The sequence below is a fragment of the Kitasatospora sp. NPDC048715 genome (assembly GCF_043198905.1).
GTDB lineage: Bacteria > Actinomycetota > Actinomycetes > Streptomycetales > Streptomycetaceae > Kitasatospora > Kitasatospora lactacystinica.
Map to the genome: position 1 here is coordinate 167,443 of NZ_JBICVH010000009.1, position 57,313 is coordinate 224,755.

General features: G+C 74.0%; 47 protein-coding genes (2 of these 47 running past the window's edge). 23 read left to right on the forward strand and 24 right to left on the reverse strand.

Translation table 11 applies throughout. From position 1 onward, the window contains the following. On the forward strand, window positions 1-164 hold the 3' end of the coding sequence (locus tag ACGFSC_RS18580; protein ID WP_359903216.1) for a M28 family peptidase. 1,468 nt of this gene lie to the left of the window's left edge; the window shows 164 of its 1,632 coding nt (coding positions 1,469-1,632); the start codon falls outside the window, past its left edge; it ends in the stop codon at window positions 162-164. 280 nt (window positions 165-444) lie between these two features. Continuing rightward, on the forward strand, window positions 445-1,851 hold the full coding sequence (gene lpdA / locus ACGFSC_RS18585; protein WP_359903214.1) for a dihydrolipoyl dehydrogenase: 1,407 nt from the start codon (window positions 445-447) through the stop codon (window positions 1,849-1,851). A gap of 111 nt (window positions 1,852-1,962) precedes the next feature. Here lpdA and ACGFSC_RS18590 read toward each other — a convergent pair whose 3' ends face one another. Together ACGFSC_RS18590 and ACGFSC_RS18595 are read right to left on the reverse strand one after the other, a co-directional pair. Continuing rightward, window positions 1,963-2,697 (reverse strand): sigma 54 modulation/S30EA ribosomal C-terminal domain-containing protein, encoded by a 735-nt coding sequence (locus tag ACGFSC_RS18590; RefSeq protein ID WP_359903212.1) that lies wholly within the window; start codon window positions 2,695-2,697, stop codon window positions 1,963-1,965. A 249-nt stretch (window positions 2,698-2,946) separates the two neighbouring features. After that, window positions 2,947-4,110 carry an AI-2E family transporter gene (locus ACGFSC_RS18595; protein WP_359903209.1) on the reverse strand — a complete coding sequence of 388 codons (1,164 nt, stop codon included), beginning with the start codon at window positions 4,108-4,110 and terminating at the stop codon, window positions 2,947-2,949. Between the two features lie 146 nt (window positions 4,111-4,256). Between ACGFSC_RS18595 and ACGFSC_RS18600 the strand changes: the two genes are divergently transcribed. Beyond that, window positions 4,257-4,493: a DUF6296 family protein gene (locus tag ACGFSC_RS18600; protein WP_359903206.1), complete on the forward strand. Its 237-nt coding sequence runs from the start codon at window positions 4,257-4,259 to the stop codon at window positions 4,491-4,493. Window positions 4,494-4,591: 98 nt separating this feature from the next. Here the strand turns inward: ACGFSC_RS18600 and ACGFSC_RS18605 are convergent, their stop codons facing one another. From ACGFSC_RS18605 to ACGFSC_RS18615, 3 genes are all read right to left on the reverse strand, one after another. Further along, on the reverse strand, window positions 4,592-4,816 hold the full coding sequence (locus tag ACGFSC_RS18605) for a hypothetical protein (protein WP_359903204.1): 225 nt from the start codon (window positions 4,814-4,816) through the stop codon (window positions 4,592-4,594). 129 nt (window positions 4,817-4,945) lie between these two features. Continuing rightward, complete coding sequence (locus ACGFSC_RS18610) at window positions 4,946-5,392, reverse strand: DUF6343 family protein (protein WP_359903201.1); 447 nt, start codon at window positions 5,390-5,392, stop codon at window positions 4,946-4,948. Between the two features lie 139 nt (window positions 5,393-5,531). Next, a complete protein-coding gene (locus tag ACGFSC_RS18615; RefSeq protein ID WP_359903290.1) occupies window positions 5,532-6,296 on the reverse strand; it encodes a GNAT family N-acetyltransferase in 765 nt (254 codons plus the stop codon). 329 nt (window positions 6,297-6,625) lie between these two features. Between ACGFSC_RS18615 and ACGFSC_RS18620 the strand changes: the two genes are divergently transcribed. Beyond that, window positions 6,626-8,626 carry a LamG-like jellyroll fold domain-containing protein gene (locus ACGFSC_RS18620; RefSeq protein WP_359903198.1) on the forward strand — a complete coding sequence of 667 codons (2,001 nt, stop codon included), beginning with the start codon at window positions 6,626-6,628 and terminating at the stop codon, window positions 8,624-8,626. Between the two features lie 200 nt (window positions 8,627-8,826). On the opposite strand, the gene ACGFSC_RS18625 is transcribed toward ACGFSC_RS18620, so the two are convergent. Further along, window positions 8,827-9,477: a TetR/AcrR family transcriptional regulator C-terminal domain-containing protein gene (locus ACGFSC_RS18625; RefSeq protein WP_359903195.1), complete on the reverse strand. Its 651-nt coding sequence runs from the start codon at window positions 9,475-9,477 to the stop codon at window positions 8,827-8,829. A gap of 84 nt (window positions 9,478-9,561) precedes the next feature. Between ACGFSC_RS18625 and ACGFSC_RS18630 the strand changes: the two genes are divergently transcribed. Further along, window positions 9,562-10,965: an FAD-dependent monooxygenase gene (locus tag ACGFSC_RS18630; RefSeq protein ID WP_359903287.1), complete on the forward strand. Its 1,404-nt coding sequence runs from the start codon at window positions 9,562-9,564 to the stop codon at window positions 10,963-10,965. A 173-nt stretch (window positions 10,966-11,138) separates the two neighbouring features. Here ACGFSC_RS18630 and ACGFSC_RS18635 read toward each other — a convergent pair whose 3' ends face one another. The 3 genes from ACGFSC_RS18635 to ACGFSC_RS18645 form a co-directional block, all read right to left on the reverse strand. Further along, window positions 11,139-11,339 (reverse strand): hypothetical protein, encoded by a 201-nt coding sequence (locus ACGFSC_RS18635; protein WP_359903192.1) that lies wholly within the window; start codon window positions 11,337-11,339, stop codon window positions 11,139-11,141. A 77-nt stretch (window positions 11,340-11,416) separates the two neighbouring features. Further along, window positions 11,417-11,590 carry a CsbD family protein gene (locus tag ACGFSC_RS18640; protein ID WP_359903189.1) on the reverse strand — a complete coding sequence of 58 codons (174 nt, stop codon included), beginning with the start codon at window positions 11,588-11,590 and terminating at the stop codon, window positions 11,417-11,419. A 162-nt stretch (window positions 11,591-11,752) separates the two neighbouring features. Then, complete coding sequence (locus ACGFSC_RS18645; protein ID WP_359903186.1) at window positions 11,753-12,421, reverse strand: SRPBCC family protein; 669 nt, start codon at window positions 12,419-12,421, stop codon at window positions 11,753-11,755. Between the two features lie 175 nt (window positions 12,422-12,596). On the opposite strand from ACGFSC_RS18645, the gene ACGFSC_RS18650 reads away from it, so the two are divergent. Next, entirely contained in the window at window positions 12,597-13,259 is a 663-nt protein-coding gene (locus ACGFSC_RS18650) for a TetR/AcrR family transcriptional regulator (protein ID WP_359903184.1), read from the forward strand. A gap of 286 nt (window positions 13,260-13,545) precedes the next feature. Here the strand turns inward: ACGFSC_RS18650 and ACGFSC_RS18655 are convergent, their stop codons facing one another. After that, entirely contained in the window at window positions 13,546-13,869 is a 324-nt protein-coding gene (locus ACGFSC_RS18655) for a plasmid stabilization protein (RefSeq protein WP_359903181.1), read from the reverse strand. Between the two features lie 284 nt (window positions 13,870-14,153). Between ACGFSC_RS18655 and ACGFSC_RS18660 the strand changes: the two genes are divergently transcribed. Continuing rightward, a complete protein-coding gene (locus tag ACGFSC_RS18660) occupies window positions 14,154-15,674 on the forward strand; it encodes a threonine/serine exporter family protein (protein WP_359903179.1) in 1,521 nt (506 codons plus the stop codon). 164 nt (window positions 15,675-15,838) lie between these two features. Beyond that, window positions 15,839-15,994: a DUF6131 family protein gene (locus ACGFSC_RS18665; RefSeq protein ID WP_359903176.1), complete on the forward strand. Its 156-nt coding sequence runs from the start codon at window positions 15,839-15,841 to the stop codon at window positions 15,992-15,994. Between the two features lie 60 nt (window positions 15,995-16,054). Here the strand turns inward: ACGFSC_RS18665 and ACGFSC_RS18670 are convergent, their stop codons facing one another. Beyond that, window positions 16,055-16,408, reverse strand: a complete 354-nt coding sequence (locus tag ACGFSC_RS18670; protein ID WP_359903174.1) for a hypothetical protein — start codon at window positions 16,406-16,408, stop codon at window positions 16,055-16,057. Between the two features lie 230 nt (window positions 16,409-16,638). Between ACGFSC_RS18670 and ACGFSC_RS18675 the strand changes: the two genes are divergently transcribed. The 3 genes from ACGFSC_RS18675 (at window position 16,639) to ACGFSC_RS18685 (ending at window position 19,565) form a co-directional block, all read left to right on the forward strand. Beyond that, the gene (locus ACGFSC_RS18675; protein WP_359903171.1) at window positions 16,639-17,280 is read left to right on the forward strand and encodes an L-threonylcarbamoyladenylate synthase; all 642 of its coding nucleotides are present in this window, start codon (window positions 16,639-16,641) and stop codon (window positions 17,278-17,280) included. A 177-nt stretch (window positions 17,281-17,457) separates the two neighbouring features. Beyond that, the gene (ctaD, locus tag ACGFSC_RS18680) at window positions 17,458-19,173 is read left to right on the forward strand and encodes a cytochrome c oxidase subunit I (RefSeq protein WP_359903168.1); all 1,716 of its coding nucleotides are present in this window, start codon (window positions 17,458-17,460) and stop codon (window positions 19,171-19,173) included. Then, on the forward strand, window positions 19,170-19,565 hold the full coding sequence (locus ACGFSC_RS18685; RefSeq protein ID WP_359903165.1) for a cytochrome c oxidase subunit 4: 396 nt from the start codon (window positions 19,170-19,172) through the stop codon (window positions 19,563-19,565). Before ctaD ends, ACGFSC_RS18685 begins: the two co-directional genes overlap by 4 nt. Here ACGFSC_RS18685 and ACGFSC_RS18690 read toward each other — a convergent pair. Continuing rightward, window positions 19,531-21,240: a cytochrome bc complex cytochrome b subunit gene (locus ACGFSC_RS18690; RefSeq protein ID WP_392863613.1), complete on the reverse strand. Its 1,710-nt coding sequence runs from the start codon at window positions 21,238-21,240 to the stop codon at window positions 19,531-19,533. The two genes, ACGFSC_RS18685 and ACGFSC_RS18690, sit on opposite strands and share 35 nt — an antisense overlap. Window positions 21,241-21,562: 322 nt before the next feature. Here ACGFSC_RS18690 and ACGFSC_RS18695 point away from each other — a divergent pair, with 322 nt between their 5' ends. After that, window positions 21,563-22,165 carry a hypothetical protein gene (locus ACGFSC_RS18695; RefSeq protein ID WP_359903162.1) on the forward strand — a complete coding sequence of 201 codons (603 nt, stop codon included), beginning with the start codon at window positions 21,563-21,565 and terminating at the stop codon, window positions 22,163-22,165. 78 nt (window positions 22,166-22,243) lie between these two features. After that, entirely contained in the window at window positions 22,244-22,801 is a 558-nt protein-coding gene (locus ACGFSC_RS18700; protein WP_359903159.1) for a GNAT family N-acetyltransferase, read from the forward strand. A 48-nt stretch (window positions 22,802-22,849) separates the two neighbouring features. Here the strand turns inward: ACGFSC_RS18700 and ACGFSC_RS18705 are convergent, their stop codons facing one another. After that, complete coding sequence (locus tag ACGFSC_RS18705; RefSeq protein WP_359903157.1) at window positions 22,850-23,869, reverse strand: S66 peptidase family protein; 1,020 nt, start codon at window positions 23,867-23,869, stop codon at window positions 22,850-22,852. 241 nt (window positions 23,870-24,110) lie between these two features. On the opposite strand from ACGFSC_RS18705, the gene ACGFSC_RS18710 reads away from it, so the two are divergent. Further along, window positions 24,111-25,301: an enoyl-[acyl-carrier-protein] reductase FabV gene (locus ACGFSC_RS18710; RefSeq protein WP_359903154.1), complete on the forward strand. Its 1,191-nt coding sequence runs from the start codon at window positions 24,111-24,113 to the stop codon at window positions 25,299-25,301. A gap of 148 nt (window positions 25,302-25,449) precedes the next feature. Here ACGFSC_RS18710 and ACGFSC_RS18715 read toward each other — a convergent pair whose 3' ends face one another. The 6 genes from ACGFSC_RS18715 to ACGFSC_RS18740 form a co-directional block, all read right to left on the reverse strand. Then, window positions 25,450-25,893: a MarR family transcriptional regulator gene (locus ACGFSC_RS18715; protein ID WP_359903151.1), complete on the reverse strand. Its 444-nt coding sequence runs from the start codon at window positions 25,891-25,893 to the stop codon at window positions 25,450-25,452. After that, on the reverse strand, window positions 25,890-27,788 hold the full coding sequence (locus ACGFSC_RS18720; protein ID WP_392863616.1) for an MFS transporter: 1,899 nt from the start codon (window positions 27,786-27,788) through the stop codon (window positions 25,890-25,892). Before ACGFSC_RS18720 ends, ACGFSC_RS18715 begins: the two co-directional genes overlap by 4 nt. Before the next feature lie 177 nt (window positions 27,789-27,965). Further along, window positions 27,966-28,556, reverse strand: coding sequence for a hypothetical protein (locus ACGFSC_RS18725; protein WP_359903148.1), 591 nt, complete (start codon window positions 28,554-28,556; stop codon window positions 27,966-27,968). Window positions 28,557-28,758: 202 nt separating this feature from the next. Then, window positions 28,759-29,958, reverse strand: a complete 1,200-nt coding sequence (locus tag ACGFSC_RS18730) for an FAD-dependent oxidoreductase (RefSeq protein ID WP_359903145.1) — start codon at window positions 29,956-29,958, stop codon at window positions 28,759-28,761. After that, entirely contained in the window at window positions 29,955-30,152 is a 198-nt protein-coding gene (locus tag ACGFSC_RS18735) for a ferredoxin (RefSeq protein ID WP_359903142.1), read from the reverse strand. Before ACGFSC_RS18735 ends, ACGFSC_RS18730 begins: the two co-directional genes overlap by 4 nt. A 93-nt stretch (window positions 30,153-30,245) precedes the next feature. Then, the gene (locus ACGFSC_RS18740; protein ID WP_359903139.1) at window positions 30,246-31,445 is read right to left on the reverse strand and encodes a cytochrome P450; all 1,200 of its coding nucleotides are present in this window, start codon (window positions 31,443-31,445) and stop codon (window positions 30,246-30,248) included. A 190-nt stretch (window positions 31,446-31,635) separates the two neighbouring features. On the opposite strand from ACGFSC_RS18740, the gene ACGFSC_RS18745 reads away from it, so the two are divergent. From ACGFSC_RS18745 to ACGFSC_RS18755, 3 genes are all read left to right on the forward strand, one after another. Then, window positions 31,636-32,241 (forward strand): MarR family transcriptional regulator, encoded by a 606-nt coding sequence (locus ACGFSC_RS18745; protein WP_359903136.1) that lies wholly within the window; start codon window positions 31,636-31,638, stop codon window positions 32,239-32,241. 31 nt (window positions 32,242-32,272) lie between these two features. After that, window positions 32,273-33,733: a PTS transporter subunit EIIC gene (locus ACGFSC_RS18750; RefSeq protein ID WP_359903133.1), complete on the forward strand. Its 1,461-nt coding sequence runs from the start codon at window positions 32,273-32,275 to the stop codon at window positions 33,731-33,733. A gap of 526 nt (window positions 33,734-34,259) precedes the next feature. After that, window positions 34,260-34,577, forward strand: coding sequence for a beta/gamma crystallin domain-containing protein (locus ACGFSC_RS18755; protein WP_380351537.1), 318 nt, complete (start codon window positions 34,260-34,262; stop codon window positions 34,575-34,577). A 382-nt stretch (window positions 34,578-34,959) separates the two neighbouring features. Here ACGFSC_RS18755 and ACGFSC_RS18760 read toward each other — a convergent pair whose 3' ends face one another. From ACGFSC_RS18760 to hcp, 3 genes are all read right to left on the reverse strand, one after another. Beyond that, on the reverse strand, window positions 34,960-36,522 hold the full coding sequence (locus ACGFSC_RS18760; RefSeq protein ID WP_359903127.1) for an SPFH domain-containing protein: 1,563 nt from the start codon (window positions 36,520-36,522) through the stop codon (window positions 34,960-34,962). Between the two features lie 104 nt (window positions 36,523-36,626). Next, a complete protein-coding gene (locus tag ACGFSC_RS18765) occupies window positions 36,627-37,676 on the reverse strand; it encodes a 2Fe-2S iron-sulfur cluster binding domain-containing protein (protein WP_359903124.1) in 1,050 nt (349 codons plus the stop codon). Beyond that, entirely contained in the window at window positions 37,673-39,343 is a 1,671-nt protein-coding gene (hcp, locus tag ACGFSC_RS18770; RefSeq protein ID WP_359903121.1) for a hydroxylamine reductase, read from the reverse strand. Before hcp ends, ACGFSC_RS18765 begins: the two co-directional genes overlap by 4 nt. 376 nt (window positions 39,344-39,719) lie before the next feature. Between hcp and ACGFSC_RS18775 the strand changes: the two genes are divergently transcribed. The 3 genes from ACGFSC_RS18775 to ACGFSC_RS18785 all read left to right on the forward strand — a co-directional run bounded on the left by ACGFSC_RS18775 (window position 39,720) and on the right by ACGFSC_RS18785 (window position 44,476). Beyond that, window positions 39,720-42,491 (forward strand): SpaA isopeptide-forming pilin-related protein, encoded by a 2,772-nt coding sequence (locus ACGFSC_RS18775; protein WP_359903279.1) that lies wholly within the window; start codon window positions 39,720-39,722, stop codon window positions 42,489-42,491. 155 nt (window positions 42,492-42,646) lie between these two features. Continuing rightward, complete coding sequence (locus ACGFSC_RS18780) at window positions 42,647-43,003, forward strand: metalloregulator ArsR/SmtB family transcription factor (RefSeq protein ID WP_359903118.1); 357 nt, start codon at window positions 42,647-42,649, stop codon at window positions 43,001-43,003. Between the two features lie 135 nt (window positions 43,004-43,138). Then, a complete protein-coding gene (locus ACGFSC_RS18785; RefSeq protein WP_359903115.1) occupies window positions 43,139-44,476 on the forward strand; it encodes an MFS transporter in 1,338 nt (445 codons plus the stop codon). Window positions 44,477-44,702: 226 nt separating this feature from the next. Here ACGFSC_RS18785 and ACGFSC_RS18790 read toward each other — a convergent pair whose 3' ends face one another. Continuing rightward, window positions 44,703-45,197 carry a universal stress protein gene (locus ACGFSC_RS18790; protein ID WP_359903112.1) on the reverse strand — a complete coding sequence of 165 codons (495 nt, stop codon included), beginning with the start codon at window positions 45,195-45,197 and terminating at the stop codon, window positions 44,703-44,705. Window positions 45,198-45,679: 482 nt separating this feature from the next. Between ACGFSC_RS18790 and ACGFSC_RS18795 the strand changes: the two genes are divergently transcribed. The 3 genes from ACGFSC_RS18795 (at window position 45,680) to ACGFSC_RS18805 (ending at window position 56,721) form a co-directional block, all read left to right on the forward strand. Beyond that, window positions 45,680-47,332 carry a phospholipase D-like domain-containing protein gene (locus ACGFSC_RS18795; RefSeq protein ID WP_359903109.1) on the forward strand — a complete coding sequence of 551 codons (1,653 nt, stop codon included), beginning with the start codon at window positions 45,680-45,682 and terminating at the stop codon, window positions 47,330-47,332. A 285-nt stretch (window positions 47,333-47,617) separates the two neighbouring features. Further along, window positions 47,618-55,183 carry a LamG-like jellyroll fold domain-containing protein gene (locus tag ACGFSC_RS18800; protein ID WP_359903106.1) on the forward strand — a complete coding sequence of 2,522 codons (7,566 nt, stop codon included), beginning with the start codon at window positions 47,618-47,620 and terminating at the stop codon, window positions 55,181-55,183. Window positions 55,184-55,362: 179 nt separating this feature from the next. Next, on the forward strand, window positions 55,363-56,721 hold the full coding sequence (locus ACGFSC_RS18805; RefSeq protein ID WP_359904584.1) for a GAF domain-containing SpoIIE family protein phosphatase: 1,359 nt from the start codon (window positions 55,363-55,365) through the stop codon (window positions 56,719-56,721). A gap of 29 nt (window positions 56,722-56,750) precedes the next feature. Here the strand turns inward: ACGFSC_RS18805 and ACGFSC_RS18810 are convergent, their stop codons facing one another. After that, window positions 56,751-57,313, reverse strand: the 3' portion of a protein-coding gene (locus tag ACGFSC_RS18810) for an alpha/beta fold hydrolase (RefSeq protein WP_359904587.1). The gene runs 877 nt beyond the window's last position; 563 of the gene's 1,440 nt are visible here — the last part of the coding sequence; the start codon falls outside the window, past its right edge; the stop codon is at window positions 56,751-56,753.

Sequence of the window (57,313 nt, forward strand, 5' to 3'; positions counted from 1 at the left end):
ACATCGACGTGATCGCGAACGCCGTCGGCACCTACGCCTGGGACCTCTCCTCGCTCCACCGGCCCGTCCCGGCCCAGCGCCCGGCCGCCAAGGCGGCGCCCGGCGCCGCGGCGACCGGTATCAGCGGCACGAGCGACGCCCACTCCGGCGGGGTGGCGGCCTGACGCCCGGGTGGGCCCGCGGCCGCTCCCGGCCGGCGGGCCCACCCGACCGCCGTACCCGACCGCTCCGTCCGAGACTGCTCCATCCGGGACCTCCCCGCCTCATCGCCCCTGGTGGCCGTGGGTGCGGTCACCGTAGCGCAGGACACTGACAATCCGGCCACGGACCGGTACGGTGCCGCGCGGAGCGCATCCGCCGAGACCCGGTGGGTGCGCCGGGTCCGGTCCTGACACCATGGGACCGAGATCACGACACGGTGACATCCTCGGAGGAGTCAGCAACATGAGCACGCACTACGACGTCGTCGTCCTCGGCGCGGGCCCCGGCGGCTACACCGCCGCCGTCCGCTCGGCCCAGCTGGGCCTGAAGGTCGCGGTCATCGAGGCCAAGTACTGGGGCGGCGTCTGCCTCAACGTCGGCTGCATCCCCTCCAAGGCCCTGCTGCGCAACGCCGAGCTCGCCCACATCTTCACCAAGGAGGCCAAGACCTTCGGCATCAAGGTCGAGGGCCAGGTGACCTTCGACTTCGGCGAGGCCTTCCGGCGCAGCCGCACGGTCGCCGACGGCCGGGTCAAGGGCGTCCACTACCTGATGAAGAAGAACGGCATCACCGAGTACGACGGCTGGGGCACCTTCGTCGACGAGCACACCCTCCAGGTCGCGCTGAGCGGCGGCGGCTTCGAGGTCGTCACCTTCGACAACTGCGTCATCGCCGCCGGTGCCACCACCCGCCTGCTGCCCGGCACCAGCCTGAGCGACCGCGTGGTCACCTACGAGGAGCAGATCCTCACCGAGCAGCTGCCGGAGAGCATCATCATCGCGGGCGCCGGCGCGATCGGCGTCGAGTTCGCCTACGTGCTCCACAACTACGGCGTGAAGGTCACCATCGTCGAGTTCCTGGACCGCGTGGTGCCGCTGGAGGACGTCGAGGTCTCCACCGAACTCGCCAAGCAGTACCGCAAGCTGGGCATCGAGGTGCTGACCTCCACCCGGGTCGAGTCGATCGACGACAGCGACCCGAACGCCAAGGTCCGGGTCACCGTCACCAAGGACGGGCAGCAGCAGGTGCTGGAGGCCGACAAGGTGCTCCAGGCGATCGGCTTCGCGCCGCGGGTCAACGGCTACGGCCTGGAGAACACCGGGGTCAAGCTCACCGACCGCAACGCCATCGCGGTGGACGGCCGCGGCCGCACCAGCGTCGAGCACATCTTCGCGATCGGCGACGTGACCGCCAAGCTGATGCTCGCGCACGCCGCCGAGACGATGGCCGTGATCGCCGCCGAGACCATCGGCGGGGCGGAGACCATGGAGGTGGACTTCGTCATGATCCCGCGCGCCACCTACTGCCAGCCGCAGATCGCCTCCTTCGGGTACACCGAGGCCCAGGCGCGCGAGCTGGGTTACGACGTCAAGGTCGCCAAGTTCCCGTTCACCGCCAACGGCAAGGCGCACGGCCTCGGCCACCCGATCGGCTTCGTCAAGGTCATCAGCGACAACACGCACGGCGAGCTGCTCGGTGCCCACCTGATCGGCCCCGAGGTCACCGAGCTGCTGCCGGAGCTGACGCTGGCCCAGCAGTGGGACCTGACCGTCCACGAGGTCGCCCGCAACGTGCACGCCCACCCGACCCTGGGCGAGGCCGTCAAGGAGGCCATCCACGGCCTGGCCGGGCACATGATCAACATGTGACGACCGACCCTCGGCACGCGCCGCGCCCCCGTCGAGCGACTGCCCGGCGGGGGCGCGGCGCGGTTCGGGGCCGATCGGCAGGAGCGGCCCCCGGGCTCCGGTCAGGGCCCCTCAGACGTGCCCGGCGATCAGGCCGAGCCGACCGTCGAAGCGACGGTAGAGCACCCGGCCCCGACCGGTGACCGGGTGCGCGAAGAACAGGAACGGCAGCTCCGCGCCCGCCAGCCGGTCGACGGCCTGCGCCTGCGTCAGCCGGGGCGCGCCGTACGGACTGAGGGTGATCGGCGAGGTCCGGCGGCCCGCCGGTCCGGCCGGGACGGTACGGGCGAGGCGGTAGCCGGTCGGTCCGACCCGGTAGACCACGGCGTCGGTCTCGGTCGCCGGATCGGTGAACAGGTGGATGTCGTAGTCCATCGCGTCCATGGTCCGGGCAGCGGCCTCCGGCGAGCACCAGACCAGCGAGGGCTCCTTGTGCCGGACCACCCGGAGCTCGCGGAGCTCGCCGCCGGCCGGCCCGGTGGGGGCCGCGGCGCGGTGGCCCGGCCACGGGCGCGGCGCCCAGGCCCCGGTGACGGCCCTGATCCTGCCGCGCAGCGCGTCGCTCACCCGGTCGAGCGAGTCGCCGAGCCCGGCCGCGGCCTCCTGGACGCGGATCCGCCGGCCGTCCACCTCGGCGTTCACCTGCGCCAGCACGCCTCCGGCCACGGCCGCGAGCCGTACCCGCAGGGCCTCCACCAGCGTCCCCACTCCCGGAGCCGCCGCCGCGGCGCCCACCCGGGCCCGCGCCTCGGCCAGGACCTCGCAGGTCAGCCCCTCGAACGCCCTCACCGTGACCAACTCGCCCATCCCAGGCCCTTCCACTCCCAGCCGGCGCAATACCGGCGACCAGGATTCCCGCCCCCGTTCCGCGCGGCCAGGGCCCAACGGCCCCACCGGGAGGGCCGGGCGGACCAGCCGCGGTCCCGGGGCGGGCCGTCGGGGGCGGGGAGTGGCGGGGCCAGGCGGGGAGTGGGGGCGGCCCCGTTGCGGAGCACCGGGCACTCACCCGCCGCGCCGACGCCGCGCCCTGATCCGACGCGAATGGTCGGACACGTCCTAGCCGCCGGGTGCGCCGCGGGAGCGCAGCTCGCCGAGCACCGCCCAGGCGACCGACACCACCGGCACGGCCACCACCGCGCCCAGGATTCCCGCCAGCACGGTGCCGCCGGCCACCGACACGGCGATGGCCACCGGGTGGATGCGGACGGACCAGCCGAGCACCAGCGGATGCAGCAGGTGGCCCTCGATCTGGCCGATGACCACGATCAGGGCGAGCACCAGCAGGGCGATCACCGGCCCGCGGGCGGCGAGCGCGACCACGGAGGCGATCGCCAGGGCGATCGGGGAGCCGATCAGCGGGACGAGCGTCGCCACGAACTCCAGCAGCATCAGCGGCATGACCAGCGGCACCCGCAGGACCGCCAGCGCGATGCCCACCAGCACGGCGTTGGAGGCCGCCACGATCAGCACGCCCCGGGTGTAGCCCGCGAAGGTGCGCCAGGCGGTACGACCGGCACGGTCCCAGGCCGACCGGCTCCGGGCCGGCATCTGCCGCTGAGCCCAGGACCACATCCGGTCGCCGGAGTGCAGGAAGAACACCGAGCAGAAGACCGCGAGCGCCAGCCCCGTGACCAGCTCGACGATCCGGCCGGCGCCGCTGAGCGCGGTGCTGACCAGGGCGGAGCGGTGGGCCGAGACGAACGCGCCGATCTTGGCCCGCAGGTCGGTGACGGTGCCGGGGCGCAGGTGGAAGGGGGCGCCGGTGAGCCAGCGGTCGATCCGGGAGAGCCCGCCGCGCAGCTCGTTGCCCAGCCGGGTCCACTCGTCGGCGACGGTCGTGCCGACCAGCGCCAGCACCCCGCCGACGAGCACGAGGGTGCAGAGGAAGGCGATCACGACGGCGAGCGAGCGCGGCGTGCCCCGGGCCAGCAGGTCGACCAGCGGGCGCAGCACGGAGGTGATGACCAGGGCCACGAACAGGGCGACGACCACCAGCTGGAGCCTGGCGAGGACGTCGACGACCAGGTAGGCGAAGAGTCCGAGCAGCGCCAGCCGCCAGGTGTACCCGGCCGCCGTCCGCAGGCCGGAGGGGACGTGTTCCCCGGACGGGGACGGGCCCCGGGCCGGCGCCCCCGCGCGGGTCCGGCGGGCCGGCACCCGGGGACGGCGGCTGCCCAGCGGCCCGGGCCGCCGGTCCGGTTCGGCGCCGTTCACTCCCACGGGCGGTCTGCCGGGTGTAAACGCGCGGGGCCGGGGCAGGCGCGAAGCGGCACTGGTCTCCCTCGGGAGGACAGTGGTCCTCCGTGTACAAGCGGTCGGATGTGGGGAGAATCGATGACGCAGGGTGGGGGGAGAAGGAGGCAGACATGAGAAGCCTCACGCGCCGTTACGCGGTGACGCTCCCCGGCCCGATCGGCGGGCACGCCCCACTGTGCTCGGTCGTCGTGCACGAGACGCAGATCGTGGGGCCCGACGGCGGCCTGGTCTGGGAGAGTGCGGACGGCGACCTGCGGGTGGAGATCGCCAGCGGGGTGGCCACCGTCCTGGATTCTCCCGGAGCCGGCAGCCGGCACCCGTGCCTGATGGCGGTGCCGCTGCCCTGAGCACGCGGCCGGGACGCGTGCCGCAACGAAGGCGATGCGTGCCGCAACGAAGGCGATGGAGGAGCGGAGGCGACGCGGGCGGGCGTCGCGACGGACGGTCACCGCGTGGTGGCGGCCAAGGCCTCGCGCACGGTGACCAGGCAGGGGTCGCAGTACCGGTCCGGCCCGGCCGCACCGGCACCGTCCGCTGCCGGGACGACGCGCTGGGAGGGCTCCAGGAACCGCCCGCAGAGCGAGGACGACGCGTCGTCCTTCGCCACCACGTGCCACACCACGGCGGGCGGGGAGACCGCCGGGTCGTGCTCGGCCCACATCTCGTACACGGCGCTACCTCCGGATCGCTGGGGGCTCGGTGAGTCCATGCAAACCCGGGCTCTGCCGAACGGCCACCGGGCCAGACCCGGTGGGATGGTTGTGGGCCGGTGGTGGTCAGGCCCGGCGCGGGCACCGGCTCACTCCCGGCGGTCGGAGCCCCGACGCTCGGCGCCCGGGCGCCCCGGGGCACCGGTCCGGTCGCGGCCCTGGCCGGCGGCCAGGCGGCGCCGGATCACCAGCAGGTCGAGTCCGGCGAGGGCGGCGAACCCGGCGCACAGGGCGGCGAAGAAGGCGTAGGTCCCCCGGTTGGGCGCGGGGCCCGGGCCGGCCAGCGCGGCCAGCACGGCGAAGGCCACCGTCCCGCCGACGAACAGGACCAGGAAGACCCGGGACAGCAGCCGCCGCAGCTCCAGGTCCGAACGGGCGGTCACCGGCTCGGTGCCCCGGCGCACCGATTCCTCGGGCCGCAGCTGCGGCGTCGTCCGGCCGGGGCCCTGCGAGGTGTGCGGGAAGTCGTGGCGCTCGCCGCTCCGGCGACGGGCCCCGCCGCCGTGCTGCACGCTCGGTCTGCGTTGTACGGACATGACGACCCCCGAACGGAGTCGATCGGTGGTGTTCCGTCGGTGCGCCTACCCGCGCCCGGCGCCGGTACACGTCGGCGGGTGCCCACCCGCGCTGGTCGAGCCGCAGCCGGACCGCCGGCCGTCGGCCCGGCCGGAGGTCTCAGGGGGTGACTGCGTACTCGGTGAACCGGCCGCAGGCCTGGAATCCGAGACGGCGGTAGACCGGTTCCCCGTCCGATGACGCCTGCAGGACCGCGGTGCGGTAGCCCGCGTCGTGGGCCGTGCGCAGGGTGGCCAGGGTGATGGCTCCGCCGTACCCGCGGCGGCGGTCGGGGGCGAGGGTCGCGATGTTGTAGATCCCGGCGACACCCGCGAAGAGAAAGACCTCGGCCGAGCAGACCGGTCGTCCGTCCGCGTAGCCGATGAGGTAGCGCGCCGGGCAGTCGGGGGCCAGGGCCCGCTCGGTCGCATCGGCGTAGAAGCGGCGGACGGTGGCGGCCGGCGGGTCCCAGTTCGCGGCCAGGACCATCGCGTAGTCGGCGAGTCGTTCGGGAGTCGTCACGGGACGGATCTCCAGGCCGTCGGCGTGGGGCTCCGGCGGGGCGGTGCGCAGATCCATCCACATGCCGGTCTCGGTCTCGGAGGCCTTGAGGCCGACGTCGGTCAACAGCGCGGCGATGTCCGGGGGTGCGGTGGCGGGGCCGACCCACCAGGAGAAGGGCCGGCCGGTCGCGGTCAGTGTGCGGACCGTCTCCGTCACCCGGTCGCGAGCGGTGTCGTCGGTGAAACGCGCGGCCGCCACGATGTTGAAGGTGTCGTCGTCGAGCCCGCTGTCGGCGATCACGAGATCGGCCGTCTCGGTGACGGTCGAGTGCTTCGTGCGGCGGTGCAGGTGGCAGGCGTGTTCGGCCAGGTTCTGCTCCATCCTGGCCAACAGGTCGGAATCGTCGGACGCGGTATGTCCTGTCTCGTTCATGTCCGGCACGATCTCACCCACAAGCGGGACCGCCGAGTGAATAAGGGTGCTGCAAAGGTTTTCGCTCCCGGCCTTCGGGCGGTACCCGGCCCCGGGGCCGGCGGGCTGCGGGGCCCGGCCGAGCGCCGGGCTGCGGTCGCGCTGGTGCCCGCGCGGGATCATCGCGGCGCCGGCGCCCGGTGGATTCGGCCGCTGTTCAACGGGGCGTGGCCCGGCCGATGATCCACGACTGCTCCCGGTGCCTACCGTCGGGGCCCACACCACTTCCGGGAGCGAACATGCACGACATCCAGGCGACCGAGCACGAGTGCGGCTGCCCGCGGACCGCCGACCTCGACGGGGAGGGGACGGCCGCGGCCAGTCGGCGCCGATTCCTGCGCGGGGCCGGTCTGGTGGGCGCCGGGGTCGGCACCGCCGGTCTCGGCCTGCTCGGTGCGGTGCCCGCGCAGGCGGCCGGGCCCGAGCAGGGCGGTGGGGCCGAGCAGGCCGGCGGGGCCGGGAAGAAGCCGAAGAAGGCCGCGGGGAAGGGGCGTTGGCAGCCGGACCCGGACGCCCGGCAGTTCACCGTCGTGGTCATGCCGGACACCCAGTACCTGTTCGACCAGGACCGGATCCACCCGGCGCCGCTGGAGGCCTCGGTCCGCTACGTGCTGGACGGCGGGGTCAACCGGGAGGACGGGACGGACGACAACATCGTCTTCCTGTCCCATCTCGGGGACGTCACCGAGAACGGCCTGGCCGTCGAGTTCGCCGCCGTCACCAAGGTGTTCGGCCTGCTGGACGACGCGGGCGCGGCCTACGGGGTGCTCGCCGGCAACCACGACGTCCGTTCCTCGACCGACGACCAGCGCGGCAGCACCCCGTACCTGGAGACCTTCAGCAAGGCCAGGGCCGCCCGCACCGCCGGGTACCGCGGGTCCAGCCCGGACGGTTACAACACCTGCCACGTGTTCCGGGCGGCCGGCCGCGACTGGATGGTGCTCTCGCTGGACTGGCGGCTCTCCGACGCGGGCTTCGCCTGGGCGAACGGGGTGATCGCGGCCAACCCGAAGGTCCCGGTGATCCTGACCACCCACGACCTGGCGTACGCCGACGACAGCGGCCGCGCCGAGCTGTCCGACAACGGGAAGCGGCTCTGGGAGCGGCTGGTCGACGGCAACGACCAGATCTTCCTGACCGTCAACGGGCACTACTGGCCGCCCGGCCGCACCGTGCTGAAGAACAAGGCCGGCCACGACGTGCACGTCCACATCGCCAACTACCAGGACCGCTACTACGGCGGCGCGGCGATGATCCGGGCGTACCGCTTCGATCTCGACCGCAACACCGTCGACGTGTCGACCTTCTCGCCGTGGATCCAGCAGATCGCGGCCGAGGAGCGCAACGCGCTGGCGGCCCAGCACGTCGAGCTGACCTCGGACGTGGACCGCTTCTCGCTCGCGATCGACTTCGACCGCCGGTTCGCCGGCTTCGCGCCCGTCCCGCAGCGCCCGGCGCGCCGGGCGGGCGAGCTGCTGGTGCGCGACACGGTGGCCTACTGGCGGTTCGACGGCGGCGGCGGGGACGGCACGGCCGTCTCCCCGCAGCAGGTCGTCAAGGACCTGAGCGGGCAGGGCAACGACCTGCTCTGGCAGGGCGCCCCCGGCACGCCCGAGGGCGCGCTCAGCTGGTCCGCCGAGCACCACCCGGACCAGCCCGGCCACGGCAGTCTGCTGTTCAAGGGCACCCGCTCGCCGGTGCGCGGCGGCTACCTGCAGACCGTGCCCACCGCGCCGCTGAACCGGGAGACCTTCGAGCGCGGGTTCACCGTCGAGGCCTTCTTCAAGCTGCCCGCCGACTGGGACTCCGCGCGGAGTCGCTGGTCCGCCCTGCTCAGCCGGTGGGGGACGGCCGGTGAGACGGGCAGGAGCGGGCCGGGGACGGACGCCGACGAGCCGGTCGCCACGCTCAGCGTCTCCGAGGCGCCGGCCCTCCAGTGGTGCGTCTACCCGCTCAACCAGACCGGGGCGTCGACCTGTTGGGGCCACCAGCTGCCGCTGGACCGGTGGTGGCACGTCGCGGTGGTCAATGACGGGAAGCTCAGCCGGATGTACGTCGACGGCTGCGAGGTGGCGCGCAACCCGGCGACGCCCGCGGTCGGGCTGACCACCCTGGGGCGGCCGTGGATGCTGGGCGGGTACGCGTACGCGGGGGTGCTGGACAAGGTCTTCCACGGGTACGTCGGGGATGTTCGGATCGTGCGGCGGGCGCTGCGGGCGGGCGAGTTCATGACCGCCTGACCGCGCTCCACGGTGGTCGACCGCGTTCGACCGCGTTCGACCGCGTTCGACGGCGTTCGACCGCACTCGACCGCGCTCGACCGCGCCACGTCGAAACTCCTCCGAAGCACGGACACCGCCGGGCCCCGGTGCGGGCCCGGCGGTGCCGTCTCCCGGTACGGCCCGGCGGGCGCCGGTGCGTGACGGCGGGGCCGGAGCCGTCAGCCGAGCAGGGTGGCCTCGACCCCGGCGAGGATCGCCGCCAGGCCCTGTTCGAAGCCCTCGTCGAAGTCCTGGAACATCACCCGGCCCGACTCGGCGGCCAGGGGGTGGGCGGCCAGGCGTTCGGCGCGGGCGTCCACGTCGTAGCCCTCCGCGCCGTCGAAGGGGTTGGGGCCCATCGCCTGCTCCTCGATGACGTAGCCGATGGTGAAGCTGTAGGCGGTCTGCCAGGCCCGGGTGGCGGCCGTCGGGGTGAAGCCGGCCTCGACCAGCACGCGCAGCGAGGCGTCCAGGCCGGCCGCGTAGCTGGTGTCGGTGAACCGGGCGCCGCTGTAGACCTTCGCGCCGTCGCGGTAGCGCAGCAGTTCGGCGCGCAGGGTGCGCATCGTCCTCAGGTAGCTCTCCCGCCAGTCGCCCGCAGGCGGGCCTTCCCCCGCCCGGCCGGTCATGCGGCGCATCATCTCGGTCGCCATCTCGTCGAGCAGCGCCTGCTTGTCCTTGAAGTGCCAGTACAGCGCGGGTGCCTTGACGTCGAGCCGGGTGGCGATGGCGCGCAGCGTCAGGCCGTCCAGGCCGGCCTCGTTCAGCAGGTTCAGCGCGGTGTCGACGACCTGGGCGCGGTCGAGCTTGGGGGTTCTCTGCGGGGTCACGGTTGACAGTTTAACGCCGTTAAGTGCAGGCTGTCGGCACGGCTACTTAACAACGTTAAGGAGGTTGCCGTGACTTCTCGCGGCATGCACACGGACGTCCTGGTCGTCGGTGCCGGGCCCACCGGACTCGCCCTGGCGCTGGACCTCGCCCGGCACGGCGTCGCCGCGCTGGTGGTCGAGCGCGGCGCGGAACTCTTCCCCGGCTCGCGCGGCAAGGGCCTCCAGCCGCGCACCCTGGAGGTGTTCGACGACTTCGGCGTGCTCGACCGGGTCCGCGCGGTGGCGGGGCACTACCCGCCCAACCTGATCTGGCAGGACGGCGAACCCCAGGGCGAGCACCGGATGTACGACCCGATCGAGCCCACCGAGGCCGAGCCGTACACCGAGGCGCTGATGCTGCCCCAGTGGCGCACCCAGCAGGTGCTGTACGGGCGGCTGCGCGAGCTGGGCGGCGAGGTCGCGTTCGGCCGGGAGCTGGTCGGCCTGACCCAGGACGAGGAGGGCGTGACCGCCGAGTTCGCCGCCGGCGGCCCGGTCCGGGCGCGGTACGTCGTCGCGGCGGACGGCGGGCGCTCGACGGTGCGGCGGCTGCTCGGCATCGGGATGACCGGCGAGACCGTCGACCCGGACCGGATGCTGGTCGCGGACGTCCGGATCGACGGCCTGGGCCGCGAGCACTGGCACGTGTTCCGGTCCGCCGAGGGGCTGCTGGCGATCTGCCCGCTCGGCGGCACCGAGGACTTCCAGCTGGTCGCCCAGTTCCCGGAGGGCACGGCCGTCGACCTCACCCTCGACGGACTGCGCGAGGTGGTCGCGGCCCGCTCCCACCTGACCGCCGCGCAGGTCACCGAACTGCGCTGGATCTCCGAGTTCCGCCCGCGCGCCGCACTCGCGGACCGCTTCCGCGCGGGCCGGGTGTTCCTCGCGGGCGACGCCGGGCACGTCCACTCCCCGGCCGGCGGGCAGGGCCTGAACACCAGCGTCCAGGACGCCTACAACCTGGGCTGGAAGCTGGCCGCGGTGCTGGCCGGACGAGCGGGGGAGGAACTGCTCGACAGCTACCAGGAGGAGCGCCGCAGCAACGCGGCGGCGATGCTGGAGCTGTCCACCCGGGTCCACCGCGGCGAGGAGCGCCGCGGCCGGGCGACCCAGCAACTCGGCCTCGGCTACCGGGAGTCCACGCTCTCGGTGGAGACCCGCCGGAACCTCCCGGCGGACGCGCTGCGGGCCGGTGACCGTGCCCCGGACGGCCGGCGGGGCGGCGTCCGGCTGTTCGACGCCTTCCGCGGGCCGCACTGGACGCTGCTCACCGTCGGCACGGACGCGCCGCTGCCCGCCGTCACCGCCCCGGTGGTCCGCATCCCGGCCTACGCGGCGTACGGCACCGGCGTCTTCCTGGTCCGGCCCGACGGCTTCGTCGGCTGGGCCGGCGCGACGGCCGACGGCCTCGGGGAGTACGCGGGCCGGCAGGGGCTGCTCGCCCCCTGAGCGGGCGTCCGGAGCCCGTTGGCCGGGCGTCGGTCCGGCCGGGTGTCGGTCCGGCCGGGTGTCGGTCCGGCCGGGTGTCGGTCGGCCCGGCTTCGGTCCACCGGAGGACGACCGCCGCTGCAGCGGGAGCGGGCGGACCGGTGGTCACCGTACGGGCCGCGCACCCCGGTTGCTCAGTCCGGCGGCTCGTGCGGGTCCGGGTCGTGGGCCGGCGCGGTGGTCTCGGACTCGGCGCCCTGCCGACGCCTCTTCTCCTCCTCGTGCCCGGACCGCTCGTGCCCGGACCGCGGCGCGCTTTCGCCGGCCATCCGGGACTCGGGGGTCTCGACCGGGACCGGGGAGTCCCTGGGGACGGGTTCGTGCTGGTCGTTCACGGGATCCGACTCCTCTGCGGGGTGCGGTGGATGGGCGGACACCCGGTGGCCGCCCGGGGCGACCGCCGGGTGCCGGGTCAATGCCTGCCCGCGTCCTTGACCTTCTCCGCGGCCTGCTTCAGGTCGCTCTTCACCTGCTCGGCCTTGCCCTTGAGCTCGGTCGAGCGGTCGCCGGTGGCCCGCCCGGCGGTTTCCTTGGCCTTGCCGCTCGCCTTCTCCGCCATGTTGTGCAGCTTCTTCTCGGTACCCACAGCGGGTGCCTCCTCTCGTCGACGGGGGCGAAGTCCGCCCCGGGCGGCGTCTGCCCCGGTCGGGGGCTTCCATGCGCGGTCCGGGGACTTCCGTGCGCGGCCGGGCTCTTCCGGGTCCCGATCCCGCGCGGGGAAGCCCGGCGGTTCGCCGGCGCGGCGGTGCTATCGGGTGGCGCCGGCCTCGGCGGCGGTCTTCAGGTCGTGCAGCCAGCCTTCGAGGCCCTGGCGGAGGATGTCGGTGGCGGCGGGGACGTCGGCGTCGACCTGGGGGCCGGTGTGGGTCTCCTCGGTGCGCACCAGGACGCCGCCGGGCACCTCGGTGAAGTTCCACACGTGCACGCCGTCGATCCGCAGGCCGGTCGCGACCGCCGGGCCGGTCCAGCGGATGCAGGAGCCGGGCCGCAGCTGCCGGACGGTGGAGGTGATCTCCAGGACGGGGTCGGTCGAGGCGGGGTTCGGGGGCAGCGGGGTGGTCCAGTGGAACACCGAACCCGGGCGCAGCGGGCCGCCGTCGAGGCGCTCGGCGCTCCGCACCGGGGCCTGCCAGTCGGGCCAGCGCTCCACGTCGGTCTGGAGCCGCCAGACGGTCCGCAGCGGCGCGTGGATCACGGTCCCGGTCCGGTAGCGGACCCGGGCGTCGGGGTCGACGCCCGCCCCGCGGCAGGTGAGCGAGGAGCCGGGGCGGTGGGCGGTGGCGGCCCCGGCCGGCGCGGCGACGGCCGGCGCTGCGACGGCGCCGAGCAGGCCGAGGGCGAGCGGGACGGTCAGCAGGGCGCTGCGGATGCCGGTGGTGCGGGTGCTGAGGGTGCCGGTGGTGCGGGTGCCGGACATGGAACTCCCCATTCACTGGTCGGCCGTCGGGAACGGCACGGTCGCTGCGAGCTAGATGTTCACGCCTTCGTTAGAAGTTGTAACTCCCCGAGCCCTGGGAGGTCAACAGGTTCCGTGATACCTTCTAACGAAAGCGTGAACATGTAGTCGGGCAACTCGGGGAGCGGGGCGAAGCATGGCCGGGACGGGCGCGGACACCCCGCGCGAGCGCTATCGGGCCCAGGTGCGCGAGGAGATCAAGGCGCACGCCTGGGACCAGATCGCCACGGCCGGCGCCTCGGCGCTCTCCGTCAACGCGATCGCCAAGCGGATGGGCCTGAGCGGCCCGGCGCTCTACCGCTACTTCGCCGGCCGCGACGAGCTGATCACCGAACTCGTCCGGGACGCGTACCGGAGCCTCGCCGACACCCTCGGTGCGGCCGCCGCCGAGGGCGCCGACCTGGCCGGGCTCGCCCACGTCCTGCGCGAGTGGGCGCTGGCCGACCCCCAGCGGTACTTCCTGATCTACGGCACCCCCGTGCCCGGCTACCGTGCACCGGAGGACACCACCGCCATCGCCGACGAGGTGATGCGGACGCTGGTCGACGCCTGCGCGGCGCTCGCCCCGGCCGGGCCGGAGACGCCGCAGGCGCCGTTCGCCACCCACCTGCTGGGCCATCGGGGCTGGGCGGGCGATCAGCCGGCCCCGCCCGAGGTGCTGCACCGCTTCCTGGCCTTCTGGACCCGCCTGCACGGCGTGCTGTCACTGGAGCTCGCCGGGCACTTCACCGGCATGGGCTTCCGGCCCGCACTGCTCTTCGAGGCCGAGCTGGAAGGCCTGCTGGCGCCGCGCTTCTGATCGCCCGCGCTTCTGACCGCCCGCCACTGCCGCCCCGACCGGCACCGGCGCTACCGCGCCGCGGCCTCAGTCCTGCCCGGCGTGCGGCTGGGAAAGCGGTGGTGCGTCGGGGTCCGGGAGCGGCTCCGGCTGCGGGAACGGCGGGATCGGCGGGATCGGCGGCGGCGCGGGATCGGGCTCGCCCGGCCGAGGCGCGGGGTCGGGGCCGGGGCCGGGGGTCGGCCGGGTGTCCGGATCCGGGGGCATCGGGACGGTCATCGGGGCACCTCCTGGGGTGGCACGCCGCTCAGCGGCCGAGCGCGTGCGCCAGCCGGCTCTTGTTCATCGTGGAGCGGCCCTTGATGCCGCGCTGCCTGGCCTCGTTGTACAGCTGGTCGTAGGTCGGGCCCCGGGCGCCCCGGTGCGAGCGCTGTCCGCCGCGCCGGCCGGAGGACATGTCGTGGGTCGAACTCCGGCTGGCGGTCCTCGACTCGCCGTGCCTGGCGCGCTCCTTGTTCACCGTCCGGGCGGCGATCTCCTCGGCCCGCTTCTCGCTCTCGCCCCGGTCGAGCGCGCTGTCCTTGATGTGCTCGTACTGGCGCTCCCGCTCGGGGCTGGATCCTCGGGGCATGGCCGGAGCCTCCGTTCCTCGCTCGGGGTCGTAGCGCCGCTGCGTGTACCCGCGAACGCCGCCGCGAATCCGCCGGTCGGGGCGGTGTGCGGGCCCGTCCGGGAGCCCGGCGGCCGGTCGGCCCCGCCCCCGAGGTCGGCACGCGCGGGGCGACGGGGCGTGTACGGCGGGTCGTGCTCCGGTCCGTACGGGTGTGCCGGGTGTGGCGCGTTCGCCGCAGCGTCACTCCGGGTAGTTGAACGGCTGCACGTTGTTGACGGAGGGGGTGGGGTCAGGGAGTCGCGATGACGGAACACGAGCAGCTCGGCGCGCCCGCCGGCCCGGAAGGGCGGCCCACCCGGCCCGAACGGGTGCCGCCGCAGGCCCCCGCGCCCGGACGGCGCGAGACGAGCGCCCGGTCCGGACCGGACGGCGACGGCACCGCGGCCCCATGGCCCGACATGATGCTGCCGCTGCTGCGCACCCCGACGGCCGATCGGCAGCCCGGGCCGGAGGCCGGCGCGGAGCCGCCGGCGGGTGTCGAACCGGCGCAGGTGCTGGAGCTCGCGCTGCTGGTCGGAGAGCTGCTGCTGGCCAGCGGTGAGGCCGCGGAGGACGTCGAGGCGGCCATGCTCGCGGTCGCGCACGCCTACCGGCTCCAGCCGTGCGACCCGCAGGTCACCTTCACCCGGGTGGCGATCTCGTACCAGCCCGGCCCGTCGGAGCCCTCGCTGACGGCCGAGTGCTCGGTCCGCCGCCCGGCGGTCGACTACGCGCGGCTGGCGGCCGTGTTCCGGCTGGTCATCGAGATCACCGTGGGCGGGATGGCCGTCCGGGAGGCGCACGGCCGGCTGGTGGCGGCCCGCCGGCACAGCCGCCGCTACTCGGGCCGGCTGTTCGTGCTCTGCTGCGGGGGGATGGCCGGGGCCGCCACCCTGCTGATCGGCGGCCGGGCCGACGCCCGGGCCTGGCTGGTGTTCGCCAGCGCCGTCGTCGCCGCGCTGGCGGGCGAGCGGCTCTCGGCGCTGGTGGCGCGCCACGACCTCCCGGCCTTCTACCAGTTCGTGGTGGCGGCGGTGCCCGCCGCCGTGATCGGCATCCTGCTGTCGTTCAACGGGCTGCACCTGCGCGGATCGGTGGTGATCACCGGGGGGCTGTACGCGGTGCTGCCGGGGTGGCCCATGGTGGCGGCGGCCCAGGACGGCCTGGCGGGTTTCTACCTCACCGCCGCCGCCCGGCTGCTCGAAGCGCTGTACCTGATGGCCGGGGTGGTGATCGGGGTGATGACGGTGCTCTACGTCGGCGTCAACAACGGCGCCGACCTGGCCGCCCAGGACGTTCCGACCGGCGCGGTGAACCCGCCGTTGCAGCTCGCCGCCGCGGTGCTCCTGACCCTGGCGTTCGCGGTGCTGCTGAACACCGAGCCGGGCACCCTGCCGGCGGTTCTGCTGAACAGCGCGGCCGGCTGGACCACGTACGGGGTGCTGGTGAACGCGGGCGGCGAGCCGATCCTGGCCACCGGCCTGGCGGCGGGGCTGGTGGGACTGTCCGGCCAGCTCATGGCGCGCTGCCGGGGCAGCTCGGCGCTGCCGCACATCACCGCCGCGCTGGGGCCGCTGCTGCCCGGCTCGGTGCTGTACTTCGGGATGCTCGCCTTCGTGCGCGGCGAGCCCGAGGTGGGGCTGAGCGGCATCGGGCGGGCCGGCGCGATGGCGATGGCCCTCGCCATCGGCGTCAACCTGGGCCGCGAGCTGGCCCGGCTCTTCCTGCCCGCGCCCCGGATGGCCGCGCCGCCCCGCCGCCGGCGCGGCCGCCACCGGCGCTGAGAGGGAATGACGGGCCGGTTGTTTGCCCGGGCGGCGGCGCGGTACACGCGTGGGGTGTGGAGCCGGGCCGGGCGGGACCGGCCCGCTCCCCGGGGAAGGCCCAGGCCGGTTCCGGCCGACGAGGCCGCCTCCGTCGTCGCCACCCGTCAACCTTGGAGACCCTCGTGATAGTCCTCGGTGTCATCCTGCTCATCATCGGCTTCGTCACCGGCATCTCGATCCTGTGGACCATCGGCATCGTGCTGGTCGCGATCGGTCTGGTCCTGTGGGTCGCCGGGGCACTCGGGCACGCCGTCGGCGGCCGCCGGCACTACTACTGACCCGGGCTGACCCCTGCTCAGTGCCGTGCGACGGCCACCCGACGCACCGGACCGCCCCGCTCAGGGGCGGTCCTCGTGCAGTCCGCAGAGCCAGGCCAGGGCCCGGTGGACGCCGAGCACGTAGCTGTGGTCCGACCCCTGGGCGCGGACCCGGTGGAGGTGGACGGCGGCGGCCTGGCACTCGGCCAGCAGCTGGGCGTGGCACGGACCGGTGGCGCCGGCCGTCGCGGCGGCCGTGGCCGCGGCGGTGACCGGGGCCGCGACCTGGGCGCCGGCGGCCCACCGGTAGGCGCCGAGCACGCCGTGCTCGAAGCCGGTCCAGGGCCGCGGGCGCCGGTTGACCTTGTCGATCGCGGCGAACACCTCGTCCAGCGGGCGCACTCCCACGCCCGGGACGGTCTCGTCACTGGTCATGTCCGCAACCTACGTCCGCCCGCCACGGCCCGCCCCCGGGGACCACGGCCCGCTACGGCGCTACCGCCCCGCGCCACCCGAGCGGCGGAGGCGACCGAGCCGTCGGCCGGACCCGGGCGCGGCCGGGCGGCGGGGCCGGGACGGGTAGGCTGACCAGGACGTGTCCGGTCGGAGAGGTGGCCGGGCCGGAGGAACGGTGCGGGCCGGCGGCCCGCTGGTGGAGACCCCTGATGACTCGTCGTTTTGACTGCTCGAACCCGTCCGAGCGCGCGGCCGGGCTGCGCGAGGCCGTGGCCGCGGTGCGCCGCGGTGAGCTGGTCGTGCTGCCCACGGACACCGTGTACGGCGTGGGCGCCGACGCCTTCGCACCGGAGGCGGTCGACCGCCTGCTGCGGGCCAAGGGCCGGGGCCGGAACATGCCCTCGCCGGTGCTGGTCGGCTCCCCGGAGGCGCTGGACGGGCTGGTCGAGGTGACGGAGCGCGCCCGGCAGCTGGTCAAGGAGTTCTGGCCGGGCGGGCTGACCGTGGTCGCCCGCCACCTGGAGTCGGTCGAGCTGGACCTCGGCGAGACCAACGGGACGGTCGCGGTGCGGATGCCAGCGCACCCGGTCGCCATCGAACTGCTCAACGCCACCGGGCCGTTGGCCGTCTCCAGCGCGAACCTGACCGGGCACGACTCGCCGCAGGACTGCGACGCCGCCCTGGGCATGCTCGGCGACTCGGTGGCCGTCTACCTCGACGGGGGCCCGACCGCGGCCGCCGTGCCCTCCTCGATCGTGGACGTCACCGGCGAGGTGCCGGTCCTGCTGCGGGCGGGCGCGCTCGGCGCCGAGCGGCTGCGCGAGGTGGTCCCCGACCTGCGGGAGCGCTGAGCCCGAAGCCCCGGACGGCGCCGCGCCCGGTCGAAGGGCCGTACCGCGTGGCGCCCCGGTGGCCGGGGCCGCCGCCGCTAGGGTCGGCGATGGCGTGCGAGGGCGGGCCCTCCGCCGGGCCGGGGAGGGGGTCGGCGCCGCGACCGGGGGCGTCACCGGCTCCGCTGCGGAGGTTCCATGAGCGCTTCGTCCACCGCGCCGCCCCGGGCGCAGGACCGCACCCGGGCGCGGGTCCGGCAGGGCAGCACGCTGCTGCGCTGGCTGTTCACCACGGACCACAAGGTCATCGGGAACCTCTACCTGGCGACGGCCTTCGGCTTCTTCCTGGTAGGAGGCGTGCTCGCGCTGCTGATGCGGGCCCAGCTGATGGGGCCGGACACCGGGCTGCTGTCGAACGAGCGGTACAACCAGCTGTTCACCATGCACGGCACGATCATGCTGCTGCTGTTCGCCACCCCGACCTTCGCCGGGTTCGCCAACGCGATCATGCCGCTGCAGATCGGCTCGCCGGACGTCGCCTTCCCCCGGCTGAACGCCTTCACCTACTGGGCCTTCCTGCTGGGCGGGCTGATGGTGCTGAGCGGCTTCCTCACCACCGGGGGTGCGCCCTCGTTCGGCTGGTTCGCGTACGCGCCGCTGAACGGGCCGCTGTTCTCGCCCGGGGCGGGCGGGGACCTGTGGGCGCTCGGCCTGGTGGTGGCCGGCCTCGGCACCATCCTCGGGTCGGTCAACTTCATCACCACCATCACCTGCCTGCGGGCGCCGGGCATGACGCTGTTCCGGATGCCGATCTTCACCTGGAACGTGCTGTTCACCTCCGTCATGGTGCTGCTGGCCTTCCCGGTGCTGACCGCCGCACTGCTCTGCCTGGAGGCGGACCGCAAGTTCGGCGCGCACGCCTTCGACGCGGCGAACGGCGGGGCGCTGCTGTGGCAGCACCTGTTCTGGTTCTTCGGCCACCCGGAGGTGTACATCGTCGCGGTGCCGTTCTTCGGCATCATCAGCGAGATCATCCCGGTGTTCAGCCGCAAGCCGCTGTTCGGCTACTACGGCATGATCGGCGCGACCATCGCCATCACCGCGCTGTCCATGTCGGTGTGGGCCCACCACATGTTCGCCACCGGCCAGGTGCTGCTGCCGTTCTTCTCGATGATGTCATTCCTGATCGCGGTGCCCACCGGGGTGAAGTTCTTCAACTGGGTCGGGACGATGTGGAACGGCTCGCTGTCCTTCGAGACCCCGATGCTCTGGTCGATCGGCTTCCTGGTGACCTTCCTGTTCGGCGGGCTGAGCGGGGTGCTGCTGGCCGCGCCGCCGATCGACTTCCACGTCACCGACAGCTACTTCGTGGTGGCCCACCTGCACTACGTACTGTTCGGGACGGTCGTCTTCGCCACCTTCGCGGGCTTCTACTTCTGGTGGCCGAAGCTCACCGGGAAGATGCTCGACGAGCGGCTGGGCAAGGTCCACTTCTGGATCCTGTTCACGGGGTTCCAGACCACCTTCCTGGTGATGCACTGGCTCGGCGCCCAGGGGATGCCGCGCCGCTACGCGAGTTACCTGGCGGTGGACGACTTCACGGCCCTGAACGTCTGCGCCTCGATCGGCTCGTTCCTGCTCGGGATCTCCAACCTGCCGTTCTTCTACAACGTCTGGCGGACCACCAGGTACGGCGAGAAGGTCGCCGAGGACGATCCGTGGGGCTGGGGCCGGTCGCTGGAGTGGGCCACCTCCAGCCCGCCGCCGTCGCACAACTTCCACGCGCTGCCCCGGATCCGCTCCGAGTCGCCGGCCTTCGACCTGCACCATCCTGAGGTGCCGACGGAGGAGCCGTCGAGCGTCAACACCGGTGTGCCGCACGGCCGTTCAGGCGGGCGGGGGAGCGGGCGGTGAAGGCGGAAGGATGGCTGTTCGCCGTCATGACGGCCTTCTTCGCGGTGACCGGACTGGTCTACGGCCTCTGGGCCCGGGAGCCGGCCGGCAAGGCGATCCTGGCGGTGGCGTTCCTGATGTCCGGCCTGGTCGCGCTGTTCTGGTTCGTCCAGCACCGGCGGCTGGGCGGCGGCCGGGCGCAGGACCGCAAGGAGGCCGAGATCGCCGAGGCCGCCGGGCCGGTGGGATTCTTCCCGGCCCGCAGCGGCTGTCCGGTCCTCGCTGCGGTCGGTGTGACGGTCTTCGCCCTGGGACTGGTCTTCGCCCGGTGGCTGATCGTCGTCGGCGCCCTGGTGCTCGCGTTCGCCGTCGCCGGCTTCATCTTCCAGTACCGCGACCACGACGCGGGCTGAACCGGCGCAGCAGCCGCCGGAGCGGTCCGCCCGGGGCGGGTGCGGGCGCCCGGACGGCCGGGGGAGCGGGGTGCGCCGGGGCGGTGAGGACGGCCGCCATCCGCTCCGACTCCCGCTCGGTGGAGGGGAGTTCGACCCGGTCGCGGTGGAACCAGGAGCTCGCCGCGGCCCGTACCCGCTCGTGCCGCGGCGCCCCCTGAAGGGCCGTGACCGGATCCGCCGCGGAGCGCGCCAGCAGCACGTACCGCTCGGCCTCGGGTACCGGGCGGCGGTGGCCGGAGAAGCCGCCGTCGTGCGACTGGTCGATCCGGCCGGTCTCGTCGCCGTCCAGCAGCCGGGAGCGGTCCCGGGCCTGCAGGGCCAGGCAGAGGCGCCGGGTGAGCACGAAGACCACCGGCGGCAGCACCACCAGGGCCGTCCGCAGCACCACGGTGAGCGCGTTCACGGAGAGCTCGAAGGCGTACGCGATGACGTCGTTGCCGCCGGCGATCAGCAGCACCGCGTAGACGGTGATCCCGGCGGTGCCCAGCGCGGTGCGGGTGGGCCGGTTGCGCGGGCGGTCGCACAGGTGGTGCTCTCCGGTCCCCGGGTCGAGCCACCGTTCGACGAAGGGGTAGGCGTACAGCGCCGCGAACAGCAGACCGGGCACCACCAGGGCGGGCAGGAACACGTTCCACGACACGGTGTGCCCGAGCAGCCTGGTCTCGGTGGCCGGCATCAGGCGCAGCGCCCCCTCGATGAAGCCGATGTACCAGTCCGGCTGCGCGCCCGTGCCGACCACGTCGGGGCGGTAGGAGCCGTACCGCCAGATCGGGTTGACCTCGGCGAGGAAGGCCGACAGCGCCATCACGCCGCCCACCGCGAACATCAGGCCCACCGTGCGGGTGAGGAACTGGGGGAAGAACGGCATCCCCACCACGTTGCGGTTGGTGCGGCCGGGGGCGGCCCAGTGGGTGTGCTTCAACACCACCACCAGCGTCAGGTGCGCCCCGAGCAGGGCCAGCAGCAGACCCGGGACCAGGAGGACGTGCACGGTGAACAGCCGGGGGATGACCTCGTGGCCGGGGAACTCGCCGCCGAAGGCGAACAGGGTGAGGTAGCTGCCGACCAGAGGCACCGACAGCAGGACGCCCTCGGCGATCCGCAGGCCGGTGCCGGAGAGGGTGTCGTCCGGCAGCGAGTAGCCGGAGAACCCCTCCAGCAGCGCCAGGTTGAACAGTGTCACCCCGATCACCCAGTTGAGCTCGCGCGGGCGGCGGAACGCCCCGGTGAAGAACACCCGCAGCAGGTGCACACCGATCGCGGAGGCGAACAGCAGCGCCGACCAGTGATGGATCTGACGGATCATCAGTCCGCCCCGCACCTCGAAGCTGATCCGCAGGGTGGACGCGTACGCCTCGGACACCCGTACGCCGTCGAGCGGCAGGTAGGCGCCCCGGTAGACGACCTCGTTCATGCTCGGTCGGAAGAAGAGCGTCAGGTAGACGCCGGTCAGCAGCAGCACCACGAAGCTGTACAGCGCGAGTTCGCCGAGCAGGAAGGACCAGTGGTCCGGGAAGACCTTGCGCAGCAGCTCCCGGCCCGCCTCGGTGACCGGCAGCCGTGCGTCCAGGCGGGTCACGACGCGCTCGCCGGCGGACGGCTCGCGCCCGTTCGAAGCCCTGGTTTCGTCCACGGCAGGAACCTAGTGGGCCTCGCGGCGCACGGGGCGGCCGAGCGTCGCGGATGTCGCGGCGGGCGGAGGCAGAGCACTCCAACGGCGGAACGGGCATCGGGTGCCCGGGCGTCCGCATCGAACGAGCCTCCGGTGGCGGTGGCGGTGGCGGTGGGCCCGGGCGGGCCGGCGACCCTTTCCGGCGCCTGCCCGGCGCCTGTCCGGTGCGCCGCGGCGCGGTCGGCGGGTACGGAATCCACACAACACGCCTGCGCTGCCGGGTGGTTCGACCGGTGCGGCCGCGGAGGTGGCGCGGGTCGGCCGCCCGGGGCATGATCGCGGGATGACGACGATCAGGACCCGGCGGGGCCGCCTCGGCATACCGGCACTGGCGCTACTCGCCGTGCTGGCGGCGGGGTGCGGGACGAAGCACGTGGACACCGCCCAGGACACCGGCGCCGCTACGCCGACGACCGCCGCGACCACCGCCGCGACCACGGCCCAGGGCGGGCCGGTCGACTTCCCCTGCCCCGGCGAGACCCCGACCCCGACCCCGACACCCACCCGTACGGGGAGCCCCACCGCCCCGCCCGCGCCGCCGCTCGACCACTACGCCGAGAACCACGCCTTCAAGGCGCCCCTCCCGTTGCGCGGCCGGAGCCGCTGCGACGGACTGGCGGCCGTCCGGCGCGTCAAGGAGGCGCTCGAACCGCTGCGCACGGCCAACGACTACACCCCGGAGAGCACCCGCCTCCGGCTCACCGGCCTCGGCTACCCGGCGGACAAGGTGCGGGTGCAGGGCATCGGGCGGACCACGGTCGGCTTCACCGTCGAGGCCGCCGGGATGTGCCTGACCGGGACGATGATCCCCGACTCCACCAGGGCGGAGGCGTTCGGCGGCTACCCGGACGGCCGCGGCTGCGAGGAACCCCGGGGCGGACACTGACGCCCACCGGGCGCGCACCGCACGGCAGTTGACGGTGGGCGGTTGCGGCGAACCGTGCGGGAAAGGATCATGGCCGGCATGGTGCGACCGAGGAACGTCGTCGACTGCGGGTCCTTCGCGCTGCGGCGCTGGCAGGGACAACGGGACTTCGCGGCGGCCTTCACGCTGATCGAGGAGTCCCTGGCGCACTTGCGGCCCTGGGAGCCGTGGGTGGCCCGGCACGATGAGGAGCACACCCGCGCCCTGCTCACCCGGTGCGACACCTGGTGGGCGAGCGGCGAGGTGTACACCTACGCGATCACCGAGGACGGCGCCCCGGTCGGCATGTGCCAGGCCGTCCGCGCGGGCGAGTCCGGCGGCCGGCGCGTCGGCTACTGGCTGCACCCGGCCGCCACCGGCCGGGGCCTCGCCACCCGGGCGGTGGCGGCCCTGGCCGAGGAGATGTTCACCCTGCCGGAGGTGGACCACCTGGAGATCGTGCACGACCGGGCCAACACCGCCAGCGCCGCCGTCCCGCGCCGCCTGGGCTTCACCGAACTCCGGCGGGAGCCGGCCGCGCTGCCGCTCGCCCCGGCCGGCAGCGGGACCGCCGTGGTCTGGCGGCTGAACCGCCCCCAGGACGCCACCGGAGCGTGAGCCGGCCCCGGGGGTGCTGCCCGGGGCCGGCTCGCCGAGCCGCGGTGCTCAGCCGACCGGCCCCGGCGTCGCGTGCGGCGCTACCGCCGGTTCGAGCAGCGACAGCGTCCGCTGCTGCGCGTCGAGGCCGACACGGATGCCGACCGGCATCGGCAGATTCGGGCCGGCATGCCCGAAATCGACGTTGCCCAGGACCGGGATGTCACGGTCACCGAGGACGTCGAGGACGATCTCGCGCAGCGTCGGGGACGCGCCGGGTTCGAGTCCGCCGATCTCGCGCGGAACGCCCACGACCATGCCGGCGATCCGATCGAGGATGCCGCTGTGTCGCAGCACCTGCAGGTAGCTCCACACGTACGACGCCAGGCCGCCCATCTCCTCCCAGAACAGCACCGCACCGTCGAACCGTTCGAGGGGCAGCGCGAACGGCGTCGCCTGCGCCAGCACGATGCGATTGATCAGCCCGCCGATCAGCCGCCCCTCGACACGACCGGGACGCCAGCACTCCCACGACGGGCTCGTGGGCAGCGCACCGATCGCCTCGGTGCCGGTCAGCAACCGGGAGTAGAGCTTCTCGAGTTCCGCTCGGCGCGCCACGGACGCGGACTGCCAGTGTCCGCCGAAGCCCGGGACGGCCATGTCGGCGTGGAACCCGACCAGCCCCGTGCGCGCGTGGAGCACCAGATGCAGCAGCGAGATGTCGCTGTAGCCGAGGATCGGCTTGGGGTCGGCCCTGACCGCCTCGACGTCGATCAGGTCGAGGTAGCCGAGCGCCGTCTGGCCGCCGTCACTCGCGACGATCGCGCGCACCTCGGGATCACGCAGAAGACCGTTGAGCTCCCCGGCGATCTCCGCCGGCGTGGCCGCGCTCCACCAACGGCGGCGTCCCGCTTCGAGGAGCGGAGCCCGACGCACGCGGAACCCCATCCGTTCGAGCACGACCACCGTCCGCTCGACGTTGGGCTCGTAAACGGCAGGCAGCGGACCGGACAGCGATGCGATGACCACGAGATCTCCGGGCCCCAGGGCACGCGGTCGAAGCAGCCGAGGCAGGGCGGAACCGGTCATGGCGCCAGTGTCGCCGCTGCCCCGGGCGGGGTCACGCGATTTTCTCCGGTCGTCCGGCTCCACGCGTGGATCGCCCGGAAGGCTGCTAGCCGAAGCGGGACACCGCCGCAATGACGACCTCCGACAAGTGGAGGCCGCATCTTCCGTGACGGCATGGCAAAGGCGGTGCCCCCCGGCGCGGATAGGCTCCGGACGACCGACACCTTGATCACGATCTCCGGATCGGAGAGGGCGCCAGCACGTGAGCATCCAGCAGATCACCCCCAAGCAGCGGGGCTACCTGATCGTCAACTCCCACCCGGCCGGCAGCGCGGCGACCGTCGACCGCCAGTGGCAGCGCATCGCGCCCGCGGCGGCCGGCCGGGCCCCGGTCGCCCTGGTCCTCGGTGCCAGCGCCGGATACGGCCAGGCGCTGCTGCTCGCCGGGCTGCGCCGCCAGGGCATCCGCGGCATCGGCGTCGGCTACGAGGCCGCCGCCACCGAGCGGCGCACCGCCACCGCCGGCTGGTACCGCACCGCCGCGACCTCGGCCCTGGTCGAGCGGAGCGGGGGAGACTTCACCTTCGTCAACGCCGACGCCTACGCGGACGCCACCCGCGCCGAGGTGCTCAAGCTCCTCGCCGAGCGCTACGGCCCGGTCGACTACCTCGTCTACTCGCTCGCCTCGCCCCGGCGCACCGACCCGGCCACCGGCGAGGTCCACCACTCGGTGATCAAGCCCCTCGGCTCGCCGTACACCTCGCCGTCCCTGCTCTTCGAGGACGGCGCCCCGCAGATCGGCACCGTCGGCCTCACCCCGGCCGACGAGGCCGAGCGGGCGGCGACCGTCAAGGTGATGGGCGGCGAGGACTGGCGGCTGTGGGTGCGGGCGCTGGCCGACCAGAACCTGCTCGGCCCCGGCTTCACCACCGTGGCCCTGTCCTACGTCGGCTCCGAGATCACCGCGCCGGTCTACCGGCAGGGCACGATCGGCGCCGCCAAGGAGCACCTGGAGGCCACCGCCCGTCAGCTGCAGACCGAACTGCTCGCCGACCGCGGCCGGGCGTTCACCGTCGTCGCCGGCGCGGCCGTCACCCAGGCGTCCACCGCCATCCCCTCCATCGCCCTCTACACCTCGCTGCTGCGCATCGTCCTCGGCGAGGACGGCTGGCGCACCACCGACGACCAGGCCGTGGACCTGTGGGAGCAGCTGACCGGCGCGAAGGAGCTCACCCTGGACGGGCAGGGCCGCATCCGCCTGGACGGCTGGGAGCTCGACCCCGCCGTGCAGGACCGGGTGCGGGAGCTGTGGGCCGACCCGGCGGGCGCGCTGGCCGCCCAGCCGGACGGCGCCGCCTGGTTCTACAACCAGTTCCGGCAGCTGTACGGCTGGGACGTCCCCGGCGTCGACTACACCACCGGCGTCGAGACCTCGGTGCCCTGGCCCGAGTGACCCGACGGTGCGTCCACGGCGACCCTGATGTGCTCCGGGAGCTGCTCGTAGGCGACGGGTTCGCCGCACAGCGGAAGTCATCGCGCCAGCCTGCCACCCGCCGGGCCGGGGGTGCTTGCCCGGGCCGGGGCGTGCCGACGGCGGTGGATCAGCCGGGTTCCTCCAGGAGCAGTTCCAGCAGCGGCAGGGCCGCCTCCAGCGCACGGCACTGTTCGGGCGTGAGCCGGGAGCTGCGCCGGGCCAGCAGGGCGGTGCGCTCGCGGCGGATCCGGGCGAGGGTCTCCAGCCCGAGCGGGGTGGGGGCGAGCAGCTGGGAGCGTCCGTCCTGCGGGTCGGGGCTCTTGGCGACCAGGCCGTCGGCGACCAGCGGGGCGACGGTGCGGACCATGGACGGGACCGCCACGCCCTCGCGGGCGGCGAGTTCACCGAGCCGCAGCGGCCCGTGCTGCTCCACCCGGGCCAGGGCGGAGAGCTGGGCGGCGGTGAGGTCCTGGTCCCCGGAGGCACGGACCAGCTGGCGGTTGAGCCGGCCTATCGCCAGGCGGAGCCGGACCACGGACTCGGCGGAGAGCCCGTCACCGTCGGCGCTCACGGTCCGTGCTCCTTCGTCGGAGGGGTGGCGGGTCGGGTCGGCGTCCGCGGGGCCCGAGGGGCGGTGGCCGGTGGTTCCGCCGCCGCTCGCGGCCCGGCGGCCGTCGGCCCGCCGGCGGGAGCCGGGGAAGCAGTCGCCGCGGAAGCGGGCCGGGCGCCGGAGCCGGTGGCGTCCACGGCGGCGGGCCGGGGCCGCCCGCGGACCAGCGAGGCGGCCGCGGCGACCAGCGACATCGCGATCGCCAGCCAGAACACCACCACCAGCCCGTCGTGGAAGGGCCCCGAGATCAGCTGCGGGAAGAACTCCCGGCCGGTCAGCGTCCGGACGTTGTCCGGCGGCAGTTGGCCGAGCACGTGCGGGCCCAGGAGCTGCTGGATCGGGTTGTAGCCGAGGAAGGCCGCGAACAGGGTGCCCACCGGCGGCAGCGAGGCGATGGTGCGGGCGTCGGCGGCGGGCACGCCCTGGGCGGTCAGTCCGGCGGTGAGGGTGTGCGGCAGCGAGCCGGCCAGACCGGCCACCATCAGGGAGAAGAAGACGCCGATGGACAGCACCATGCCGGCGTTCTGGAAGGTGGCCCGCATGCCGGAGGCGGCGCCGCGGGCCGCGGCCGGCACGCTCGACATGATCAGCGAGGTGTTGGGGGCGGCGAACAGTCCTCCGCCCAGGCCGTTGAGGAACACCAGCAGGGCGAACCACGGGTAGCCGAAGTCGGTGGGCAGCAGGAGCAGCCCGGCGAAGGAGAACGCCATCACCACCAGCCCGCCGGCGGCGAAGAACCGGGCCCCGGCGCGGTCCGACAGGTAGCCGGCGATCGGTCCGGCGGCCAGAAAGCCGACGGTCAGCGGGACGAGGTAGATGCCGGCCCACAGCGGGGTGTCGGCGTAGTCGTAGCCGTGCAGCGGCAGCCAGATGCCCTGGAGCCAGATGATCAGCATGAACTGCAGCCCGCCGCGGGCGATCGAGCCCAGCAGGGTGGCCGCGTTGCCGCCCGTGAAGACCGGGTCGCGGAAGAGCGAGAGCGGGAACATCGGCTCGGCGGTCCGGGACTCGACCAGGCAGAAGACGGCCAGCAGCGCCACCCCGCCGAACAGTCCGGCCAGCACCCAGGGGCTGGTCCAGCCCATGGTGTGGCCGCCGTACGGCTGGATGCCGTAGGTGATGGCGGCGAGCAGGGCGGTCAGGCCGACGGCGAAGGTGACGTTGCCCCACCAGTCGATCCGGGCGGGCCTGCGCACGCCGGTGTCGCGGAGCGACCGGTAGGCCCAGACCGTGCCGAGCAGGCCGATCGGCACATTGACCCAGAAGATCGAGCGCCAGTTCCACTCGGCCAGCAGCCCGCCGAGGACCAGGCCGATGAAGGATCCGGCGATGCCCGCGACGATGTTGACGCCGAGCGCGGTGCCGCGCCGGTCGGCCGGGAAGGCGTCGGTGATGATCGCGGCCGAGTTGGCCATCAGCATGGAGCCGCCGACCGCCTGCACCACCCGCCAGCCGATCAGCCAGAGCGCGCCCGCCCCGCCGTGCAGCGGATCGAGGGAGAGCGCCACCGAGGTGAGGGTGAAGATCAGGAAACCGGCGTTGTAGATCCGCACCCGGCCGTGGATGTCGCCCAGCCTGCCGAGGGTGACCACCAGGACGGCGGTGACCAGCATGTAGCCCATCAGCATCCACAGCAGGTAGCTGACGTTGCCCGGCCGGAGCGGGTCCAGACCGATGCCGTTGAAGATCGCGGGCAGCGAGATCAGCACGATCGACGCGTTGATGGTGGCGATCAGGGTACCGAGCGTGGTGTTGGACAGGGCCACCCACTTGTACCGGGGGTGATCCGGTTCCACGGCGGTACGGGCCGGGCGCGGCCGCCCGGTCCTGCCGCCGCCGGAGAGTCGTGTCGCCACCGCTGCCTCCTGCCGGCCGACCGGGCCGGGGCCGGCCGGCGGGTCGGAGTGGGAATTCGATAGCTTCCGCCAACTAACGATAGTCCGACGGCTGTTCGATCGGTAGACCGTCGGCGGCGGAGCGGCGGGGGAGCGGTACGGCGCGCGCGGCCGCGCCCGTCAGCCCGCCGCCGCCCGTCAGCCCGCCGCCGTCCCGGACGGCTGCCGCCGGCCGCGGACCCGGTCCAGCAGCAGGACGAGGAGTACGGCCAGCAGGGCCGCGGCCAGCGCGTACACCGGCAGCCAGAGCGTGGTGGTGGCGGACAGGCAGTCGGCGACGGCGTGCCGGGCCTGCTCGTCCTGGGCGGTGGCGAGCGCGGCGCCGTCCCCGGCGGCGAGGTCGCCGAGGGCGGCCTGCGCCTGCAGCCGCGCGTAGTCGCCCAGGTGGGGGCAGTCGCGGCGGGTGCCGGGCATCGGGAACAGCCAGGACCAGCGCTGCATCGCGGGGGCCAGGGCGAGGGCCGCGGTCAGGCCGATGACCAGCGCGTAGGCGGCCAGGCTCCGGGCGTAGCCGGCTCCCGCGTCCGTCGCACGGGTCGGCGGGCGGGTGGAGGAGAGGACCACCGCGAGGAGGGTCAGCCCGAGGTAGGTGGAGAACCACTGCCACGAGCCGGAGGAGAGCGAGAAGGCGAGCACGGCGGCCAGCGCGGTGCCCAGGACACCGGCCCGGGGGCTCACCGCGAGGGTCGGAGCGGGCCCCGGGCCGGCTCGGCGGCTGCGGTCGTCCATGCGCTTGCTCCCCTGGCCGGATGCGGGCCACCAGTCTCCGGGCGCGGTCGCTCCGGGGCCCCGCACCATGCCGGTCCGCCCGCCGCCTCGCCCGGTTGGCGGGCGGCAGCGGCCGGCGGACCCTACCCGGGCCCGTGCCCGAGGACGGAACCGTCCCCGTGCCCAGGGACGGCCCGGCTCGGGGCTCAGGCCGGCCTGGGGCTCAGGCCGGTTCGGGCGGCCACGGGCCGTGCGCCGCCACCTGGGCGCGCAGCCCGCGCAGCGCCTTGGCGGAGGCGATCCCGACCGCGCCGGTGACCAGGCCGTCGCGGACGCAGACGGCGGCGAAGCGGTGCTCCTCCAGGCTGCCGTCGACGACCTCGAACCGTTCGGCGCCGCCGGGCCGGCCGAACACCTGCACCCGCAGTCCGTACTGGTCGGTCCACAGGTACGGGACCGGCCGGTAGGCCTGCCGGGCGCCGTCCGGTCCGGCCAGCAGGTTCCGGGCCGCGTGCATGGCCTGCTCGGTGGCGTTGGTGCGCTGTTCGAGGCGCCGGTGGCGGCCGGTGCGCGGGTCGGGCCAGGAGGCGGCGTCCCCGGCCGCCCAGACGCCGGGGCCGGCGGCGCAGTAGGCGTCGCAGACCACGCCGTCGTCCAGCGGGACGCCGCTGCCGGCCAGCCACTCGGTGGCGGGCTCGGAGCCGACGGCCATCAGCACGGCGTCGGCGGCCAGTTCGGTCCCGTCAGCCAGTCGGACGCCGGCGGCCCGGCCGCGCCGTTCGAGCAGCCCGGTGGCCACGCCCCGGTGGAGCCGCACCCCGTGCTCGCGGTGCAGGCCGGCCAGCAGCGCGGCCGTCTCGGTGCCCAGGACGGCGGCGAGCGGCGTGGCGGTGGAGGTCAGCCAGGTCACCTCGGCGCCGAGCCCGACGGCGGTGGCCGCCGCCTCGGCGCCGAGAAGTCCGCCGCCGACCACCAACAGCCTTGTGCCCGGCCGCAGTTCCTCGCGCAGGGCGAGGGCGTCGGCGAGGGTGCGCAGCACGTGCGCCCCGGGCCGCGGTGCGTCGGCGCCGGGCAGCCGGCGCGGGCGGACGCCGGTGGCCACGACGACGGCCTCGCAGCGCACCCGCCTACCGTCGGAGAGCCGCACGGTGCGCTCCCGGCGGTCCAGGCGTTCGGCCCGGACCCCGAGGCGCAGGTCGAGCCGGAGCTCGGCCAGCGCCTCGGGGCCGCGCAGGGCCAGGCGGTCGGGCTGCCACTGCCCGCCGAGCAGGTACTTGGACAGCGGCGGCCGGTCGTACGGCGGCTCCGGCTCGGCGCCGATCAGGGTGAGCCGGCCGTCGTAGCCGGACCTGCGCAGCGCCTCGGCGGCGTGCAGCCCGGCCGCGCCGGCGCCGACCACGGCCACCTCCCGCAGTGCGGTCACACCTGCTCCAGGTGGATCGCCGCGGCCGGGCAGACGGCGGCGGCGTCCTGGACGGCCCGGTGGAGTTCGGCGGGCGGTTCGGCGTCGAGCAGGACGACGATGCCGTCCTCGTCGCGCTGGTCGAAGACGTCGGGGGCGGCGAGCACGCAGTGCCCGGCGCCGCAGCACTTCTCCTGGTCGATCCGGACGAGCATGGTCTTCCTTTCGGAGGGGTGCCCCGGGGAGGTGAACTCCGCTTAGGGGCAAGTGGGTTGGTGTGGTTCTGGCGGCTCGCGGGGGAGCCCGGGTCACCAGGCGACGGGCAGCTCGTGGACGCCGTAGATGAGCATCTCGCCGCGGAAGCGGACCTCCTCGAACGGTACGGCCAGGCGCAGTTCGGGCAGTCCGCGCAGGATGGTGGCCAGCGCGATCTGCAACTCCAGGCGGGCGAGCGGCTGTCCCAGGCACTGGTGGATGCCGAAGCCGAAGGCCAGGTGGCGGCGGGCGTCGCGGGTCAGGTCGAGCTCGTCGCCGCCGGGGAACTCCCGCTCGTCCCGGTTGGCGGTGTTGACCATGCAGATGACGCCCTCGCCCGCCGCGATCCGCACCCCGTCCAGGTCGACGTCCTCGGTGGCGACCCGGGTCACGCCGGAGTGCACGATGGTCAGGTAGCGCAGCAGTTCCTCGACCGCGCCGGGCACGGCCTCGGGGTGTTCGCGCAGGTGGTCGAGCTGGTCGGGGTTGCGCAGAAGGGCGAGCACGGAGAGCGCGGTCATGTTCGCCGTGGTCTCGTGTCCGGCGATCAGCAGCAGCCGGCCCATGTCGCCGATCTGCTGGGTGCTCAGCTCGCCGCGCTCCACCAGGCGGCTGAGGATGCCGTCGTCGGGGTGGGTGCGCTTGGTCTCGGTGAGCCCGACCAGGTAGTCGATCAGCTGGGCCTGGGCGTCGGCGACGTCCTCGGCGCTGGAGTCGCGGCGCAGCAGGACGCGGCTGCACTCCTGGAAGAAGTCGTGGTCCTGGTAGGGGACGCCGAGCAGCAGGCAGATGACCAGGGACGGCAGCGGCAGGGCGAACTCGTGGACGAGGTCGGCGCCGGAGCGTCCGTCGGTCATCCGGTCCAGCAGCTCGTCGGCGATCCGCTGGATCTCCGGGCGCAGCGCCTCGACCTTCTTGATCATGAACTCGCCGGTCAGCATCCGGCGGAAGTGGGTGTGCTCCGGGGCGTCCATCCGGATGATGGTCGGCCGTCCGGTGCTCAGCTGCCGGGCGCCCGCGCTGATGAACGGGTAGCCGGGCCGGGTGGAGTCGGAGCTGAACCGGGCGTCGGAGAGGACCGTCTTGACGTCCTCGTGGCGGGTGACCAGCCAGCTGGTGGAGCCGTCCCACAGGGTGACGCGGCCGACCGGCTCCTCCCGCCGGGCCTGGTCGTAGGCGGGCGGCGGGGCGAACGGGCAGGTGCCGCGGGCGGCGGGGTGGGTGAATCGGGGGGTCTTCTCGGCGGTGGCCATCGGTGGATCCCCTTCCGGGAGTCGAGCCGCGGGCACCTAGTTACGTGCCCAAAGCAACTAACTGAAAGTCACGCTAACTCGCGTTCCGTGGTGGTGGAAGGGCGGATCGGGTGACGGCCGAATCTGTCCGAAATCCGGCGCCGGCTGCCCGCCCCGGCCGCCGCCCGCACCGTCTCGCTACAGTTCCCCCATGTCGGACGAAGAAGACGCCGAAGACGACCGGACCACCGCCCGCGGGCCGCAGGGCCCGGACGGCCTGGACGGCCTGGAAGACGTCCTGGCCACCCTGGCCTACCTGCTGACACGGTCACAGGAGCACGAGCGCCGCACCGCCAAGGCCGGCATCACCGCCGCCCGCTCGGACGTCTACCTGCTGCGCGCGCTCGCCGAGCGCGCGGAGGCCAGCCGGGTGAGCGACCTGGCCGACCGCCTGATGGTCAAACCCTCCCACGTCACCCGCCAGATCGACCGGCTCCAGGGCCAGCAACTGGTGGAACGCAGCCAGGACACGCAGGACCGGCGGGCCCGCCAGGTCGCCATCACCCCCGGTGGGCGGGAAGTGCTGGACCGTCTGAAACAGGCCAACATCATCGGGCTCGCCGACGCGCTGGACGGCGTCCCCGAGACGGACGTCGTCACCACCGCCACCGTGCTGCGCCACCTCATCGACCGGTACGTGCACCGGGTGCGCACCACGGGAACCGACGACGACCCGCTCCCGGACCGGACGGACGGCGCCGCCGGCGCACCGGCTCCGGCCACGGGGCCCAGAACCGCCGCGTACCAAGGCGGTTGAGCCGGGGGAGCACCCGGGTACGTCACCCGGCATGTCGGACGAGAAGAACCGCGCCGTGGCCGAGGCGATCCTCCCGCTGGTCGGTGGCGCCGCCAACATCCGCTCGGTCGCCCACTGCATGACCCGGCTGCGGCTGGGCCTGGCGGACCGCTCCCTGGTCGACACCGAGGCGCTCCGGGCGCTGCCGGCGGTCCTGGGCACGGTCGAGGACGACACCTACCAGATCGTGCTCGGGCCCGCCGCCGTCGCCGGGGTCACCGCGCGGCTGCGCCTGCTCCTGGAGCCCCCCGGCCCGCAGGACGGGGCGGCCGGGCCGGCGGCCGCCCCCACCGCCGAGGACCTCGCCGGGCGCGGCGAGCGCATCCGGGCCCAGGCCCGGGTACGCAACGCGACCCCGGTGAAGCTGGCGCTGCGCCGGATCGCGAACATCTTCGTCCCGCTGATCCCCGCCCTGATCGGATGCGGGATCGTCGCCGGTCTCGCCGGGGCCCTCGCCAACCTCGGCTGGGCACCGGCGCTGGTCACCGCCCTGGGCCCGGTCTCCTCCGGGTTCATGTCCCTGATCGCCGTCTTCGTCGGCTACAACACCGCGAAGGAGTTCGGCGGCACACCCGTGCTCGGCGGAGCCGTGGCCAGCGTGATCGTCTACGCGGGGGTCACCAGGGTGGAGGCCTTCGGCCACCACCTCACCCCCGGGCAGGGCGGCGTGGTGGGCGCGCTCGGCGCCGCACTGCTGGCCGTCCACCTGGAACGCTGGACCCGCCGACTGGTGCCCGCCGCCCTGGACGTGCTGGTCACCCCCACCGTCACCGTGCTGCTCGGCGGGCTGGCCGCGCTCTTCGGCCTGATGTTCGTCGCCGGGGAGATCTCCACCGCCATCGGCCGCGCCGCCACCTGGCTGCTCGCCCACGGCGGCCTGCTCGCCGGACTCGTGCTCGGCGGCCTCTTCCTGCCGCTGGTCATGCTCGGCCTGCACCAGGCGCTGATCCCGATCCACACCACCCTGATCCAGCAGCAGGGCTCCACCGTCCTGCTGCCGATCCTCGCCATGGCCGGCGCCGGGCAGGTCGGCTGCGCCGTGGCCGTCTACCTGAGGCTGCGCCACAACGCCTCGATCCGGGCCACCATCAGGTCCGCCCTCCCGGCGGGCCTGCTCGGCGTCGGCGAGCCCCTGGTCTACGGCGTCACCCTGCCGCTGGGGCGCCCCTTCATCACCGCCTGCGTCGGCGGCGCGGCCGGCGGCGCCTTCGTCGGGGTGGCCGGCCAACTCGGCAGCACGGTGGGCTCCACCGCCATCGGCCCCTCCGGCTGGGCCCTCTTCCCCCTGCTGGCCGGCCCGCACGGACTCCTCGCGGGCGCCGCCGTCTACGGCGGCGGACTGCTCACCGGCTACCTCGCGGGCTTCCTGGCCACCTACTTCTTCGGCTTCACCCGCGAGACCCTCGCCGAGTACGACGCCCCGGCCGCCGAGCCGGACCGGACGGCGGAGTAGCCCGGTCCGCCCTGCTCCCGACGAGCCCCGGAACGGCGCGCGCCCGCCGGGACGCATCCCGACCGGCCCGCGCCGGGCGGTCGGACCGAGGCCGTGTCACGCGCCCCGAGCAGGACCTGCGACCGCACGGTGCCGGCGGAGTTCAGGAAGGCGGAGACACCCCCGGCACCGACGCCCTCCCCGCTCGGGCGAGCACCTCCGAGGGGGGAGCAGCCCCCTCCCGGCCCCTCGTGCGCACGTGAGCGCCACGATCGGGTGATGTCTCGGCCCGCCGGTTCGCATTCGGAGTGTTGCGGCCGGACGGGGGACGGGGGTCACTACGTTGAGGTCCGGGTCATGCGGCCGTGTCACCGACAGGCACGGCCGGGAGGAGCTGGACCGGTGCGCGGGTCGGCCGTTCACCGAATCGGCCGAGCACCGTTCCGTCATGACATGACGCCACTGACAGCGCCGGGCCGCGCCCCGGGCCTCGTACGAGGGAGAATCCGTGATCTCGAAGACCAAGAGGGCCATCTGCTCCATGGCCATGGCGTTCGCCGCAGCCGCCACGGCCACCGTCGGCCTGCCGAGCGGCGACGCCTTCGCCATCGACCACGTCCAGTGCGACGGGGGCCGCAATGACTTCCTGAAGATCTGGTCGCACCTCGACGGCCGTGACAGCGTCGACTGCTACGCGAACGGGGGGAGGACCGACTTCGGCGGGTGGTGGGTCGACCGGATCTCCACGGGCAACAACGACCTGACGTACTACGACGTGAACGGTGACTCCGTGAGGATCGAACGCTGGACCGACATCACCTTCCCGAACCGACCGCCGAGGGTCGCCGCCATCCAGATCGGGTGACACGGGGGCAGCCGGTCGCTCCACACGCCGATGCCGGTCACGCCTCTCCGGGCGTGACCGGCATCGGCTCGTGCGGCAGGTCGGCCACTTCGCGGCCGACCGTGTTCCAACCCTGGCCCCGCGACGCTGGAGGTGGCCCGTTCCTGGCCCGGGTCGCGAGCGGCGCCCCGGCGTCCGCTCCGCCCGCGCGGAGCGGCGCCGGATCGCCGCCGCACCAGCGCACTTCGGACCGCGGCGGCAGCTCGTCCTCGCGGACACCGCGTGCGTCCTGCGGTTTCAGGCGAAGCCGCCCCGACTGACGACCGGCCCGACCAGGCCCGGATGTTGGGGCTGGTCGGGCCGGCGAGGAGATGCCGTGGCAGCCGTGTCCCGGCCGCGGCGATCAGGGTGTCGAGCCGGTCGCCGGGTTGTACAGGTCGACCATCGTGCGTACGGGGAGCGGCAACCAGTCGCCGGTCGACGGGTTCCGGGAGAGCAGTTCGAGTACGTCGGTGGCCGTCGGCCGGCGCCGGGGATCGTGGTCGAGGCACAGGGTGATGACGTCGACGAACCGGGAGGGCAGCAGGCTGAGGGCGGATGCCAGGGTTTCGCCGTCCGGGAGCGGGGCGGCTCCGGCGGCATGGCACAGCACCATGCCGAAGGCGTAGAGATCCACGGCATGCGTGATCGGTCCGCCGATGAGCTGTTCCGGGGCGAGGAACCCCTGGGTGCCGACGACATAGTTGGTACTGGTGAGTCCGGTGCTGTCGAGGGCCCGGGCAATGCCGAAGTCGATGATGCGGGGTCCTGCGCCGGAGACGATGATGTTGCCGGGTTTGAGGTCGCGGTGGATGATGCCGCAGGCATGGATGCGTTCGAGTGCTTCGGCAACGCCGACCGCGAGGGTGTGCAGGGTCCTCGGGGGCAGGGCGCCCTGCTGCCTGAGAACGTCGTGCAGTGACGGGCCGGGGATGTACTCGGTGGCCAGCCAGGGCGGGTCGCCGTGGGGATCGGCGTCGACCACTGACGCGGTGTGGAACCCGCCGACGAGGCTCGCGGCTTCGATCTCGCGGGCGAACCGCCTCCGGAAGGTCGAATCCTCGGTGAGCTCCGACCGAATGACCTTGACCGCCACCAGGCGCTGCCCGGGCGACCGGCCGAGATAGACCGTGCCCATCCCGCCTTGGCCCAGCACCGCCGTCAGGTGGTAGCGGCCGATACGGCGAGGATCATCCTGCCGGAGCGGACGGTGCCCGGGGGCGAGTCCGGCCCGTACGGGCGACCGCGGTGTGCCACGCGCGCCTCCGTTCTCGCCGGCCGGGACGACGGGACCCCCGTGCCGGTCGGCGCCGACCCGCTTCACCGTCGGGCCCTGGAGGGAGGCGGGCGGCGCGCCCACCTTGCACTCGACGCGGTGGACCCGGACACCCCAGCGGGCCGTGTCCCGGTCGAGCGCACCGCGCAGGGCCGTGATGATCTCCTCGCGGGAAGTCAGGGCCCGCTCCAGGTCCATGCCATCGACCATGCCGCGCAGCGTGGCGACAGCGAGCTGCTCGATTGCCTGAACGTAGCTGGTGACGTCGTAGGTGGCGGCCCTGGCATCGGACACCCGGTAGGAGACGGCGATGTCGATGTCGACGCGCCGGTTGTCGTGCGTGACCACCTGCTGCTGCGGAACCGCCATGACCTGTTCACGCAGGTCGACCCGGAACCGAAGGGTGTCGATGAACGGGACGACGAAGTGCAGGCCGGGGGCGAGTGTGCGGGTGTAGCGCCCGAAGCGCTCCACGATGGCGGCGCTGGCCTCCGGAACGATCCGGATCGCCTTCCCCAGGGCACTCAGGACGAACAGCACCAGAACGATCAGAACGATCAAGACCGGTTCCACAGCGGCTCTCCTACCCATCCGGCTCCCCGACTCCGACACCGGTTCGCGCCGGGCAGCAGTCTTCCAGATCCACCCCACGGCGGACCTGCGTTCACCGCCACCAGGGCCGGCACGGACGTCGAGGGCCGCCGCCGATCAGGTCGGTGGCGGCCCGGGCGGGTGAGGGGCGGGGGCGGCGGGGGTCAGGTGGCCAGGAAGCGTTCCCGGTGGATCTGGTCGGACGGTACGCCGGCGAGTGCGGCGGTGTGCAGGACGGCGTCGACCAGGGGTGGCGGGCCGCAGACGTACAGGTCGGGTGTGGTGGTGCCGAGTTCGGGGAGGGCGGCGGCCAGGAGGTCGGCCGGGGTGCCGGTCGGTCCGGACCAGTCGGGGCCCGGCTTCCGGACGCAGATGTCGTACCGGAAGCCGGGCAACTCGGCGGCCACGGCGGCCAGTTCGTTCAGTCCGAAGACGTCCTGCGGTTCGTTGACGCCGAGGAGGAGTCGGGCGGGCTGCGGGTCCTGCCATTCGGCCATCCGGCGGACCATCGCCAGCAGCGGGGCGAGGCCGGTGCCGCCGGCCACGAACCAGCGTGGCCGCAGGCCGGTCTCGTGGAGGCCGAAGGCGCCCTGCGGGCCGCGTACCGTGAGCCGGTCGCCGGGGCGGGCCCGCTCGGCGAGGTACGTGGAGAAGTGCCCGCCGTGCCGCAGCCGGACGAAGAACTCCAGGCGTCCCTCCCAGTTGCCGGTGTTGGCGAGGGAGTACGCGCGCCCGACCTCGTTGCCGGGAGCCTGGAGCTCCATGAACCGGCCCGGGTCGAACTGGCAGTCCGGGTCGTCGAGGCGCAGCTCCAGCCGTACGGTGTCCGGCGTCACCGGCTCCACCGCGGTGAGGGTGGCTTCGCGGACCGGGATGCCGCCGTACAGGATGCGGGACTGCTCGTACGGCAGGGCGGCCGTCAGCGGTCCGCGCGGGAAGGTGCGGCAGAGCAGCACCTCGCCGTGTTCGCGTTCGCCCGGGGGGAGGGCCTGCTCGCTGTGCGGGCCGAGTTCGTACGGGCCGTCGGTGACGGAGGCGTGGCAGGAGCCGCAGGTGCCCCGGCGGCAGGAGGCCGGGAGGGCGGCGCCGGCCTCCGCCGCGGCCTCCAGGACGCTGCGGCCGGGGGCGCAGTCGAACTCCAGCCGGCCGCCGTCGCTGGTGGTGAGGGTGACGGGGTGCGGGCCGGTCGCCTCCGCCGGGTCGGCGGTGCTCATGACGCCGTCCGTTCGAGGGCCGCGGCCAGGTCGGCCGCCGGGTCGCCGATCACCCGCAGGTCGAACCGCTTCACCAGTTCGTCGACCAGGGCGGGGGTCAGGAAGCCGGGCAGCGAGGGGCCGAGGTGGATGTTGCGGATGCCCAGGGCGAGCAGGGTGAGCAGTACGGCGACGGCCTTCTGCTCGGTCCAGGACAGGGCCAGGGTGAGCGGCAGGTCGTCGACCTCGCACTCGAAGGCGTCGGCCAGCGCGGTGGCGATCCGGATGGCGGAGTAGGTGTCGTTGCACTGGCCGAGGTCCAGCAGCCGGGGGAGGCCCGCGATCTCGCCGAAGTCGTGCCGGTTGAAGCGGTACTTGGCGCAGCCGAGGGTGAGCACCACGCTGTCCCGGGGCGCGCCGAGGGCGAAGTCGGTGTAGTAGTCGCGTCCGGGGGTGGGGCCGTCGCAGCCGCCGATCAGGAAGAAGTGACGGATGGTGCCCTGCCGCACGGCGTGGACCACCTGGTCGGCGACCGCGAGCACGGCGTCCCGGCCGAAGCCGACGGTGACGGCCTCCTCCTCGGCGGCGGTCTCCGGGAATCCGGGCAGCGCGTGGGCGGCCTGGATCAGCGGACGGAAGTCGTGGTCGGCGAGGTGCCGGACGCCGGGCCAGCCGACCGGTCCGGCGGTGTAGATCCGGCGGCGGTAGCTGACGTGCGGTTCGATGATGCAGTTGGAGGTCATCAGGATCGGGCCGGGGAAGGCGGCGAACTCCTGCTGCTGGTCCTGCCAGGCGCCGCCGTAGTTGCCGGCCAGGTGCGGGTGGGCCTTGAGCAGCGGGTAGGCGTGGGCGGGGAGCATCTCGCCGTGGGTGTAGACGTTGATGCCCTGGTCCCTGGTCTGCACCAGGACGGCTTCCAGGTCCCGCAGGTCGTGGCCGCTGACCAGGATCGCCTTTCCGGCGACGGGGGTGGTGCGCACCGTGGTGGGCTGCTGGGGGCCGTAGGTGCCGGTGTTGGCGGCGTCGAGCAGTTCGATCGCGGCGAGGTTCAGCCGGCCGAGGCCGACGGCGCGCTCCAGCAGTTCGGCGGGGTCGGTCGGTTCGCCGGCCAGGTAGGCGAGGGCGTCCTCGACGCCGCCGAGGACCTCGGCGCTGCGGCGGCCGAGCACGTCGGCGTGGTGGGCGTAGGCGCAGATGCCCTTGAGCGCGTAGAGGTGGAGCGAGCGGAGCCCGACGACCTCCGGCCCGACGAGGGGGAGTCCGAGGTTCACCCGGACGTCCGGGGCCTGGCCCACCAGCGTCGCCGGGTCCGCCCCGGGGGTCCAGGCGGCGGGCCCGGTGAGCGTCTGCGGCTCCTGGCCGGCGGCGCGCGCGGCCCGCTCGTAGCGCTCCTTGGCCCGGGTGCGGACGCCGACGGCCAGCTGGATCAGGGCGGCGAAGCGGGTGGGGTTGAAGTTGACGTTGGTGAGCGTGGTGAAGACCGCGTACAGGACGAAGGCGGCGGCCTCGTCGTCCGGGGCGCCGAGGGCGCGGGCCCTGGCGGCGTACTGGGAGATGCCCTTGACCGCGTGGATGAGCAGGTCCTGGAGGTCCGAAGTGGGGGAATCCTTGCCGCAGTTGCCGATCGGACCGGCGCAGCCGGGGGTGGTGCCGGTGCGGTCGGTCTGTTCGCACTGGAAGCAGAACATGCGGGTCCTCCGGGGACTCGTGGTGTCGTTCGGGCGAGGCGGCGGGTGGGCCTCGACGCGTCCAGGATGGGGTCAGTGCTGACGGCGCATCAGGGTCGGAGGACCCCAATCCGGGGCCGGGAGACCCTGCCGGTGCACCGGCGCCGGGCCTGCCGTGTCCGTGGGTCCGCCGGGTCCGCGGGTCCTTGGGTGCGCGTCCGATCGGGTGCACCTGACGCAGCGTTCAGACGAAAACACCGGTGGGTCGCCGCCGCTCGGGGCTTCGAGGAGAACACTCCGAGGGTTGTCTTTATGTTCATGTGATGAAAGGACTGACGTGAAGCCCAGTCAGCATCCGACGACCGCCGTCGGCTGGGGACGAAGACTAGGCAGGGTGATGGGATCCGCCCTGGCCCTGACGCTCGTCCCCTTCGGCATGTCGCTCGTCGCACCGACGGCCGCCTACGCGGCAGGCCTCCCGGGAGGCCTCGGGCCCTGCCTGGGCGCGGACTGCCCGGCGACGTTCCCGCCGGTCAACAACGGGCCCTTCGCGGGGCGCGACGCCGGCGTGAACATCTTCGTCGGCGGCGACTTCAACGTCAGCGGCTCGGCCGCCGAGGCCGAGGGGCACGTGGTGACCCTCGGCTCCTTCAGCATGAACAAGGCCGCCGGAGTCAGCTCCGTCTACAACATCGGCATCGTCGGCGTCGGCTCGCGCGTCCCCCCGCCGGACGGGGCCGACTTCCTCACCGCCGGAGGCAACGTCACCGTGGCCCCGGGGCAGTCGCTCCTGGCCGAGGGAGGCGTCGTCCGCTACGCGGGCACGACCACCGGCACCATCACCGGCACCAAGGTCCAGGACCCGCGGGCCGTGGCCGCCTACACGCCGCTGCGCGGCGAGCTGCAGACGGCCAGCGCCTGCTACGCCGGGGTCGGCACGCCCCGCCCCGCCACCGGAACCGCCGTCAACCAGGGGTTCCAGACCCTGTTCACCGGTGACGGCACCTCCGCCCTCCAGGTCTTCAACGTCGACTTCGACATCGTCGGGCGCGGCGGCTCCACCCAGGGCGTCGCGTTCGCCGGAATCCCCGCGAACGCGACCGTGCTCGTCAACCTCGTGGGCGGCGCCCGCACCATCAACACCTACAGCGGAAGCCTCCAGGACACCGACCCCTGGAACCAGCTGCGCGAGCGACTGCTGTGGAACTTCCCCACCGCGACGACCGTCACCCTCACGGGATCGGGGCAGTTCCAGGGCAGCGTGCTGGTCGGCAACCCGGCCAGCACCGCCACGATGAACCTGCCCGGCCTGAACGGACGGTTCTTCACCACCGGCACCCTGCTGCACAACTCCGGTTCGGGCATGACCGGGACCGAGTTCCACGCCTACCCCTTCAACGGCGACCTCCCGGACTGCGGCAACCCCCCGGCTCCCACCGGCTCGACCAGCGTGACGAAGGTCGACTCGGTGACCTCGCAGCCGCTGGCGGGCGCGGTCTTCCAGCTGTGGCGTGAGACCAACGGCGTCGCGGGCCTGCAGACCTCGGGGACCACCCCGGACACCAAGGTGGGCGCCCCCTGCACCACCGGGAGCAACGGCCTCTGCACCACCGCCGACCTGCCGCTGGGCACCTACTACTGGCAGGAGACGGCGGCTCCGCCCGGCTACGACCTGCCGCAGCCCGCGGTGACGACCGTGGTCCTCGACACCAACGGCCAGAACGTCCCGGTCACCGTCCGGGACACCCGGAGCCCGGTCGTCGAGACCGGCTCCACCAGCGTGACGAAGATCGACTCGGCGACCTCGCAGCCGCTGGCGGGCGCGACCTTCCAGCTGTGGCACGAGACCAACGGCGTGCCCGGTCTGCAGACCTCCGGGGCCAACCCCGACACCGCCGTGGGCTCCGCCTGCGTCACCCCCGCGTCGGGAGTCTGCTCGGCGAGCGGCCTGCCGCTGGGCACCTACTACTGGCAGGAGACGGCGCCGCCCCCCGGGTACGAGCTGCCCGAGCTCAACGTGACCACCGTGGTGCTGAGCACCAACGGGCAGAGCACCCCGGTCAACGTCGCCGACACCCCGAACACCGCCCCCACCGGGTCCACCACCGTGACGAAGACCGACGCCGGTACGGGGCAGCCGCTGGCGGGCGCGGTCTTCCAGCTGTGGCGCGAGACCAACGGCGTGCCCGGTCTGCAGACCTCCGGGGCCAACCCCGACACGGCCGTCGGCTCCCCGTGCGTCACCCCGGCGTCGGGCGTCTGCTCGGCGGACGGCCTGCCGCTGGGCACCTACTACTGGCAGGAGGTCTCGCCGCCCGACGGGTACGAGCTGCCCGAGCTCAACGTGACCACCGTGGTGCTGGACATGAACGGGCAGCACACCCCGGTCGGCGTCGCCGACACCCAGACCACCGCTCCCACCGGTACCACCGGCGTCACCAAGGTCGACTCCGCCACCGGGCAGCCGCTGGCGGGTGCCTCCTTCCAGCTGTGGCGCGAGAGCAACGGCGTGCCCGGTCTGCAGACCTCCGGGGCCAACCCCGACACCGCCGTGGGCTCCGCGTGCGTCACGCCGGCGTCGGGCGTCTGCTCTGCGGACGGCCTGCCGCTGGGGACGTACTACTGGCAGGAGACGGCGGCTCCGCCCGGCTACGACCTGCCGCGGCCCGCGGTGACGACGGTGGTCCTCGACACCGGTGGGCAGAACATCCAGGTGACCGTCCGGGACGGGAGGACGCCCGCCCCGAACGGGTCGACCTCCGTCACCAAGGTCGACGCCGGTACGGGCCGGCCGCTGGCGGGCGCGGTCTTCCAGCTGTGGCGCGAGAGCAACGGCGTGCCCGGTCTGCAGACCTCCGGGGCCAACCCCGACACGGCCGTCGGCTCCCCGTGCGTCACGCCGGCGTCGGGTGTCTGCTCCGCGAGCGGTCTCCCGCTGGGCACGTACTACTGGCAGGAGGTCTCCGCGCCCGAGGGCTACAGCCTGCCGCAGCACCCGGTGACCGAGGTCGGGCTGAGCAAGGACTGCCCGTGCGTGGCGATCACGGTGGAGGACAGCAAGTGCCCGCCGCCGCCGTGCCCGCCCACCCCCTGCCCGCCGGGCGACGAGTGGAGTCCGTACGTGCGCTACACGCCCGTGCCGGGCTTCCTGTGGGGCATGAACGCGTGAGCTCGTGACCGCGCGAGCTCGTCATCGCGTGAGCTCGTGACCGCGTGAGACGACGACCCGGCCGGAGGAGCCCATGGCGGCCCCTCCGGCCGGGCGGTGCCCGGGCCGGTGTCGCGGCGCTTCGGCAGGCCGGCCCGGGGCCCTACGATGGCGCCATGAGCGGGAGCCTTCGGATATCAGGTGCACACCATGCGCAGGAGCATCGGGACGACGAGCGGCTGGAGGCCGCGGCCGGCATCCTGGCGCTGCTCGCGGACCGCACCCGGCTCGCCCTGCTCCAGCGGCTGAGCGCCGGTGAAGCCGACGTGACCACGCTGACCGAGGCGACCGGGGCCCCCCGGACGTCGGTCAGCCAGCACCTCGGCAAGCTCCGGCTGGCCGGCCTGGTCACGACCCGCAAGGACGGCAGGCGCGTCGTCTACGCGCTGCGCCACGGCCACCTGCGCCGGCTGGTCGACGAGGCGCTGAGCGTCGCCGACCACCAGCTCGGCGAGCTCCCCCCGCACGACTGACCCGTACCCTCCGGCTCCGCGGCCCGTGCCCTCCGGGGTGCGGGCCGCCTTTTCGTCAACATGTGCACATGCGTGCACATGTTGACCTATCCTGGTCGTGTCGTCCTGCCGCGCCCAGTCCGAGCGGGGTCCTCCATGCTGTCCGTGCTGCGCAACCGCACCTATCTGCACCTGTTCGCCGCCCAGATCGTCGCCCTGGTGGGCACCGGCCTCGCCACCGTCGCGCTCGGCCTCCTCGCGTACGACCTCGCCGGAGCGGACGCCGGATCGGTGCTCGGCACCGCACTGGCGATCAAGATGCTCGCGTACGTCGGCATCGCCCCGGTGGTCACCGCGCTGGCCCACCGCATCCCGCGCCGACGCCTGATGGCCGCCTCCGACCTCACCCGGGCGGGCGTCGCCCTCACCCTGCCCTTCGTCACCGAGGTGTGGCAGGTCTACGTCCTGATCTTCGTGCTGCAATCCGCCTCGGCGGCCTTCACCCCGGCCTTCCAGTCGGTGATCCCCGAGGTGCTGCCCGAGGAGCGCGCGTACACCCGCGCCCTGTCGCTGTCCCGGCTCGCCTACGACACCGAGAGCCTGGTCAGCCCGGTGCTCGCGGCCGCCCTGCTCGCGCTGATCAGCTACAACTGGCTGTTCTGGGGCACCGCCGCCGGGTTCCTCGCCTCCGCCGTCCTGGTGCTCTCCGCCGCCCTGCCGAAGCGGGTCCGGCCGGAGCCGGTCGGGCAGGGCGGCCCGGAGCCGGTCCGGTCGAAGCGGGACCGGTCGAAGCGGGACCGGGCGCGGCCCGGTGGGGGCGTCCTCGCCCGGTCCGTCCGCGGCACCCGGCTGTTCCTCGCCGTGCCCCGGCTGCGCGCGATGCTCGCCCTGGACCTCGCGGCGGCCGCGGCCAGTGCGATGGTGATCGTCAACACCGTCGTCTACGTCCGCGGCCCGCTCGGCCGCCCCGCCACCGACGTCCCGATCGCGCTCGGCGCCTACGGGGCCGGGTCGATGGTCGTGGCGCTGCTGCTGCCCCGGGTGCTGGACCGGCTGCCGGACCGGACCGTCATGCTCCCGGCGGCCTTCGGCATCGTCGGCCTCTTCGCCCTGCTCGCCGCGCTGACCGCCGCCGGGCCGGGCGCCTGGCGCTGGCCCGTCCTGCTCGCCGTCTGGGCGGCGTTCGGCGCGGTCGGCTCGCTGATCCTCACCCCCACCGGCCGGGTCCTGCGCGACTCGGTGGCCGCCGAGGAGCTTCCCGCCGTCTTCGCCGCCCAGTTCTCCCTCTCCCACGGCTGCTGGCTGCTCACCTACCCCCTGGCCGGCTGGCTCGGCGCCACCCTGGGCCTCACCGCGGCCTCCGTCGCCCTCGGCGCCGTGGCCCTCGCCTCCGGTGTACTCGCCGCCCGCGCCTGGCGCGCGGTGCCCGGGACGACGGGCCCGGCCGCGGTGGCGGCGAGCGGGAAACGCGGCGGCGCCACCGTCCCCGGCTGACCGGACGGACACCTGGTGTGCCGGTGCCGACCCGCGTGTCCTGGAAGGCGGGCAGCGCCTCGCCGTCCGGCGTGACGGCCGCGGGCGGGATCGATCTCGTGGCGGGGCGGTCGCACCGGGTGCTCCGCGACCCGGCGAACGCCACCCCGCGCACGGTGACCACGGAGACGCCGGCCTTCCCCGGCGCACGTGTGCGGGCCCTCGACGGGACGCCGGGCGCAGGGGTTCACCCGGGCGCGGTGCCGGGCTCGGGCGGTACGACGACGACGGGGAGGTGGGCGTGGTGGACGATCTCGGTGCTGGTCGAGCCGAGGGCGAGCCGGCCCCAGCGGCCGGCACCGCGGGTGCCCACCACCAGCAGGCCGGCGTCCCGGCTCTCCTCCAGCAGGACCTGAGCCGGGCGGCCGTGCTCGCAGCGCACCTCGACCTCGACGTACGGTTCGCCGACCTGCTGTCGAAGCTCCTCGACCAGGTCCGTCACCTCCCGGGCGACGGCGTCGTGCAGATGCGGCTCCGGATCGCCGCTCGGGCGGAACCAGCCCGTCATGGCCCGGTCCGGCGGATCGGCGTGTCGGCCGCCGAAGGCGCAGACGGCCCGTACGCCCACTCTCCGCAGCTGTGCCTCGCGAAGGGCGAAGAGCACGGCCCTGCGGGCGTGCTCCGAGCCGTCCGTACCGACGACGATCGGCCCGGCGGGACTTGACGCGGGTGAGCTGTTCACGGGGACCTCCAGGAGGTGAGGCCTGGCAGCGGACCGACAGGCTCGGCGGATCCGGTGGATCGGTGGATCGGTGAATCGGCGACTCGGCGACTCGGCGACTCGGTGAATCGGCGGATCCGGGGAGGCGCGGAGACCGGCGCGTCCACTGCTTTCATGATCCTCCGGCAACGGCGCGGCGGCATGTCCGTGCTCCTCCGTCGGCCGGGCCGGGCCGGACCGCGCTGCGCGCCGACCGCCGCCCGCGGCGTGATCTCCCCGGGCGGCGAACAGCTGCCGGACGGCTGCACGGCTGCACGGCTGCACGGCGGCTCGGCCGGCGGCGTCGGTGCAGCTCAGGGGCGTGGGCCGGATCCCGCCGGGGTCGGCCGGCCCCGTCCACGCTCTTGTCATGCCCAAGTTTGACGGCCTGTTACCAGCCGGTAGTCTCTGGGTGTCTCGTAGGCGAACAGCACGACGCCTGCCATGTTCTGAAGGATCCTCACGTGTACCGTCCCGGCTCCCGCCGACCCCGCCGCGCTCTGCGCGGTGCCCTCGCCGCCGTCGCGGCCAGCACCCTGCTCACCGTCCTGCCGGCCGCGCCGTCCCACGCCGACCCCGCGCCCGCGCAGGGCACGGACACCGCCCACCTCGACGCCGTCGAGCGGGTGCTGCGCCAGGTGTCGCCCGGCCTGGAGGGCACGGTCTGGCAGCGCACCGACGGCAACGCCCTGGCCGGCGCCGACCGGGCCGGCGGCCCCGCCGGCTGGCTGTTCCAGACGCCCGCCTGCTGGGGCGACGCCACCTGCGCCGACCGGCCCGGCACCCGCGCGCTGCTCGCGAAGATGACCGCCGACGTCTCCGCCGCCACCCGTACCGTCGACGTCTCCAGCCTCGCGCCGTTCCCCGACGGCGGATTCGAGGAGGCCCTGGTCGCCGGGCTCAAGGCCTCGGTCGCCGCCGGGCACCGCCCGGTCGTGCGCATCCTGGTCGGCGCGGCGCCGCTGTACAACGCCAACGTGCTGCCGTCGCGCTACCGGGACGAGCTGGTCGCCGAGCTCGGACCGGCCGCCTCCTCGGTCAGCCTCAACATCGCCTCGATGACCGCCTCGCGCACCGCCTTCTCCTGGAACCACTCCAAGCTCCTGGTGGTCGACGGGCGCACCGTCCTCACCGGCGGCATCAACGGCTGGAGCAAGGACTACCTCGACACCGCGCACCCCGTCTCGGACGTCGACCTCGCGCTCACCGGCCCCGCCGCGACCTCCGCCGGCCGCTACCTGGACACCCTGTGGGAGTGGACCTGCGGCCGGACCGGCCTGCTCGACAACGCGTGGTTCGCCTCCTCGGACGGTGGCGCCTGCCGCCCCTCGATCGAACGCGAGCTCAACCCGCCCGCCCCCGCCGCCGGGAACGTCCCGGTGATAGCCGTCGGCGGCCTCGGCGTCGGCATCAAGGACGCGGACCCCTCCTCCCGCTACCAGCCCGGTCCCGTCCCCGGGGCGGCGGACGCCAAGTGCGGCCCGCTGACCCTGCACGACAACACCAACGCCGACCGCGACTACGAGACCGTCAACCCCGAGGAGAACGCCCTGCGCGCCCTGGTCGGCAGCGCCCAGCGGCACGTCGAGATCTCCCAGCAGGACCTGAACGGCACCTGCCCGCCGCTCTCGCGCTACGACTCCCGGCTCTACGACACGCTGGCCGCCAAGTTGGCCGCCGGCGTCAAGGTGCGGATCGTGGTCAGCGACCCGGCCAACCGGGGCACCGTGGGCAGCGGAGGCTACTCGCAGATGAAGTCCCTCGCCGAGATCAGCGACGTCCTGAAGGCCCGGCTCACCGCGCTCACCGGCGACCAGGGCAAGGCCGCCGCGGCCCTCTGCGGCAACCTCCAGCTCGCCTCCTTCCGCGCCGCCCCCACCGCCACCTGGGCCGACGGGCACCCGTACGCGCTGCACCACAAGCTGGTCTCGGTCGACGACTCGGCCTTCTACATCGGCTCGAAGAACCTGTACCCGGCCTGGCTGCAGGACTTCGGCTACATCGTCGAGAGCCGCGACGCGGCCGCGCAGCTCGACCGCGACCTGCTCGGGCCCGAGTGGCAGTACTCGCAGGCCGCCGCGACCGTCGACTGGTCCACCGGGACCTGCCGCGCCTGACGCCCGGTGCCTGATGCCTGACGCCTGATGCCTGCCGTCCGGCCGGCGGGCTCCCCGCTCCGGAATCCCGGGGCGGGGGTCCGCCCTCCGCGGTCGCGCGCCGCGGGCGACGAGCGGTGATTCGACTTCCCGTTCGAGAGGCGGAAGAGCGGTGGCGTGATCACCCGTGTGTCATGGCGCGAAAGCATCTTGATGGACCGTCACGGCCGGTGAGAGCGTGGACACGATCCGTGTTGATCGTGTGGCCGCCGGTGACCCCGCGGCCACCGGGTGTGAGGTGGAAGCTTGACGGAGACGCAGCACCTGGCGAAGGTCTACAGCGACCGCGCCTACGTGCACACCACGACCCTGCGGCACCAGGGCAGCACGGTCGCGTTCGCGATGGACGACCAACGGCGCATCGTCTACAGCGTCCTGGACCTGTCGCAGCACGACGAGGCGAAGGGCGAGGCCGACGCGGCGTACTGGTCGGAGGACCCGCTGCAACTGCGCTTCCCCTCCGAGGTGGCGCGGGTCGGCTACGCGGTGGCGGGCACGGTGCGGATGCCCGTCGTCAAGCGCGGCGGGCGGGTCGAGGCGGACGCGGCGGAGCGGCTGGACGAGCAGGAACTGGACCGGTTCCTGTCCAGCACCGCGCGGCTCGGCGCCGCCGCCCCCTTCCACGTCCTCTCCGACGGCACCCACCTGTACGTGCTGCGCCAGTCGGTGCGCGCCGACCACCCCGACGCGGTGTTCCGGCTCGCCGACGGCGCCGGCTCCTCGGGCGACCCGGCGCGCACCGACCACCTGGCCAAGGGCGGCGAGGCCAAGGTCCCGGTGGTCGACGCCACCCTGCTGTGCGACCGCTTCGTCCTGGCCGGCGGCGAGTTGAAGCCGGTGCTGGAGGTCCGCTACCGGCGCAGCCGGCACAAGGGCCGCCCGGACTCCGCCAAGTACAGCCTCGGCACCCAGGACATGGAGGGGCAGCCGTTCGTCGAGCCCACCCAGGAACTGTCCTTCGTCCGCAACCTCTCCGAGGGCCGCTTCACCGCCCTGCTGGTCCCCACCGCCGTGCACGGCCGGGAGCGCTGGCAGGTCTTCGCGCACAACGACGCCACCGGCCGGATCGACGGCTTCAGCGTCGAGCGCAGCAGGGACGGCCTGTTCAACACCCAGGGCACCCAGGCCTGGACCAGCCCCGACCCGCGCTACCGCAGCGCCGTCCACGAGGGCGCACCCGGCACCTGCCCGTTCACCGGCAGGCCGCTGGTGCCCGCGGCGGGCGAGGGCGGCCGCGCCGGGACGGCGCTGCGCTTCGACGGCGTCGACGACGTGGCCGAACTGCCCAGCAGCGCCCTCGACCTGGCCGACCGCGACTTCACGGTGGAGTTCTGGGCCCGGCGCACCGCCACCGGCGGCCGCGAGGACTTCCTGATCGGCCACGGCGCCTCCAAGGGGGTCCGGCTGCGCACCCTGCACATCGGCTTCCGCCCGGACGACACCTTCACCTTCGCCTTCTTCCACGACGACCTGGACCTGCCGCAGCGCTGGACGGACACCGACTGGCACCACTGGGCCTGCGTCTTCGTCCGGGACACCCGCGAGCAGATCGTCTACCGCGACGGCGTCGAACTCGGCCGCCGCACCACGGACATGCCGTACGCCGGCCTCGGCGGGCTCACCCTGGGGCGTGGTGCGCGGTCGTTCGGGCGCGCGGAACTGGACGAGGTGCGGATCTGGCTCCGCCCGCGCGGCGGCGCGGAGATCGCCGCCGACCGCGGCCGGCGCCTGATCGGCAACGAGCCGGGCCTGGCCGCCTACTACCGCTTCGACGAGGGCTCCGGCGCCACGCTGCACGACCAGACCGACCACGCCCGGCACGCCGCGCTGAGCGGCGGACCCGCCTGGGTCACCTCCGAGGCCCCGGTCGGCGAGGACCCCGGGGTGAGCCGCAGCAGCTTCGCCTTCACCGGGCGCCGGGTGGTCTCCGGCCTGTCCGCGCTGCTGCACCACCAGCAGGAGACCGCGCCGGCCGGCTACGAGCGGACGGCCAAGCCGGTCAAGCGCCAGGCCAGGGTGCTGCTCGCCTGCACCACCGGCGGGCCCGACCCGGTGACCGGCGCCGCCACCGAGGAGGCCTACGTCGCCACCGTCGACCTGGGCGTGGGCCGGGACGGCCGGCTGGCGCAGGTCCCGGAGGAACTGGCCCTGCCGGTGCTGGCCGCTCCGGAGTCCAGCGGGAACGTGGAGGCGGCCGGCGAGGTGGACGCCCAGGTGGCCCGGCTGACCCGGGACATCGCGGGCACCGAGGCCGAGATCACCCGCCTCCAGCTGGAGACCGCGGAGATCCCGGACATCGAGCGCCAGCGGGCCGAGGCGCGCGCCACGCTGGAGAACGACGTCACCAACTGGCGCTACCGGCTGCGGTTCAAGCTGCAGAGGGACGGCAAGGACCAGTACCTCGCGGTGGACGGCAACCGCAAGGACGCCGTCGCCCCGCTGGTGCGCACCGCCGACCGGCAGGCCGCGTCGACGATCTGGACCTTCGAGCCGACCGGCACCACGCTCAACGGCGTCACCTGCTACTTCGTCCGGAACGCCAACTCCGGGCTCGACATGAACGTCGCGGGCCGTGAGACCGGCAACGACGCCCGCATCATCCAGTACGACCGGGAGGCCGACAACGACTCCACCCACTTCGCGCTCGACACCTGGAACGGCACCGGCCTGGTGGTGCGCCGCAGCAGCAGGCTGGTCGCCGCCCGGGACAGTCAGGGCGACCGCATCGTCCAGTACGACTACTCGACGGCGAACGCCTCCGGCGAGGGCGTCCTGGCCCTGGAGCGGATCGACAGCTCGCTGAGGACCAGCCCCGCCACCGACCGGCTGAACCAGCGGATCTCCGAACTCGGCCGGCGCCTGGAACTGCTCGCCGTCAAGCAGGACCGGCTCGCCCAGCTGCGCCGCGACCTGGCCGCCCAGCAGGCCGGACTCGCGGCCAAGCAGGAGGAGCTGGGCCGGCTCACCGGCGGGGTGCGCGGCTCCGACGACATCGCCCTGCCGGTTCCCCAGCTCACCGTCGACCGCACCGGGCTGAGCGGGTCCGGCGCGCTGCTGGGCTTCGCCCGCGCCGCAGACCGCCCGTTCCTGCTGGACAGCGCCACCGGCAACGTGGTGCTCTACTTCCGGGGCGGGAACGGCCAGTTCTTCGCCGCCTACTACGACACCCAGGTGCTGCGCTCCTCCCGGCAGCTGCCCTCCGGCGGACGGACGGTCTCCTTCACGGCCCGGGACGCGGCCACCGATCTCGGCCCGACCGGGATCACCGTCGAAGCCGGGGACGGGCCGGCGCAGGTCACCCTGACGATCCGGCACGACGGGCAGACCGAGAAGTGGTCCCATCTGCCGCGCCGGGCCGAGGACTTCGCCGCGGTGGTGAACGGCGCGGCCGAGCAGCCCGTCACGATCGGCACGGTGCTGCGGATCGACGGCGACGTGGTGCAGTTCACCGAGGGCACCCTCGCCCCGCTGGCCGGCCCCGGTTTCGTGACCGTCGGCGGCCACGGCTTCCGCTTCGAGGGCAGCCACCCGGCCGGGTCGAAGTCGCTGCGCCTGGGCGCGGGTGCGGAGCCGACCCTGCTGACGCCCGGGATGAGCGTGCAGCGGGTGCGCTACGACCACCGCTGGTCCGAGTCCTCGCAGCCCGGCAGCACCCTCGCCGAGGGCTCCCGGCTGATCACCGTCGACCCCGGCGGCCTGGCCGAACTGCCGCTGGGCAGCGCGGACGGGCTGGTGCGCGGCCACAGCGGGCGCTGGCGGGCCGACATGCCGGGCCGCGCCTACGCCTTCGACGGCAAGGGCCGCTTCCTCGCCCTGCCCGCCGGGCAGCTGCCCCGGGCCACGACCCCGGGCGACCTCACCCTGGAGGCCTGGATCAACCCGGAGCGGGTCGAGGGGCCGGTGCGGCTGCTGCACGCCAACGCCGGGGACACCCCGTACGGCCTCGGGCTGCTCGGCACCCGGGGGACGTCCGGGCTGGTCTTCGACGGCACGGACGACGCCGCAGTGGTGCCCGGTGCGTTCGGCTTCGGCGACGGCGACTTCACGGTGGAGTTCTGGGCCCAGCGCACCATGATCGACTCCCGGGACCACTTCGTGCTCGGCCACAGCGGAGACCAGGGGCGGGCCGACGAGAGCCTGCACATCGGCTTCCGCTCGAACGGCCGTTTCACCTTCGCCTTCTACGGCGACGACCTGGACACCACCCAGGTGTTCGGCGACACCAAGTGGCACCACTGGGCCTGCGTCTTCCAGCGCGAGACCCGCCAGCAGGTGATCCACCTGGACGGCCGGGAGATCGCCCGGCGCACCGCCAACGCCCCGTACCGCGGGCAGGGCCGCATCTCGCTGGGCACCGTGCTCTGCTGGCCCCGCGAGTTCGCCTCCGTCCGGCTGGACGAGGTCCGGCTCTGGTCCAGGGCCCGCGGCGGGGACGAGCTCCGGGCCGACCAGGGGAAGCGGCTGAACGGCACCGAGTCCGGACTGCTCGGCTACTGGACGTACTCCGCGCCCGCCTCCGGTGCGCAGCCCGTCCTGGCCGACCGCTCCGGCAACAACCGCGACGCCGAGCTGCGCGGCATGCCGACCCCCGTCCCGGCCCGCTCACCGGTCGCCGACGGCGGCTACCGGGCCGTCGCGGCCGTCGGCGACCGCCGGGTGGTCAGCCGGGAGACCTTCCCGCTGCGCGAGTGGAGCCACCTCGCCCTGGCCTACCAGCAGTCCTGGGCAGTCGAGTTGACCGGCGACGCCCACCTCGAAGTCCCGGACGACGACGCGCTGGACATCGCCGACGACCTGACCCTGGAGGTGTTCGCCCGCGTCGACCGGCTCGGCGAGACCCAGGGCCTGCTCTCCAAGGGCCGCACCGCCGACGGCGTCGGCGGCAGCGTGCCGTACCGGCTGGCCGTCCTCCCGGACGGGCGGCTGGAGTTCGCCTTCGAGGAGCCCGACGGCCGCGCCGTGCGCTTCACCTCCACCGAGGGCGTGACGGCCGGGCAGTTCCACCGCATCGCCGTGGTCCGCAAGGGCGGCCGCTCCATGCAGGAGCAGAAGGGCACCCAGCAGATCACCGCCACCGGCGCCGACGGCAAGCCGGTCACCCGGAGCGTCGAGCTGGTCGAGTCGCTCGCCGTGCGCGAGTGGCAGGACATCCGCTTCCACCTGGACGGCCGGGAGATCGGCGCCGGCCGCTACGAGGGCTCCGGGCCGCGCGGCAACGACGCGCCGCTGGAGCTCGGCCGGGCCCGCGAGGGCGCCACCGTCCAGCAGCTGACCGGGGTGCTCGCCGAGGTCCGGATCTGGGGCGCCGCCCGGGACGCCGCCCGGCTCGGCACCCCCGTCACCGCCCGCGACCGCGGCCTGGTCGCGCACTGGCGCTTCGAGGAGAACGCGGGCGGCACCACGGCCGACGCCACCGGCTCGCACCCGGCCCGACTGCGCGGCGCCCGCTGGGTGCGCAACCCCGACCCGCGCGGCAGCGTCTTCCGCCTGTACCGCAACGGCGTCGCCGTGGCCTGCGACCCGGACGGCACCCCTGGCCTGCCCGACACCACCGCCTTCGCCGCCGCCGGCGACCCGCAGCTGACCCTGGGCGCCGTGCTCAAGGACGGCAAGCCCGCCGAGGCGTTCGCCGGCGTGCTGGAGGAGGTGCGGATCTGGCGCACCGCCCGCACCCACGAGCAGCTGCTGGACAACCTGTTCACCCGGCTCAAGGGCGAGAAGGAGGACCTGGTCGCCTACTGGCCGTTCGACCGGGACTCCACCGAGGCGGGCGCCGCCCAGGTCCGCGACGAGGGCCTGCGCGGCAACCACCTGGAACTCGGCCCGGAGGCCACCCGCCCGCGCACCGTGCTGTCCAGCGCGCCGGTCTCCAACGACGCCGCCCAGGTCCGCTCCGCCCTGGCCGGCCTGCGCACCCCGTTCCACCAGAGCATCGGCGCCGCACCGGCCGTCGCCGAGTACGCCGACATGCAGTACGGCTCGCGCGGCGAGGCGTTCGGCGTCCTCAAGCGCGCCTACAGCTACCTCCAGGACGGCCGCTGGCACCTGATCACCGGCTACAAGGTCGGCGAACTGGTCAGCGAATGGGTCAGCCAGATCCAGTTCGACCCGCAGCTGATCGGCTACGTCGAGGGCGCCCCGCCGATCCCCTCGGAGAACCTCACCGCGGGCCTGACCGACCCCGGCAGCGACACCTTCGAGGGCGCCTCCACCGTCAAACTCACCGAGGCCGAACAGGTCGTCCGCTCGCTGTCCTCCGCCAAGGAGCGCAGCGTGGACGCCGCCTTCGGCTTCGCGCTCTCCAACGAGGTCGACGTCGACGTCTGGATGATCACCGCCCCGCTCGGCTTCGGCATCGCCAAGTCCATCGCCAAGGGCGGCGTCTCGGCGAGCGTGCGCGGCAACCTGGAGTTCTCCAACAGCTGGGCCGAGGACACCTCCGTCTCCCAGGGCGAGAACACCGCCCGGACCACCAAGGTCGCGCTCACCGGCCACTGGGAGGACCCGGGCCGGGTGCTCAACCCCACCGCCGGGCGGCGGTACGTCCCGGCCAACACCGGCTTCGCCGTCGTCCAGTCGCAGACCGCCGACGTCTTCGCGCTGCGCCTGGCGCACACCGGCTCCCTCGTCGCCTACCGCATCCAGCCCAACCCGGACATCCCCAAGGACTGGAACGTCGTCCCCTTCCCGATCAACCCGCGCTACACCAAGCAGGGCACCCTGGACGGCACCGTCGGCTTCGACGAACGCGGCAAGGTCGCCGACCCGGACTACCGGGGCGCCCGCGAACGGGGCGAGTACAGCTACTTCAAGCCCCGCGAGGCGTACGCGCTCAAGCGCCGCATCCAGCGCGACCAGCAGCGCCTGCACAGCTACTACGACAGCGTCTCCACCGAGACCCACGCCCCCGACCCGCTCGCCCAGCGGGCCGGCCGGGTGCTCGGCGGCGCCATCGGCGCGGACGCCTCGCCGGCCCGCGGCCGGGACACCGCCGACAGCGCCACCGGACAGGGCTTCTCCCGGCGCGACCTGGTCAACACCTACGTGTGGACGGCCGCCGGGGGCTTCTTCGCCGAGACCACCGAGACCACCGACGTGCTCAGCGAGACCACGGCCGGCTCGTACTCGCTCTCCGGCTCCGTGGGCACCTCGATCGGCACCTCCTTCCAGATCGCCGGCATCGGCGTCGGCGCCCAGCTCGACGCCTCCGTGGGCGGCGGGATGACCGCCACCCGGGCCCGCGGCAAGGAGGCCACCCGCTCCTTCGGACTGGAGGTGGAGGTCGCGCCCAGCGGCAACCTGCAGAGCTACGACACCGACCGCAACCCGGTCTTCGACCGGGACGGCAACCCCGTCAAGGTGCCGGGCAAGGTGGACGCCTACCGCTTCCTCAGCTTCTACCTCGGGGAGGACAGCGAACACTTCGACAGCTTCTTCCACAAGGTCGTCGACCCGGTCTGGCTGGAGAACGGACACGACCCCAACGCGGCGGCGCTGCGCCAGGCCCGACAGGCCGACCGCAAGCCGCCGTGCTGGCGGGTCCTGCACCGCGTCACCTTCGTCAGCCGGGTCCTGCCCGACATCCCGCCGGCCGACGCGCCGGCGCTGGAGAAGGCCATGCGACAGCTGGACGTGGAGAGCAACTACGAACTCGTCCGCCGCCTCGACCCGTACGTGAAGTCCGCCGCCACCGGACTGCCCGAACTGGCCGAGGCCACCCGCACGACGCTCGCCCGGGAACTGCCCGAGCTGCTCCCGCACGCGGACGACGTGATCGGGTTCCTCGCCCAGTACTACGGCGTGGAGGCCTGAGCCCGAGGTCCTGGTGCGGGCGGGCCCGTTCCGCGGCGCCCGCACCAGGACCGGACCCCGGGTCCGTCCGCCGCGCCCGCGCGTGGTCGATGGCGCGCCATCGACCACGCGCGGGCGCGTGCTCCCGGCCGGGCGGAGGTGGCGTGGGTAGCGTTGGCGGTCATGAACGAGGCGATGTCATGAGCCCCGCGGGGGAGCCCGCCGGGCCACCGGCCGAGGGGGACCTGCCGGGGCCGGGGCCCGATCCGGACGAACAGGTGGAGGGCGCCGCGGCGCAGCTGCGCGCCCTGGCGAGGTCGACGGACCGGCTGCAGGGGCTGCTGTCGGCGGTCCTGGCCATCGGCGGCGACCTGGACCTGCCCGCGGTGCTGCACCGCATCGTCACCACGGCCATGGACCTGGCCGGTGCCCGCTACGGCGCGCTCGGCGTCCTCGCCCCCTCCGGCGACCACCTGGAGCACTTCGTCACCGCCGGCCTGACCGAGGAGGAGCGCGCGGCCCTCGCCGGAACCGGGTTCCCGCACGGGCGCGGAGTGCTGGGCCACCTGATCCGCCACCCCGAGCCGCTGCGCGTGGACGACATCCCCTCCCACCCGGCCTCCGTCGGCTTCCCGCCGGGCCACCCGCCGATGCGCACCCTGCTGGGCGTGGCGGTCACCGTCCGCGGCGAGATCTACGGCGACCTCTACCTCTCCGAGCGCGCGGACGGCCGGCCGTTCGACCAGGACGACGAGGAGATCGTGCGCGCCCTCGCGGGCGCGGCCGGCATCGCCATCGACAACGCCCGCCTGTTCGGCCACCTGCGCGACAGCGCGGAGCAGTTCCAGCGGCTGCTGCTGCCCACGCTGCCGGACCTGCGCCCGTTCTCCGGGGCCGCGGTCTACCGCACCGCCGCCGAACCGGCCGGAGTCGGCGGCGACTGGTACGACGCCGCCGTCCTGCCCGACCAGGCCTGCGCCGCCGTCATCGGCGACGTCGTCGGGCACGACCTGTACGCCGCCGCCGCCATGGCCCAGGCCCGCAACATGCTGCGCGCCCTGCTGTACGACCGGGGGAGCCCTCCCAGCTCGGTGCTGACCCGGCTCGACCTCACCGTGCGCGCCATCACCGACCTGCCCGTCACCACCGCGTGCCTGGCCCGGATCGAACCCGCCGCCGACGGCTGGACCGTCCACTGGAGCACCGCCGGCCACCCGCCGCCCCTCGTCCTCACCCCCGACGGCCGAGCCCGGTACCTGGACGGCGAACCCGGCATCCCGCTGGGCATCGACCCCGAGCTCCACCGCCCCGACCACTCCGAGCCGCTGCCCGCGGGAAGCACCGTCGTCCTGTTCACCGACGGCCTCGTCGAACACCCCGACCATCCCATCGACCGCGGCCTGGACGCGCTCGCCGAGCTCGCCGCCGCCCACGCGGGCGAACCCCTGGACGATCTCGTCCGCTTCCTCGCCGACCACCACCCCAGCGACGGCCACGACGACATGGCCGTCCTCGCCATCCGCACCCCCGCCGAGGAGCGGACCGACCGGCGGCCGTAGTCCCGCCCCGGGGCCGAAGCCGCCCCCCGCTACTTCAGCAGGAAGTCGTACACCGCCTGCCGTCCGGCCGGGTTCGCCGCCCGGTTCTGCACCGAGTGGGCCGCGCCCGGGACGATCACGATCTGCGGATGGTGCGCGAACTCGGCCTGTTGGAAGAGCAGTTCATAAGGCGTGGCCAGGTCCCGGTCGCCGCCGAGCAGCAGCACCGGCACGTCGGGCAGCATGCTGTGCGCCGGCGGGATCGGCGGGACGGGCTCGCGCGGCCAGTCCAGGCAGACCAGGAGGCTGCCGAGCCCGGTCGCGGTCGCCGGGTCGAACGGCCAGGTCTGCTCGGTGGTCAGCCGCTGCCGGGCGCGCTCCAGCGCGGCCGCCCGGCCCTCGACGGGGGTGTCCGTGGTGCCCCACGGGAAGTGCGAGTCGGCGCACAGGGTGGCGGAGTGCAGCCCCTGGCTGAGATCCTCGGCCGGGGCGGCGTCGACCTCCCGGTGGACGAGTTCGAAGAAGTCCTGGAGCTTCGCGGGCTGCCCGGCGGCGGCCTCGTGCAGGATTTCCGGGACCCCGCCGTAGTCCGGGTCGATGAACTCGTAGCCGG

Coding starts and splice junctions, on each gene's coding strand:
- ACGFSC_RS18660 (WP_359903179.1), top strand. CDS start 14,154: ATGACGGAACACGAGCAGCTCGGCGCGCCCGCCGGCCCGGAAGGGCGG.
- ACGFSC_RS18775 (WP_359903279.1), top strand. CDS start 39,720: ATGGGATCCGCCCTGGCCCTGACGCTCGTCCCCTTCGGCATGTCGCTC.
- ACGFSC_RS18655 (WP_359903181.1), bottom strand. CDS start 13,869: ATGCCCCGAGGATCCAGCCCCGAGCGGGAGCGCCAGTACGAGCACATC.
- ACGFSC_RS18780 (WP_359903118.1), top strand. CDS start 42,647: ATGAGCGGGAGCCTTCGGATATCAGGTGCACACCATGCGCAGGAGCAT.
- ACGFSC_RS18785 (WP_359903115.1), top strand. CDS start 43,139: ATGCTGTCCGTGCTGCGCAACCGCACCTATCTGCACCTGTTCGCCGCC.
- ctaD (WP_359903168.1), top strand. CDS start 17,458: ATGAGCGCTTCGTCCACCGCGCCGCCCCGGGCGCAGGACCGCACCCGG.
- ACGFSC_RS18645 (WP_359903186.1), bottom strand. CDS start 12,421: ATGTCCGGCACCCGCACCACCGGCACCCTCAGCACCCGCACCACCGGC.
- hcp (WP_359903121.1), bottom strand. CDS start 39,343: ATGTTCTGCTTCCAGTGCGAACAGACCGACCGCACCGGCACCACCCCC.
- ACGFSC_RS18620 (WP_359903198.1), top strand. CDS start 6,626: ATGCACGACATCCAGGCGACCGAGCACGAGTGCGGCTGCCCGCGGACC.
- ACGFSC_RS18675 (WP_359903171.1), top strand. CDS start 16,639: ATGACTCGTCGTTTTGACTGCTCGAACCCGTCCGAGCGCGCGGCCGGG.
- ACGFSC_RS18735 (WP_359903142.1), bottom strand. CDS start 30,152: ATGCTCGTCCGGATCGACCAGGAGAAGTGCTGCGGCGCCGGGCACTGC.
- ACGFSC_RS18700 (WP_359903159.1), top strand. CDS start 22,244: ATGGTGCGACCGAGGAACGTCGTCGACTGCGGGTCCTTCGCGCTGCGG.
- ACGFSC_RS18745 (WP_359903136.1), top strand. CDS start 31,636: ATGTCGGACGAAGAAGACGCCGAAGACGACCGGACCACCGCCCGCGGG.
- ACGFSC_RS18740 (WP_359903139.1), bottom strand. CDS start 31,445: ATGGCCACCGCCGAGAAGACCCCCCGATTCACCCACCCCGCCGCCCGC.
- ACGFSC_RS18600 (WP_359903206.1), top strand. CDS start 4,257: ATGAGAAGCCTCACGCGCCGTTACGCGGTGACGCTCCCCGGCCCGATC.
- ACGFSC_RS18650 (WP_359903184.1), top strand. CDS start 12,597: ATGGCCGGGACGGGCGCGGACACCCCGCGCGAGCGCTATCGGGCCCAG.
- ACGFSC_RS18610 (WP_359903201.1), bottom strand. CDS start 5,392: ATGTCCGTACAACGCAGACCGAGCGTGCAGCACGGCGGCGGGGCCCGT.
- ACGFSC_RS18615 (WP_359903290.1), bottom strand. CDS start 6,296: ATGGAGCAGAACCTGGCCGAACACGCCTGCCACCTGCACCGCCGCACG.
- ACGFSC_RS18670 (WP_359903174.1), bottom strand. CDS start 16,408: ATGACCAGTGACGAGACCGTCCCGGGCGTGGGAGTGCGCCCGCTGGAC.
- lpdA (WP_359903214.1), top strand. CDS start 445: ATGAGCACGCACTACGACGTCGTCGTCCTCGGCGCGGGCCCCGGCGGC.
- ACGFSC_RS18805 (WP_359904584.1), top strand. CDS start 55,363: ATGAGCCCCGCGGGGGAGCCCGCCGGGCCACCGGCCGAGGGGGACCTG.
- ACGFSC_RS18725 (WP_359903148.1), bottom strand. CDS start 28,556: ATGGACGACCGCAGCCGCCGAGCCGGCCCGGGGCCCGCTCCGACCCTC.
- ACGFSC_RS18695 (WP_359903162.1), top strand. CDS start 21,563: ATGACGACGATCAGGACCCGGCGGGGCCGCCTCGGCATACCGGCACTG.
- ACGFSC_RS18750 (WP_359903133.1), top strand. CDS start 32,273: ATGTCGGACGAGAAGAACCGCGCCGTGGCCGAGGCGATCCTCCCGCTG.
- ACGFSC_RS18705 (WP_359903157.1), bottom strand. CDS start 23,869: ATGACCGGTTCCGCCCTGCCTCGGCTGCTTCGACCGCGTGCCCTGGGG.
- ACGFSC_RS18630 (WP_359903287.1), top strand. CDS start 9,562: ATGCACACGGACGTCCTGGTCGTCGGTGCCGGGCCCACCGGACTCGCC.
- ACGFSC_RS18755 (WP_380351537.1), top strand. CDS start 34,260: ATGGCGTTCGCCGCAGCCGCCACGGCCACCGTCGGCCTGCCGAGCGGC.
- ACGFSC_RS18590 (WP_359903212.1), bottom strand. CDS start 2,697: ATGGGCGAGTTGGTCACGGTGAGGGCGTTCGAGGGGCTGACCTGCGAG.
- ACGFSC_RS18765 (WP_359903124.1), bottom strand. CDS start 37,676: ATGAGCACCGCCGACCCGGCGGAGGCGACCGGCCCGCACCCCGTCACC.